Raw genomic sequence first — 57,671 nt, forward strand, 5'->3', positions numbered from 1 at the left:
CCATAACCTATTTTCTCTCCTTTAAGACCCGATTTATCTCTTAAAATTGAGGCCATTTTTTCTGGATTGAGCTTTTGATTTTCCTGCAAAAGCTCTTGCAATTTTTCATAGCGGTATTCCGAATGGCTTTCTACAATATGTTTTTGATTTCGTTTATCGTCTTTATAAGCTTCAGATTGAAAATGATTCGTGCAGAAAATTTTATTTGAGTTTTCAACTTTATAAACACCAAAATTATCCGGAGAAACTTCAATAATCACAGCATTTTTATCATTCGCACTTCCGACTAAAATCGATTCAGAAACAAAAACTCTCCGCTTTTTTGCAATCGCGATAGCTTCATCAATATTTCTAGCATATTGAAGAATTTCTCTAGTCACAAGAGAAATCGGTGTTTTTGCCGTCAACGGAATTTTTGATTTTCCTGCATTGATTGTCACTGTAATTCCTTCTTTATTCATTCCGGAGACTACACCAATCATTCCGGGCCAGCTAACTGACATATAAGGAATTCCGTTTTCTGGTTCTACAAATTCGATGAGTTTATTTTTAGCAAATTCGTCGCCCACATAGAAATCGAAGTTCCGTCCAATCAACAGATCGCCATCTTCTGAGTTTTCATTCCAAACGGCAAGAGAAGAGCATCCAACCATCATCAAATCCTGCATCGCGTGGCCGATATCGTGCGCGCCGTGCAGATACATACTTCTCAAGAATTTGGGCGCAATAAAATCATATTTATCCGATGAATATTGAGATAATCCGTACAATTCAGCCTGATAATCATCACGGACATTCAGGTACATTTTCCGATTATACCATTTTAAAAAACCTCGCAATAATTTTTGTTTGAATTTTGAGGGCACAAAACCTTCAACCTTGGAAAAGAAAATCTCTTCCTGTTTCTGCATCAGATCTTGTGTCAATGCACCATTATTGTAACCTAACTGCAAAGGATTTCCTTTGATGTAAAGCTCCCAAAGCTGTTGTTTATTTTTTGTTAAATAATTTTGACTGAAGCTAAAAGTTGAATCATTGATTTTGTTAACCTCCGGAATTTCAAGAGAATATTGTTTAATATCCGGAACGTGACGAACAGACTTGGAAGTTCCACAGGCAGTGAGATTCAGAATTAATAAAAAATATAGTAATGCTTTTTTCATCAATTCTTATTTAGAGCTTGCATCAAACGTTCGTCTAAAACTTCTTTCCCAATAATCTCCGAACAAGTTACAAATGCGCCAATCGTTACGCCCAAAATGCCGTGCATATTAACGGTTTGACCTGTCAATAGAAGATTCGGAATTTTTGTTTTGGCAGAAAAAACGGTTTTCAACGGATTGTGAGAATCTTTTACATAACCGTAGATTCCGCCTTCGTAACAGCCGATATAATCACGATATGATAATGGACTTGAAGTATAAATCTCTTCTACCGAATCTAAAATATAAGGATGCTTTTCAGCCATTTTCTGAATCAGAATTTTAGCTTTTTCACTTTTAAATTCTTCGTATGCTTTACCTCTATCTTCGCTTTCAGCAACGGTATTTTGTGTTTTTTCCCATTCTTTAACCTCATCAAAATTCATATAAGCAAGAGCAGTAAGACTTTCGGCAAAATCTGGATTATGCTTGGATTGTGTGGCGGAAAGCATATACCATTCCGGCCAATTTTCAGTTGATGAAGAACTAGCATTCCAGACTTTTTCTATGGAAGAATAATTATAAAAGTTGCAATTGAAATAAGGTAATGAGTTATCTTTCAATCTGATATAAACCGAAAAACAAGACACAACCGGTTCCAAATCATTAACACGATTGAGATAAGATTTCTTCAACTTGTCTTCTCCAATAAGTTCTACTGTTCTTCGGATATCGATATTAGAAATAAACTGTTTTGCGAAGAATCGTTTCCCACATTTGGTTTCAACAGCTTTCAGATGATTTTCGTTATAAATAAATTGGCAAACTTCAGAATGTTTATAAACTTCAGCACCGTGTTTTCTGAGTTCTCTGATTAATAATTTTGTGATCTGACTTCCGCCATTGATGCATTTGAAAGCACTTTCGATGTAAGAATTGACCGTGAGTGCGTGAACATACAAAGGCGTTTTCTCTCCAACTCCTGCATATAGAAAATTAGAACCTGCCAAAACAGCTCTCAACTTTTCGTTTGAAGTGACAGAATCTATAAAATCTTTAGCATTAGTGTAAAGAATTTCGTCACTATACTTTTCTTTTCTGTAAAGGCTGTAACGTGGAAACTGAGCGCAAACTTCCTGAATTCCATCACAATACTTGATGATATTTTCTTTTTCCTCAGGGAAAAATTTGGAAAGTTGCTCCACGAAATTGTCATAACCTTGAGAATGTGGATACTCTAAATCATCATTATCGAAAGTGATTTTATCAAAGCCATTTTCGTCCAGTTTTTTCAGATTCAAACCGCTCATTATTCCGAGGTACGTGAAATATTGATTGAGATTTTGACCTTCTGACAATCCACCCAAATAATGAACACCTGTATCAAAAATAAGCTTGTCTCTGGAAAAAGTTTGCAGATTACCTCCGTATTGATTGTTCTTTTCCAACACGCACACTTTCAGACCTTCTTTCGCCAAAATAAGCGCCGAAACAAGACCTCCTAAACCGCTTCCGATAACCAATATGTCGTATTCTTTTTCCAATTTAGCTTTTTCTGGTTATTAATTTTTAGCGTTGAATCGCGTGCAGCCCGACTTGAGCGGAAATCCTTTTTGTTTTTTTGCTAAAAAATAAAAAGATTGGGAGCGGAAGGCGGATTAAGCTGCCATAAAAATATTGAAAATTAATCAATATCGTCCCAAAAGTCAAAGTAATTGAACCACTGGAGCGGATATTTTTTGAGCATCGTTTCCAGATTTTGAACATATGAATTGAGTAAGCCCTGAGAATCGCGGTTTTTGATGTTCTGAGCCACTCTTGCGTACAAGTGATAATGAAGATTTTTTTCCTTCATCACATAAACATAAACAACGGGAACACCCAGTCTGGATGCAATGAGAAACGGGCCAGCGGGAAATTTGGCGGTTTTACCTAACAATTCTACTTCAAGAAATTTGGAACCTTCGAAATAACGATCGCCCGTGAAACAAATCAATTCGTTGTTTGACAAAGCCTGATTGATGTCGAAAATGTGCGACATATCGTCTTTGACATAGATGAATTTGATATTGCTTTTTTTAATTGCAACGCTATCCAAGTATTCTTTTATGATGGTAACTTCCTGATCTGTAGTAACTAAATTAATCTGCGCATCAAAATCGATATCTGCAAAAAAGTGTTCTGCAATCTCAAAATTACCGATATGTGCGCTGATCAAAACGCCTCCTTTTTTTTCGTTGAGAAGGTTTTTGAGATTTTCTATTCCGTCAAATTCATAAGTAAATCGGTTTCGTAAACCTACTGAAATGGCCGTTTTATCAATCAAAACTTTTCCGAAAACAAAGTAACTTTTGAAAACAGACAGTTTCGACTTCCAGAAACTATAACCTAATCTTTTTGTGAAATAGTAAGAAATGTATTGGTTGCTCTTCTTAAGAAACAAGAAGTAATAAGTTGCTACAAAATACAGTACAAAATATGAACTGCGGACGCCAAGATTCTTGATGCTCCAAACGAAAATCCTGTAACCGAGTATCGTTCCTTTGGATTTACCTTTCCATTTGTTCATATAATGATGTTTACCAATTTATCCGAAATATTGGTATATCGTTGAATTTATTAATTATGCTACTTTTTCAGAAATTTTGGTTTCTATCGTATCATAAAAATCATCGAAAGTAACAACTTTTTTGAAGTCGGCTTCGCCTAATTTCACTCCGAAATTAGACTCAATCACCACAACCATATCGATATAGTCCAGACTGTCTAAGCCCAGTGTTTCCTTAAAATTGGCATCGTTAACGATATCATCGCGATCGACCTCAAACTCATTGACAAGAAAATCATTAACAACCGTAACAATTTTTTCTCTTTCCATAGTGTTTTTAAACAAATTTTTTAACAATTAGTGACGAATTGGTTCCTCCAAAACCAAAAGAATTCGACAAAAATACGTCAATTTTTTGATTTTTTGTTTCTGAGATCAAATTTATCTTTTTTGCGTCATCGTCCGGATTTTCGAGATTGATATTCGGAGCGATAAAATCATTCTGCATCATTAGAATTGAATAAATAATCTCACTTGCACCAGCCATCCAACATTCATGACCTGTCATAGATTTGGTAGAACTTACAGGAATTTCATTACCGAAAATTTCATAAATCGCTTTGGCTTCGTTAGCGTCGCCTAAAGGTGTAGACGTTGCGTGAGCATTGATATAATCAATATCTTTCGCTGATAATCCAGCTTGATTCAGAGATCTTTCCATTGCCAAAGCCGGTCCGTCCACATTAGGTGTAGAGATATGTCCGCCATTGGATGAGAAACCGTAACCGACAATTTCTGCAATGATGTTTGCGCCTCGTCTTTGCGCAGATTCCAGACTTTCTACAATCAAAGTTGCTGCACCGCCACTCGGAATCAGTCCATCTCTTCCGGAATCAAATGGCCTTGAGGCTTTTGCAGGTTCGTCTTCTCTTACCGAAAAAACGCCTAATCCGTCAAAACTTGCCATTGAATATTTGTTGGTTTCCTGTGCGCCTCCACAAACCACAACATCTTGCATTCCATTCTTAATCAACAGATAAGCTAACCCTAAAGAATGGGATCCACTGGCACAAGCTGCGCTAATGGTCAGGTTAATTCCCCTTAATTTAAAAATTGTGGAAAGGTTCATTGTGACGGTGGAATTCATTGATTTGAAAATCGCACCCGAACCCATCAAAGTTGTATCTTTTTTCTCTCTTACAATATCAGTTGCCTCGATAACTGCCTGAGAAACACTATCATTACCATAAAGAATTCCTACTTCATTAGCATCCAGAAAATCCTGTTCGATACCGGCTTGTTTCAACGCATCGATGGTTGCCAGATAAGCATATTCGCTTTCCTCGCCCATACTGATACGTTGTCTCCTGTTGAGAAGACTTTTGAGATCCGGCTTCGGAACACTTCCTGTCAAACCCGATCTATATCCAAACTCTTTTCTATCCTGATCCAGAACAATTCCGGATTTACCCTCATAGAGTGACTTCTTTACCTCTTCCAAAGAAATCCCAATACAGGAATAAATTCCCATTCCGGTAATCACAACTCTATTTTCCATTTTTTCAAATTTAACAATGTATCAGCCTAACAATGTAACAATTTTAAATATTGGTAAATTATACATCGTTATATTGCTACATTAAATTTAAGAATAGATTCCTCCGTTAATATTAATCACTTCGCCGGTAATGTAAGATGATTTTTTTGATGCTAAGAATGCTACCAAATCTGCCACCTCTTCTGCTTCTCCAAACCGGTTTGCCGGAATCATTACTTTCAATTCATTCTCATCAAAATCCTGGGTCATATCGGTTTTGATAAAACCTGGCGCCACTGCATTAACTGTAATATTCCTCTTAGCAATCTCTTGAGCCAAAGCTTTCGTCGCACCAATTACCGCTGCTTTTGCTGCCGAATAATTGGTTTGCCCTGCTGTTCCCTTCACTCCGGAAACAGAAACCATATTGATGATTCTGCCATATTTGTTACGCAACAATTTCTGAATAAAGAAATTAGTCACATTGAAAAAACCATTTAAACTGGTGTTGACAACATTGTTCCAATCCTCGTGTTTCATCCACATAAACAACCCGTCTCTTGTGATCCCTGCATTATTGACAATAACTTCAACTACAGAGTCCGGATTTTTTTCCTGCCAATTTCCAAGAACCGATTGTACTTCTTCAGCATTTCCTACATCAAATTTAAGAATTTCCCCAGTAGAACCCAATTCTTTAACGCTTTGTAAAGTTTCCTCTGCAGCAGACTTATTGGAAGTATAATTAATCAAAATATGATAGTTCTTTTCTTCTGCAAGTTTCAAGCAGATCGCTCTACCAATTCCTCTGGAACCTCCAGTTACGATTGCACATTTCATAATCCTCTTCTATTAATTTGATTATTGATGTAACGCTTCGGTTTTCATCAGATATTCTTTTACTTTTTGCAAATATGGATACATCACCATATCATCAGAAAAAGCCGGAATTATTTTTCTAATCTCGTCATACAATTCTTTTGTTGAAGATGAAATCCTGTCTTGAAAACCAAGATATTCAATGGCTTGAACAATGGTAATTAACTCAATTGATAATACTTCGAAAGCATTTTCTATCACTTTTCTACAGATTACTGCCGCATTGGTTCCCATACTTACAACATCCTGATTATCATTATTGTTAGGAATACTATGAACGTACATTGGATTCGACAACATCTGGCTTTCCGCCGTTGTAGAAGTTGCCGTGAACTGAACACCTTGCATACCGAAGTTGAAACCTAATTTCCCCAAATTTACAAATGGAGGAAAGATTTCATTGATTTTAGAATTCAAAAGATAGTTCAATTGTCTTTCTGCTAACATTGTCAGTTTTGTAACAACAATTTTCAGCTTGTCCATTTCCAAGGAAATATAATCCCCGTGGAAATTACCGCCGTGATAAACGTGTTGATCATCAACATTGATAATCGGATTATCATTAGCAGAATTGATCTCGTTTTCAAGTACATTTTCTGTATATTGCAACGTGTCCAGAACCGGTCCCAAGATCTGAGGAACACATCTTAACGAATAATATTCCTGAACTTTTTCTTTGAAAACTTTATTCTGCTCCTCAAAGCTCGTATATAAGTGGTCTTCTCTTTTTCTAATTAACTTACTATCAGATAAATAATCTCGCATTTTCTCAGCAACCTTTTGTTGTCCGAGATGCTTTTTAGTTGCATTCAAAGATTCTGAAAAATGGTCATCGTAAGCCTGAACCAATTCATTGATTGCGCAAGATAATTTAATAGAGATATCAGTTAGTTGATTGGCTTTATATGCATTTACGATCCCGATTCCTGACATCACAGAAGTTCCGTTCATCAAGGCCAAACCCTCACGGATCTCGACTTTTATTGGTTCTAATCCTAATTCTGCAAAAACATCTTTTGTTGATCTTCTTTCGTTGTTATAAAAAACTTCACCTTCGCCAATAAGAACCAAAGCCAAGTGTGCCAACTGAACCAAATCACCACTTGCACCAACACCGCCGTGCTCGAAAATCAAGGGTGTAATATCTCTGTTAATTAATTCTTTAAGCAAATTCACAACGGAATCGTGAACGCCAGAATGTCCTAATGACAAAACATTCAGTCTTGCCAACATACAAGCCTTAACTTCATCCGCTGGCAAAGTATTTCCGATACCCGAAGAATGGCTTCTTATCAAATTATACTGGAGCTGATGTGTATCGCTATCGTTGATTTTGAACTGTGCCATTGGCCCAAAACCAGTATTGACACCATAAATGACTTTGTTCTTTGAAAACTCTTTTAGAAATTGGAAACTGGCATTAACTCTTTGCAAAAGTGAATCATCCAACTCAACATTTTCATTTTCAATAATCACCCTTTGGAAATCCCGAATGCTTAAATGGTTGCTAATTTTCATTAATTATAGGAATAAAAGACAAATTTGGAATATAATTAAATATTTGTCATTAATTTTGCGCAAAGATAAAAGTTTTATTAAACAAATGAGTAAAGAATTTGTTGATGTTCTCGTAATTGGCGCAGGACCTTCGGGTTGTGTTTCCTCTGCATATCTGAAAAATAATAACATCAACGTCAAAGTTGTTGAAAAAACAAAATTCCCAAGACTGGTTGTTGGCGAGAGTTTGATTCCCCGCGTGATGGATCATTTTGAAGAAGCTGGATTGTTTCCGGCATTGGACAAAATGGGATTTGAGAAGAAATTGGGCGCTCGTTTTATGCGAGGTGATGAAGTTTGTATTTTCGATTTCAGCAACAAGTTTGGAGAAGGCTGGGACTGGACCTGGCAGGTTCCGAGAGCCGATTTTGACAATACCTTAGCTCAGGAAGTTATTAAAAAAGGAATCGATCTTGAATTCGAAACCGAAGTTGTTGGGATTGAGTTTAACGGAACTGATTCTATTACAACAGTCAAGAATAAAGACGGCGAAACCAAGGAAATCCACGCTAAATTTGTTATTGATTCCAGTGGTTATGGACGGGTTTTACCGAGACTTTTAGATTTAGAAAAACCTTCAAAGCTGTCTCCACACTCAGCGATTTTTTCTCACGTTAACGATATTAATAGAGAAGAAGGTGTTGAAGGCACTTTGATTTCTTTTGACATTATTGAAACTGAAGTCTGGCTTTGGGTCATTCCTTTTTCCAATGGCAATACAAGTTTGGGAATTGTTGGACCAACCGAATACATTGAAAATTTAATCGAAAACGGAGACATAGCAGCTGCATTAAGAAAAGCAATTTCTCTTTCTGACTATTATGTGAAGCGCTTTGGTGATGTAGAATTTCTATTTGAGCCGAGACATTTGAAAGATTATTCTTGTTCGGTAAAAAGTTTATTCGGAGACGGATTTGCTTTAACTGGAAATGCTTCAGAATTCCTGGATCCGGTTTTCTCATCCGGAATGGCTTTCGCAACAGAATCCGGAATGCTGGCTGCAAAATTAGCTTTAAGACAACTAAACGGCGAAACGATTGACTGGCAAAAAGAATATTCGGATTATATTCTATACGGCGTGAATGTTTTCACAACCTACGTGAAGGAATGGTACACAGGAAATCTTCAGGAATTATTTTTTCATCAACCCGAAAATCCTGATGTGAAAAGGAAAATCTGTGCAGTTCTCGCAGGTTATGTCTGGAACAAAAAGAATCCATTTGTGAGATTACACGATTCTGCAGTGATTAATCTTGCGAATTACATCAAAGTAGAAAAGCTCGAACAGCAATAGAAAAAGACCGCGATTGGCGGTCTTTTGTTTTATTTAGTTCCTTTATTAATTTCTCTCAAAAGTAATCTTCCTAATTTTTCATAGGCTGCCGAAATCCTGTCATACTCCATAACATCACCACTCATTCCTGCAGGTAATTTCCCAACCACTTCATCAGCACTTATGTAAAGCAAAGCAACTGTTGGATTAGCAGTTTCAACAAACTTGATATCAGCAGACAAAATAGCCGGCTGCATCACAAATCCGCCGTGCCATCCCGGAGATATCCACTTTGCATCTACGACAAGTGTATATTTCGCTTCAATGTCTTTTTTAAACTCAACTTTTTTAGAACCCTTTAAAGCTTTTAAAAAATCATCCAGATAAACTGATTTATATCTTTCCCATTCGCCACTCCACTTCTTCCAGCCATCATTGCCTCTTTTCGGATTCGCCAGCAAGTCCTGCTTTCTCTTCTCAAGATATTGAGCCTCTGTTAGTTTTTCTTTCAGAATCAAAACATTATCAAACTTAAGTTCAACATCTACTTGCGTTTGATCCTTTAGAAAGTCAAAATTTCCCGATTCAATTTTTAGCTTTTGCGAAAATACAGTTGTTGTAACTGCTACGAATAGAATTAATAAGAGTTTTTTCATAGTTTTTTATTAAGTATAATTTTTATGGTCGTAAATCTATAAAATTAATCGGTTTTCGGCTGTTTGGATTAAAAACATTTTTCGATAACACTTCAAAATCCACAACTTCGATTTTTGGACTTACTCTCAGTTTTGCGCGGAAATGATCTCTGACTTCATTTACAAAACTCTCGTCCTCACTGTCCGTACTTAGTTTGATAATGATTTCGTCCAAACCAATTTCATCCGACTGAATAACGATTTGATAACACAGAATATTACTAAAATCATTCAAAATATCATTCATCGCCGGCGGATAAAGCGTCGTTCCTTTGTATTTTATCATTTGTTGTTTTCTTCCGATAACAGGACTTAATCGCATTGTATTTCGTCCGCATTTACAAGGTTCGTAATGCGCTTTTACCAGATCTCCGGTTTTAAATCTCAATAATGGAAGCGCTTCAACCCCCAAAGTTGTAATCGTTAATTCACCGCTTTCTCCTTCTTTTACAGGATTTTCGTCTTCATCGAGGATTTCTGTAATAATCAATTCAGGATGATGATGTCCGCCAACTTGGAATTCACATTCCGTGAAAGCCGTACTCATTTCCGTAGAAGCATAAGTTGAAAATAGTTGAATGTTCCATCTTTCCTTTATTTTTCGAGACAAAATATTATCTGTGAAATCTTGATTTTTAAGTCCTTCTCCAATACAAATCGCACCATAAACACTGGAATTTTTGTAATCTAATCCGTGTTTTTCAGCATAATCTATCATTTTCAAAAGAAAAGATGGAACGGTTATCAAATATTTTGGCTTGTATCTGAAAATCGAATCCCATTGCAATTCCGGAATTCCGGGTCCCATTCTCACGACACTTGCGCCCATTTTTCTGAGTCCTAGAAAATAAGCCAAACCGGCCATAAATCTTTTATCAATGGTCGTAATCATTTGCACAACATCACCTTTTTGAATTCCTGCACAAGCAAAGGAAATTGCTTCATTATAAGCTAATCTCTCCAAATCTTTATCCGAAAGTCCGAAAGTTACAGGATCACCCAAAGTTCCCGAGGTCGTACTATAATCAACAATCTCGCTTTGCGGAACACAGAAAAAATCATCATTATTTTGTTGAATATCATTTTTAGAAGTCGTAGGGATTTTTTGTAAATCTTCTAAAAAGTTAATACGACTGATATCAATATTGTTCTCTTTAAAAAGTTTCTGATAATAGGGCGAATGATTTTCCAGATAAACCAAAAGTTCTCTCAATTTGCCTTCCTGAAAGCTTTTGATTGAATCTGAATCTGATTTTTCAATAATTGGGTATAGTTCCAAGGATGATTATTTTAATTTAAAAGTTATTAAACATAAAAAAGTTAAGTGTCATTTTTCTCGCTGATTTCGCAAATTATGCAGATTATTTTCATCTGCTAAATCTTTAAAATCTGCGAGATATTAAATCTGACACACTGAATTCTTTTATGACTTTTGTGGTTTTACTCTTTTGCACAAATTTATAAATTTTATGGTTCTGAATTTGAAGTTTTTAACATTCAAAAACCACTCAAAAGATGTGCTAAAAATCGACAAAAATCACTAAATTCGCAAACTTAATCCACAAGAAACAGATTTGACACATTAAAAATGAGCAAGTTTACCGAATATAAAAATCTTAGCCTTACCGAAACTGCTAAAAACATTGCAGAATTCTGGAAAAATAACGACACTTTCAAAAAATCCGTAGAACTTCGTGAAGGACAACCGGAGTTTGTTTTTTACGAAGGACCGCCTTCTGCCAACGGAATGCCGGGAATTCACCATGTTATGGCAAGAGCGATTAAGGATATTTTTTGCCGTTACCAAACGCAAAACGGGAAACAGGTTTTTCGTAAAGCTGGCTGGGACACGCACGGACTTCCTGTAGAATTGGGCGTTGAAAAAGAATTGGGAATTACTAAAGAGGATATCGGAAAAAAAATCTCGATTGAAGAATACAATGAAGCTTGTAAAAACGCTGTGATGCGTTACACAGATGTCTGGAACGATATGACCGAAAAAATTGGTTATTGGGTCGATATGGAAAATCCATATGTAACTTATAAACCAAAATATATGGAAACCGTTTGGTGGCTTTTGAAGCAGATGTATGACAAAGGTCTCATCTACAAAGGTTACACAATCCAGCCGTATTCTCCGAAAGCTGGAACTGGATTATCTTCTCACGAAGTTAATCAGCCTGGCGCTTACCGTGATGTGACGGACACGACTGTTGTCGCTCAGTTCAAAACTTTGCCGGAAACTCTGCCTTCATTTTTACAAGGTTTTGGTGACGTTCATTTCCTGGCTTGGACAACAACGCCTTGGACTTTGCCTTCAAACACCGCTTTAACTGTCGGACCAAAAATCGATTATGTTTTGGTTAAGACTTTTAATCAATATACATTTGAGCCGATTAATATTGTTTTAGCGAAAGCCTTAACCGGAAAACAATTTGGAAAGAAATATGTTGAAGGAACCGATGAAGATTTTGCAAACTACACTTCAGAAAGCAAAACAATTCCTTATCAGATTTTAACTGAATTCAAAGGTGCTGATCTGGTTGGAATTAAATATGAGCAACTTTTAGATTACGCAAAACCTTACCAAAATCCTGAAAACGCTTTTCGAGTAATTTCTGGAGATTTCGTAACAACGGAAGACGGAACGGGAATTGTTCACACAGCTCCGACTTTTGGTGCGGATGATGCTAAGGTAGCAAAAGAAGCTTCGCCGGAAGTTCCGCCAATGTTGGTTTTGGATGAGAACGGCAACCCGGTTCCTTTGGTGGATCTGCAAGGTCGATTCCTATCTATTGTTAATGATGAAATCTATGGCTTTGCAAATGAATATGTGAAGTCGGAATATCTTAATGATGACGAAAAAACTGCTGAATTTAACATTCAGAAAGAGAAATTAAAATCGATCATCTCGGATTTAAAAGTCTATCTGTCCGTAGATGAGAGAATTGCACTTAAACTTAGAAAAGAAAACAAAGCTTTCAAGGTTGAAAAATATGTTCACAGTTATCCGCACAGTTGGAGAACCGATGAGCCATTGTTGTACTACCCATTGGATTCCTGGTTCATCAAGGTAACGGATGTAAAAGACAGAATGTTCGATTTGAATGAAACCATCAACTGGAAACCAAAATCTACTGGTGAAGGCCGTTTCGGAAACTGGCTGAAAAATGCCAACGACTGGAATCTTTCCCGTTCAAGATATTGGGGAATTCCGTTGCCGATTTGGAGAACAGATGATAAAAAAGAAGAGGTTTTAATCGGTTCTGTTGAGGAATTATACAACGAAATCGAAAAATCCATCAAAGCCGGTTTCCAAAAAGAAAATCCTTTCAAAGGTTTTGTGATTGGCGATATGTCGGAAGAAAACTATGCAAAAGTAGACCTTCATAAAAATATCGTTGACGAAATCATTTTGGTTTCAGCTTCCGGAAAACCGATGAAGCGTGAAAGTGATTTGATTGATGTATGGTTCGATTCGGGTTCGATGCCTTATGCGCAATTGCATTATCCTTTCGAAAACAAAGAACAAGTTGACAATAACAAAGCATTTCCTGCAGATTTTATTGCGGAAGGAGTTGACCAGACGCGTGGCTGGTTCTATACTTTGCACGCCATCGCAACTACGGTTTTCGACTCAGTCGCTTATAAAAATGTGGTATCTAACGGTTTGGTTCTGGACAAGAACGGACAGAAAATGTCCAAACGTCTTGGAAATGCTGTTGACCCATTTGAAACGCTTTCAGTTTACGGACCAGATGCGACGCGTTGGTATATGATTTCCAATGCGAATCCTTGGGAAAACCTAAAATTTGATATTGAAGGAATTGATGAAGTTCGTAGAAAATTCTTCGGAACGCTTTATAACACGTATTCTTTCTTTGCGTTGTATGCGAATGTTGACGGATTCAAGTATCTTGAAAGTAACGTAGAAAACCGTCCAGAAATTGATCGTTGGATTTTATCAGAATTAAACTTATTAATCAAAGAAGTAAAATCTTTCTACGAAGATTACGAACCGACCAAAGCTGCAAGAGCAATCAATACGTTTGTTAATGATAACTTGTCCAATTGGTACGTGAGACTATGCAGAAGACGTTTCTGGAAAGGTGATTATTCTGATGACAAAATTTCCGCTTATCAGACTTTATATACTTGTCTTGAAACTGTTGCTAAATTGTCTGCACCAATTGCACCATTCTTTATGGACCAATTGTTCCAGGATTTGAACAAAGTGACAGGCAAAGATTTGGTAAATTCTGTTCACTTGACGGATTTCCCTGTTGCAGATGAAAGTTTGATTGACCAGGATTTGGTGGAGAAGACACATTTGGCTCAGCAAATTACTTCGATGGTTTTTTCATTGAGAAAAAAAGAAAATGTAAAAGTTCGTCAGCCACTTCAAAAAGTGATGATTCCTGTTTTGGACAAAAAGACAGAAGAGCAAATTTTGGCAGTTTCAGAACTCATCAAGCAAGAAGTGAATGTTAAGGAATTACAACTGATTAATGCAGAAGAAGCGTCGCATCTCATTGTAAAACAGATCAAACCAAATTTCAAAACGCTTGGCGCGAGATTAGGAAAAGATATGAAAACGGTTGCTGGTGAGATTTCAAACTTCAGTTCTGAGCAAATTGCTGAACTTGAAAAATCAGGAAAAGTAGAGGTTGCAGGCTACGAAATTACGATAGAAGATGTTGAGATTTCTACGAAAGACATCCCAGGTTGGACGGTTGCAAGTGAAGGAAAAACAACTGTGGCATTAGATTTGGTATTGACGGATGAATTGAAGGCTGAAGGAGTCGCAAGAGAGTTCATCAACAGGGTTCAAAACCTTAGAAAAGACAAAGATTTTGAATTAACGGACAGAATATCAATCCAGTTGGAAGAATCTTGCCCTTACAAAGAAGAATTTATTAACAATGATGCATATATTTCTGCAGAAGTATTGTCGGATAAAATAGAATTTGTAAATTCACTTTCAAATTATGATGAAATAGAGATAGATGAAGAACAATTCAAAGTAAAAATTGAAAAAAAATAATCAATATTTATTTTCTGTTAAGAATTTATTAATTGAAAGTATTACCAGAATTAATTCAAATTTTATCTTTATTCTTGCTGATTTAAAAATGCGTGGCTGCTAAGGAAAGCCAAAAAAAATAAAAATTTGAACAATTAATAACGATGGAAATGGCAGACGAAAAATTACGATATAGTGATGCTGAACTTCAGGAATTTAAAAAACTGATCCAAGATAAAATTTCAAAAGCTGAGAATGACCTTGGCCTTATTAAAGAAAGTTTTATCAATAATCAAAATAACGGTACAGATGACACTTCACCAACCTTCAAAGCGTTTGAAGAAGGTGCAGAAACGCTGAGCAAAGAACAAAATGCTATCTTGGCATCCAGACAGGAAAAATTTGTTCGCGACTTGAAACACGCTTTGATCCGAATAGAGAACAAAACGTATGGTGTTTGCAGAGTAACTGGAAAGCTGATCCCTAAAGAAAGATTAAAAGCAGTCCCTCATGCTACTTTGAGTATCGAAGCTAAGAACATGCAAAGATAAATAGCTAATTATCAAAATATTAAGTCCGAATTTCTAATTCTAAAGATTGGAAATTGGGACTTTTTTCTTATAACAAAATGACTTATTTAATTATTTTACTTTTGTTTGTGGCGATTGGATTTGTATTGATGAAAAACAAATCCGTCAAAAATATCTTCAAAGCTGAAGAGAAATATTACACGATTGATGATGAATACAACGCCAAAAGAAAAGATCGGGAAGACAAAATCGATAAACTCCTTGGCAAAATGGGAAAAAATGGCTTGGCAGATTTGTCTGAAAAAGAACGCAAAAGGCTGGACGAATTGTCTAAGAAATAAGTAATTTGAATTACATTTGCAAAAATTTTTCTTGAAGAAAAATTAATTTAAAAACATTCAGAAATGGAATCAATCATTGTACATCCAAAAAATTCTATGGAGCTGACAGCACTGAAAAGTGTTTTGAAAGATATGGGAATTGAGTTTGAAAAATTTCACACGAAAAATAATTTTCATAATCAGAAAACCATCCAAAAAATCAGCGAAAGAAAAGAAAAAAAAATTACCCGAAACCAAAAACCAAAAGGATTGTAATGAAGAAGATTGTTGCCATTACTCTATTGATACTTTTCATTGATCAATTTTCTAAAATCTACGTTAAAACTCATTTCTATCTTGGAGAAAGCGTGAATGTTCTCGGACTCAACTGGTTCAAGATGACTTTTGTGGAGAATCCTGGAATGGCTTACGGACTGCATTTCGGTGGATTGTGGGGAAAATATGCTCTGATTCTTTTAAGAATCGTTTTAGCTATTGGAATGGTTGTTCTATTTAAAAAATGGCTGAGAGAAGGCGCTTCCAATTATTTGATTATTCCAATGGCAATGATATTTGCCGGTGCAATAGGTAATGTTTTTGATGGCGTTTTCTACGGTGTAATTTTCGACAGCGGAACTTTTTATGATGCAGAATCCGGAAGATGGATTGATTATGGCGGAATTTCTAAACTGACACAATTCGGTCACGGTTATTCGGATTTGATGAAAGGTTGTGTTGTAGATATGCTGCATTTCCCTTTGGTTGATACAACTTGGCCAGAATGGGTTCCTGTTTTTGGAGGCAACAGAATTGAATTCTTCAAATATATTTTCAACGTTGCGGATAGTTCTATTACGCTTGGTGCATTATTTCTTTATATCTTTAGAAAAAAAGCATTCCCGAACGGATTGGATTTTTAAAGAATTCTAAAATTAAAACACAAATGAAAATACTTAAAAACTTAATCAAAATATTCCTGTTATTTATTGTAGCAGGATTTCTTTTTATCTTTTTTGCCAATTATTCCATCAAAAAAGATAGTGATTCTTTTATTTCGTATTCGGTTTCTGACCTTCCGAAGGTGAAAACCGCAATAGTTTTAGGCACCAACAAAAGCCTGAGCAACGGAAATCCCAATCTTTATTTCAAATACCGAATCGATGCTGCCACAGAATTATACAAATCAGGAAAAATAGAATCGATTATCGTAAGCGGAGACAATTCTGTAAAAGGTTATAACGAGCCTGAGCAGATGAAGCTTGACCTTATTGCCAACGGAATTCCGGCTGACAAAATCTATGAGGATTTCGCCGGTTTCAGAACCTTAGATTCTGTTGTGAGAGCCAAAGAGATTTTTGGACAAAGCAAAATTATTTTCATTTCACAAAAATTTCATAATGAACGGGCAGTTTTTTTAGCTCAAAAATTTGGGATAGAAGCTTTCGGATACAATGCAAAAGATGTCAACAAATATGCTGGACTGAAAACCAATCTTCGCGAATATCTTGCAAAGGCAAAGGCTTATTTGGATATTTGGTTTAATGTTGAACCCAAGTTTGGCGGCGAGAAGATTGAAATCAAATAATTTTTGTTATTTTTAGAATCAATATTCTACTTATGACAAGATTCTTACTTTTGGTTTTCAGTGGTATGCTTTTTCTGTTTTCCTGCAAAGGAAATAAGGAGACTGATGACTTTGCCAATTCTGAAGATTATCAAAATCTCCTTTTGGGAATTCCGCAAGCTCAAATAGATTCTATTCGAAAGAGTGAGGAGAAAAAACAAGTGCTTCTGAGAAAACACTCATACGAGTTGGACTCTGTCACGACGATTGATCTGATGCTTCCCATTGGAAATTTTCTGAAAGAATATTCGTTTTCAAGCAACATTAACATCGTGGATCCCAACTCAACTTCGGGAGTAGATGAAGCGGAAAGCCCTATATCAGTTGGTATTCAAAATCCTTTTTCTGACGGTGATTCAGGAGAAGTTTTGTTGATAGGAAAATCTTCTAACCCTAATATTTTTCCAGTTTCCGACATCAAAAAATTCAATGAAACAGAGAAAATTCTGTTTGAAGGTAAAGATGCTTTGATGTTTATTGATGGATTTGGGAGAAAAAAATTGTATTACAGACAATACAATCCTGCGAATTCCATTTACTATCTTTATACAGCAGAAGTTCCGAAATACGATGATCAGAAGTTGCAATACGCTTCATTATTTTCTATTTACAAAAAAGCTCAAAACCTACTGGCTTTCAACAAAGAAACAACGGCAGAAAATCTAACTTGGGAGAAAGCAAAACCAAGTCTTTCTGAACCTGAATTGAAAAACTACGGCATTTACTACAAATCTTTGGAAAAAGAACTGAAATATTTCTTGAAAAATAATGACAGTGTTAACATCGAAAAGGGGAAAATGCAACTCTATCTTTATCGTGATGAGGATCATACGAAAAACACTTTTGATCAAGTTACGATTTTAGGAAATTCTGAGTTCAATGGAACATTCGACAATTTAGATTTTCAAAATCGATTATATCGTGGTTATTTTCACAGAATTTATGATCGTGAAGACGAGTTCAAAGTCATTAGAAAAATCAGCGACAACAGCATTTTGGTCAAGACAACCCATATTGGTTATAGTTCTGACACGATTAATTATTACATCATCAGTTCCATCAAAACAGAAAAAGGTCAGTTCTATCTCATCAGTCCGACTAATGAAAATGGGAATGATTTAAGCTCTTTGATGAATGATTATTTTAGTAAACATTTAAAAATCTAATGATGAAAGCAATTTTTTCACTTCTGATATTGTCCCTTGTCACAATCTCCTGTAATCCTGTTGGCGAAATCGTAACTGAAGAGACACCACTCGATCCTCAATTGGTCAACACTGTAGAAAATCTTGACCTCAAAAAAGGCGATGTCCTTGTAATCTGGGGAAAAATGGATGCTTCTTTTCTGAAGAATGACAATGTTCCTATTTTTCATCTAAGTTATAACCTTAGCCTCGATGATAAAACGATTGAGAATAAAACCGTAGGAATGTTTGCGGACAACAGCCGAATTATTAACTCTACCCACGAAATCCGAAAAGAAGAAAAGGAAGAAAATAATGCAGATGTTTTCGAAGACACTTCCAGCACAGAAGAATCCTCAACGGAAAAACCAGAAAAGATTGCAAAATCAGATTGGACTTTTGAACAGGAAGTTATTCAAATCCCAATCGAAAAAGACGGCAAATACACCTTAGATTATAAAGCCAACAGCTCCGATCAAGCTGCTGACAGTATGTTTACAAAAGTTTCTGTGATTATTCGGAAGAAATAAATTTACTTCTTATTCAATGTTTGATAGGCGATATAATAAATCCCATAGAAAACGATCGTCAACATAATCATCGCTATGGAAAATGTATGCTTTACAAAATCTAAAACGTAGTCTTTAAAAATAAATTCGGTTGCGTAAAGTCCTCCATAAAAAGGGAAAACCTTAATCATTGTAACAATTGCCGCCAGAATCACTGCGAAAATCCAATTGTATTTTTTGATGTAAGCTACAATCCATACACTTGCTATATAAATAAAACTCAGCAAGAGTCCTTCCACCCTTTTATCATTATCAAGAATGTCATTTTTGTAGTAAAACAAAATCAGCATTGATGCAATAATCAAATGGATTTTCTTGAGTTTATTGATGTTGCCGGCAGATAAAAATTTGATTTTATCATCAAATTTTATCATTAACAAAGACACAATATTGACAACAGGCATCCAGACCGTACTTCCCACAATCCCGTAATATTTCTGTTTCAAAACACTTCTTTCTTTTAAAAGCTGACCAGCAAATCTTGTAGAAATAATGAAGATTGCTATGACAGAAATACTATTCAGCCAGCCAAAAACCGTCAGTTTCTTACCAAAAAAATCGAGCTCCAGCGATACCGCACTTTCGATCAGATAGCCCAAAGAAAAAATAATACAGCTGACAGCAATCAAAACCGTAACACCAAAATAACGATTGGCAAATTGAAGTATTTTATTGGAGAATGTGTATATATTTTCTCTGTTCGAAAGGCAGCTCATTAAAAATAGAAATGCGCCTAAAAATGCTATGCTTCTCACAGACGTAAGAATGTAAAACAATAATGTAATAAAAAATTCTGTAGTTTTTGAGTTGAAGGTAGCCGAGGAAACAATCTGTTCTATAAAATCCAAATCAGAATTATAAAGCGAAAACAAGCCTAAAACAAGCAGAAAGACTTTGACAAAAGACCATTTCCCTGTTATATTTTCTTCACGCAAATAATTTTTGGAGAGAACAAAAACCGTTGCTAATGTTAAAAGAAGTGATGTGTAATTTTTGAGCGTTTTAGAATCGATAATTGTTTCAAAAGGAATGTAATAATCCAAAGTTTGTTTGATATCTTTCAGAAAAAAGAAAGAAAGTATCAACAGTGGTAAAACAATTAGAAGTAGCTTCCAACGCTTGTTAACAACAAAATACCAAGAAAAAAACAAGCAAGCTAATGCCGAAGACAAAAAGTCTAAGAATTTTGCAAGAAATGATGTTTTCACTTCCGGATAAAAATAATTGCTTACAAAATCTATCCCGATATAAATGATCAGAAAAATCCAAAGTTTTTGAATTGATTTGAATATTCTAGGTGATAAAATATCGTTATTCTCCATTTCTCAAATTGTTTTTACTAATATAATCAAAAACCATAAAGGATGTGTTAAAAATACTTATTCAAAAAGAATTTGTTTCCGCACTTCAACTTTCATACTTTTGTCTAAGTCAAAATAACATTAATTTTTAACAATGTCTAGAATCCTAACCGGAATACAAGCCACCGGAACCCCACATTTGGGAAATCTTTTGGGAGCCATCATCCCCGCAATCGAATTATCAAAACAAGCAGGAAATGAATCTTTTCTTTTCATCGCCAATCTGCACTCTTTAACCCAAATCAAAGATGCAAAAGAGCTTAAACAAAACACCTACGAGATTGCTGCGGCTTGGCTTGCCTGCGGACTAGACACAGAAAAAACTTTTTTTTACAGACAAAGCGACATCCCGGAAACTTGCGAGTTATCTTGGCATTTGTCGTGCTTTTTCCCTTACCAAAGATTGACTTTGGCGCATTCTTTCAAAGATAAAGCGGACAGATTACAAGATGTTAATGCAGGGCTTTTCACTTATCCAATTTTGATGGCAGCTGACATTTTGTTGTACGATGCAGAAGTTGTGCCTGTTGGGAAAGATCAATTGCAGCATTTGGAAATTGCCCGTGATGTTGCTTCAAGATTCAACAATCAAATGGGTGAAGTTTTGGTTTTGCCTCAGGCAGAATTGCAGGAAAACACCAAATATGTTCCCGGGACAGACGGACATAAAATGTCTAAATCGAGAGGAAATATCATCAATATCTTCTTGCCGGAAAAAGAATTGAAGAAGCAGGTGATGTCTATCGAAAGTGATTCTAAAACTTTGGAAGAACCAAAAGATCCATCTACGGATAAAATTTTTGCGATCTACGAATTAATTGCTACACCAGAACAAACCGAGGAATTGAGGACAAAATATCTTGCTGGAAATTATGGCTATGGACACGCGAAAAAGGAACTTTTGGATCTAATTCTAGTGAAATTCGCAAAAGAAAGAGAAACGTTCACTTATTATATGAATAACTTAGACGAGTTGGAAGCAAAATTGCAGGAAGGCGCTGGGAAAACCAGAGTTATTGCCACTGAAACAATCAAAAGAGTGAGAGAAAGTTTGGGAATTTAATTCTTCTGAACTTTAAAATATAACAAAGCCTTTCGAATTGAAAGGCTTTTATTTTATAAATATTGTTTGATTTCTGATAAATGCTTCACGAACTTCAAACCTTCTTCCAAAGGATTTTCATCCAAAACATCAAAGAAAATGATATCGATTCCGAAGTTTTGTGCTCCTTTCACATCAGCAACCCAATCGTCACCAATTAGAATACTTTCGTCTTTTTCAGCTTTTGCAAGATTAAGAGAATATTCAAAAATTTCTGGTCTTGGTTTTCTGATGTTGACAGAGTCTGCACTTGTAATCGTATCAAAAAAATCAGCAATTCCGGATAAAATACATTTCCTTTCGGTCACTTCTTGGAAACCGTTGGAAATAATGTGCATTTTGTAATTTTTGTCTTTCAGATAATTAAGTAAATCTAACGCGCCATCAACCAACTCATTATATTTCAGAATTTCGTCTAAGAAATGATGTTCAAAATAACCTGCAAGATTGGCATCATCCACACCGAAATTCAGGAATGTATCATAAAAACGATGTTTTCTCAGATATTCTTTATCAATTTCACCATCTCGGATTTGCTCCCAAAGTTTTTCATTGATGATATGATAAGTGCTGTGAAATTCCTCAAAATCTATCTTATATTTCTCAGAAATCCCTTGATTTTTAAACAGTTCTTGTATTGTCAAATATGCATTCTTGCGGTGATCCCAAAGCGTATTGTCGAGATCAAAAAAAATGTGCCTTATATTTTTCATAAGGCACAAATCTAATCATTTTTGATCCACGTAGGAAAGCTCAGTCATAAAAATCAATTATTAAAATCGAAAAAATTCTAGTTTTTAGAAACCAAAATTGTTTTTCTGTTTTTAGTTTTAAGCGTGTCGATATTCTTAGAATAACTCAGTAAAAAATCGATTATTTTTTTTTTAGGCATCAAAGCTTTTGTTGTTAAAGTGTCGTTTTTTTTCATAGGCTGACTTTTACAACAATAACGCCAAAAAAAAATCTTTATTATTAACTAATTATTATTTTGTTAAAATAATTTTATGTTCATCCATTATTTTTCTCAAATTAATGAGTGCATATCTCACTCTTCCAAGCGTTGTATTGATGCTCGTATCTGTATGATCTGCAATCTCTTTGAAGCTCAAACCATCAAAAAACCTAAGCTTAATCACCTCTTGCTGGTTGTCTGGCAACATCACAAGCATTTTTAGCAAATCTTCATTTATTTGATTAGCTATTAATTTATCCTCAATATTATTTTCCGGTTCTTTGATGATATCAAAGATGGAGAACTCTTCATTCTCGTAAGAAGTTTCAGAAATTTTAATATTTTTAGATTGTAATCTATAATGATCTATGATCAGATTATGAGCAATTCTTTTGGCCCAAAGAATGAATTTGTTTTCTTCTTTGTAGCGCCCTTCTTTCAGCGTAATAATAATTTTGATAAAAGTATCCTGGAAGATATCATTGGCCAAATCTTCATCCATCAACTTGTAAAAGATAAAGGAAAAAAGATCTTTCTTGTGCCTATTAATTAGTGCTGAGAGGGCTTTTTCCTCTCCGCTCTGATAAAGAAGAATCAGTTGGCTATCGGTTTGCGTTTTCATATTCACTCCTAAATATTTGAACCTATGCAGCCATCAATTACAATGTAATCAATCTGACAGTTTCGGTTCTGTTATTATTTTTTTAAGAGTAAATTTTTTCTATACGCAATTATTTTTTAGGTCTGTAAAAGTAATAAAAAAGATTAAACAAAATGTTAAAGGATTGTTAAACTTTCAATTTCTTTTCATTTGATGCAAATAAATCAAAAAAGTTAAATCATTTTATAACCACTAAAGGGATATTTATTGTGAAATTAACATTAAGCCCTTTGAGCTCTTTTCCATTAATTCCATCTTTATTTAGAGAAAATGCATAGCCTCCCATCAAATCAACAATCCCAAAAAGACTGAAACCAACTTTTGGGGCAATATATTTATTAGTAGCTTCTGCTCCGGCAACAAAATAATAAGAATGATAGAAGTCTACGTTTTTTTCAAAATTTAAAAGAAAATCAGCCTGGACTTTTGGCATTATAGCAAATTTTTGGTTTGCTGAACCCATCAAAGCAGAAACTCCAGTTCTGAAAATCACATCATCATTACTCAGAAAAAGTAACTTTCCGCCAACTTCACCAAAACTTTGGTTTTGATAAGTATAGCCAACATTCAACATTTTATGAACGGTTAGTTGCGCTTTTGCCAATCCACAAAAAACAATTAATAATATAATAGTGTAAAGTCTAGATTTCATTTTTTTATCTGATATTATATACGACAAAATTAACAAAAGGGATTTTGAAAATTTTATCTGAGCAAAGGAACATAAAATTTTAGAGAGTTTTTATGTTCCAGATAGAAGTTTAAAATAAAAAACTGCTTTACCAAAAGATAAAGCAGTTTCCAGATTTCTAAAATTCCGAATTTTACAATCCGAATTCTTTTTTAATATCCTCTACTCGATCCAGTTTCTCCCAAGTGAAAAACTCCAGATCTTTCAGGGTTAATTCGTTTTTCTGTCCTTTGTTGAAGGTTTTATCAGCTACGTAATAATCTTTCCCCATATGTCCGTAAGCTGCAGTTTCTATATAGATAGGATTTCTCAATTTAAGATTTTTCTCAACTGCATAAGGTCTAAGGTCAAACAATTGCTGAACTTTCTTAGCCAATTCTCCATCATTGATATCCAATTTTGAAGTTCCATAAGTATTGATATAAAGTCCACAAGGCTCTGCAACACCAATCGCATAAGAAACCTGAACCAAAACCTCATCTGCAACACCCGCAGCCACTAAATTTTTAGCAATGTGTCTTGTTGCATAAGCTGCGCTTCTGTCCACTTTACTTGGATCTTTTCCTGAGAAAGCACCACCACCGTGAGCACCTTTTCCTCCGTAAGTATCAACGATGATTTTTCTTCCCGTCAAACCTGTATCTCCGTGAGGACCACCGATTACAAATTTCCCAGTTGGGTTGATATGGTATTTGATATCCCCATTGAACAATTCCTGAATTTCTGGTTTCTGTTTAGCCTTAACTTTAGGAATTAAAATTTCGATGATATCTTTTTTGATTTTTGCTAACATCGCTTCTTCACTTCCGAAATCATCGTGTTGTGTAGAAACAACAATACTGTCGATTCTTACAGGTTTGTGATCATCAGAATACTCGATTGTTACTTGAGATTTTGCATCTGGACGCAAGTAAGGAATTGCGTTTCCTTCTCTTCTAAGATCTGCCAATTCTTTCAAAATCTGATGAGCAAGATCCAAAGCCAAAGGCATATAATTTTCAGTTTCGTTGGTGGCGTAACCGAACATCATTCCTTGATCACCAGCACCTTGAGCATTTGCTCTCGTTTCAAAGTCTGTTTCGTCCAAAGTTCTGTCAACACCCTGATTGATATCCGGAGATTGTTCGTGAATCGCAGAAATCACACCACAAGAATCACCATTAAACATATATTCACTTTTCGTGTAACCAATTTTGTTGATGACATTTCTGGCGATTTGCTGAACGTCCAGATAAGCTTCAGACTTCACTTCTCCAGCCAAAACAACCTGACCAGTCGTCACAAGCGTTTCACAAGCTACTTTTGAGTTTTTATCATAAGCTAAGAAATGATCGATAAGTGCATCAGAAATCTGATCTGCAACTTTATCAGGATGCCCTTCAGAAACTGATTCGGACGTAAATAAATAAGACATAAATAAATTCCTTTTATATTAATTTGTTTAAGGATAAACTACTGATTGTAAAAAGGAACTAAAAGAGAAAAATCTGTTTTAGCATTTTTTATTGAGGTTGCAATCAGTCAAAGTTCTCCTCCGTTTATTCAAAAATCGAGGGCAAATTTACAAAGTAATTCTCAAACTTCAAAATCAATTCCTATTAATTGAGTATGAATTTATTCAGGTTTAATGCTCGTATAATTTTCCGGATCTTTATAATAATTAAGCCTTTGCTCCATTGATATTCTGATTTCAGAAATCAACTCATCGATGATTTTTTGCTTGTAAGTTGGCTTATAATAGATCACACTCATTTCTCGATAAGGGAAAGGCTTGATGAATCTTGAAACCTTAGTCTTCTGTTCCGATGACAATTGCTGAACACCCATTTCTGATAAAATCGTAATTCCGCCTACTTTATCAACCATTTGAATTAATGTATTGACATTGGAAGCTAAAAATTCTAAGTTATTAGGCTTCAAAGAATTCTCTTTCAGATGACAGATATTCTCGAATTGTGTTCTCAGGCAGTTTCCTTCTTCCAAAAGCCAGACTTTGTTCACGTCAATATCTTCCGGAACGACGAAACAATCTTTTTTTGTTCCTTCTTCCTGACCCGCAGAATAAAGCATCAACTCTTCATTGAAAAGAAAATCCTGATAAAACTCGTCTGCTGCAGAATAAGGCGTAGAAATAATTCCTGCGTCCAATTCTCCGGATTTCAAAGATTTGATGATACTTTCTGTCGTCATTTCTTTGATATTCAGTTCGATTTGAGGATTCTTTTTAAGAAAACTAAAAATTTCGTTTGGTAAAATATAGCTGGAAACTGTCGGGATGATTCCGAGATTTAATTTTCCTGCAAGAATATTATTCAGGAAATTCGCTTTGTTTTTCAATTCCATTACAGAATCGATTACTTTTTGCGCTTCTTTGATGATTTCACCACCTGCATCTGTCGTCCTGATGGGATGCGTTGTTCTATCAAAAACTTTCACATCAAGCTCATCTTCAAATTTCTGAATCATTGCGCTAAGTGTTGGCTGAGTTATAAAACAAGCTTGCGCAGCTTTACCAAAATGTTTATATTTATCTACTGCAATCAGATATTCTAGTTGTTGTATGTTCACGACTTTTAATTAATTTTATCTATTACAAAGATACTTATTAATTTGTTTCATAAATAAGTTTTTTTATCGAATTTCGCTTTAAAATTAGAAATAAATCAAAATCAGAAAATATGGACAATAAGAAAAAACTCACCAATTCTGTAGGCTCGCCTTACTACGAGCATCAGGATTCACAAACTGTTGGACCAAGAGGTCCGGTACTTTTACAAGATTTTATTCTTCAAGAGAATCTTGCTCATTTCGTAAGAGAAAGAATTCCCGAAAGAATTGTTCACGCCAAAGGTTCTGGTGCTTATGGAGCTTTTACTGTGACTCACGACATTTCTAAATATACGAGGGCAAAATTGTTTTCTAAAGTTGGAAATTCTTGTAAAATGTTTGCTAGATTTTCTACCGTTGGTGGAGAAATGGGAAGTGCTGACACAGAAAGAGACCCAAGAGGTTTTGCTTTGAAATTCTACACTGAAGATGGAAACTGGGATTTGGTTGGAAACAACACACCGGTTTTTTTTATTAAGGACGCCAAAAAATTTCCAGATTTTATCCATACGCAAAAACGTGTTCCAAAAACCAATCTGAAAAGCAAAACAATGGTTTGGGATTTTTGGTCTTTGAATCCAGAATCTCTTCATCAGGTTTTAATTCTGATGTCGGACAGAGGAACGCCTCACGGATACAGACATATGCATGGATTTGGTTCTCACACTTTTTCTATGATTAATGAAAATAATGAAAGAACTTGGGTTAAATTTCATTTTAAAACACAACAAGGCATCAAGAATTTTTCTGATGATGAAGCCACAAAAATGAAAGGCGAAAATCCGGATTTTTCTCAGGAGGATTTGGTAAATGCTATCGAAAAAGGAGATTTTCCAAAATGGACGCTTTACATCCAGACAATGACGGAACAACAAGCGAAAGAATGGCGTTGGAATCCGTTTGATGTAACTAAAGTTTGGTTCCAAGATGAATTCCCGTTACAGGAAGTTGGTGTAATGGAACTGAATGAAGTTCCAAGAAACTACTTCGTTCACGTAGAGCAAGCGGCTTTTGCGCCAAGTCATTTGGTGGATGGAATCAGTTTTTCACCGGATAAAATGTTACAAGGAAGATTGTTTTCTTACGCCGATGCTCACAGATACAGATTAGGCGTAAATTCTCATCAGCTTGAAGTTAACAAATGTCCGTTTGCTGTCAATAATTTCCAAAGAGCCGGCTTTATGGCAGACGATTCTGATTATGGTGACAAACCGAATTATTATCCCAACAGCTTCAGTGATGTAGAGCCAAGCGAATCTCACAAATCTTTTGATTATGATTTAGACAACAATCACGTTGCCAATTACAACAGAAATCAAAATGATGACGACCATTATACACAACCTGGATTATTCTATACAAAAGCTCTGAATCAAGAAGCAAGAACAGCTTTGGTCAATAACATTGTTGGACATATGAGCGGAATCGATGGACCAAAACGAGACGAAATCATAAACCGCCAGCTTTGTCATTTCTTCCGTGCTAATATCGAATTAGGAATGAGAGTCGCACAAGGACTTGGTGTCAATATTGATGCAAATGCGATGAACCATACTAAATAGACTGATATATTCTGGACAAATAAAATATAGTCTTTCATATAAAACCTTTCGAATTTTTCGGAAGGTTTTTTTATTGATTATAAGTGAATTAATAATTATTTTTCTAAATTCGCTTCCCTTTTAATTTATGTATGAAGAAAACTTTATTCTCTTTAGCAATTGCTTTTTTATCAGTTTCATTATCGGCTCAGCAGAAGATTTCTTTTGAAGCTTCGGAAGGTTATAATCTTGGAAGTGTTATTGGTCAAAAAGAATGGACGGTAAAAACGGATAATGTTCCAAACAGCAGTTTCCAGGTCGTTTCTGGAAAAGCTACAGATGGCAATAATTCTGTGGAAGTCACAAGCACGAATGCCTACACAGAAAACATGACTTATCTGTTCAAAAAAATCCCGGAATATAAAAGACTTTCTGTTTCTGCAGACGTGAAATTGGAAAAACTGGACAGTTCAGAATATTATATGCTGTCATTGTACTATAACAATAATGGTAATTATTCTTGGGCTGGTGGATTTAATTTTTTAATCAGTGGAAATTTTTATGCTGATAACGATCTCAATTTTCAAGCGCTCGGAACATGGGTTCCAGGGAAATGGTATAATCTAAAAATCGAAATCGATCACGTCGGCGAAAAAAATATAAAATATTATCTTGACAATCAATTGGTTCACACCTCTCCACTAAGCTCCAAAGTTGTAAGAGCTAATGATTTGAATTTTGAATTCGATAATGATGGAAGCGGTTTTATTGTTGATAATATCATTATAAAAGACATGGATTTTCTTGAGGTTTCTAATGATGTTGTGAAAACAGAAGTTAATGTATTTCCGAATCCGGCTTCAGATTTCATCAATATCAAATCTAATGAAGTCATCAAATCTGTTAAATTGTATAATGCTTCCGGAGCTTTAGTCAAAACAGAAAATAACAATTCATCAAAAATTGATATTTCTGCTCTTCCAAAAGGAAATTACATTATTTCTATCGAAACCGAATCTGGAATCGAAACTAAAAAAATCATCAAAGAGTAAGAGATTAATTATTCAAAATATAGAAGCGGTTGTTATTGATTTAGCAACCGTTTTAATTTCTCAAAGCCGTTTTTTTTCGTTACTTTTGTAACTATGAGTCAAAAGTGGATTTATAAAACCGAGCCTGATGAAGAAATTGTTGATGGACTGATTTCTTCGATTGGTTTTGGAACTTTAGAATCCAAAATCCTGGTGATGCGTGAGATTGATAATTATCAAAAAGCACGTGAATTCTTCAAACCAAACGGAACCGACATCCATAATCCTTTTCTAATGGCTGATATGCAAAAAGCGGTAGAACGCATTGCAACAGCAATAGAAAACGGCGAAAAAATATTAGTTTACGGCGATTATGATGTAGATGGAACAACGGCTGTTGCGCTGATGTATCTTTATCTAAGTAAAATTGTCGATAAAAAATACCTCGATTTTTATATCCCTGACAGAAATGTTGAAGGTTATGGCATTTCCGATGAGGGAATTTATTTCGCAAAAGACAATGGATTTTCTTTGATTATTGCATTAGACTGCGGAATAAAGTCGGTTGATAAAATCGATTTGGCCAATTCTGTGGGTGTAGATTTTATTATTTGTGATCACCATTTACCCGGCGATGAACTTCCGAAAGCAATTGCTGTTCTGGATCCAAAAAGAAAAGACTGCAGATATCCTTATAAAGAACTGAGTGGTTGCGGCGTTGGTTTCAAACTTTGCCAAGGACTGAATACAATTTATAAAATCCCTGAAAGCGAGTTGTTTGAATTGACCGATCTTTTGGCAATCAGCATCGCTTCTGACATTGTTGCAATGACAGGTGAAAACCGGGTTTTGGCAATGCAAGGTTTGAAATTCCTTAGAAAAACAAGAAAATTTGGATTAAGGCTTTTGATTCCTGAAGAGAAATTAGCGCATTTTGAAATCTCGAATATCGTTTTTGATATTGCACCAAAAATCAATGCTGCAGGAAGAATTTCACACGCAAAAGCTTCGGTAGAATTGATGATTTCTGACAACCTGAAACAAGCTCAGCAAATCGTTGATGAGATTATCAACCTGAATGACGAACGTCGTGAGATGGATATCAACATCACACAATCGGCAATGAGTCAAGCTTTGGAATTGCAAAAAACCGAATGCTTCTCAACCATTGTCTACGATCCTAGCTGGAACAAAGGCGTTATTGGCATTGTAGCTTCCCGTTTGATTGAAAATTATTTCAAACCGACTTTGGTTTTTACTGAAGGTAATAATGGCGAATTAGTGGCTTCCGCAAGATCTGTGTCAGATTTTGACATTCACGGAGCGTTGGAACATTGTTCTGATCTATTCATGAAATTTGGTGGACATCAGGCTGCGGCAGGACTTTCTATGGAGAAAGAAAAATTTGAGGAATTCAAAATTCGTTTTGAGAATTATGTGAAAAATAACATTCAGGATCATCAGAAAGAACCGACAATCTATATCGACAGTGTTGTAAATCCTGAAGATTTGAATCGTGAGTTCATCAACTTCCACAGAAAATTAGCACCATTCGGACCTCAGAATATGAAGCCAATTCTGGTTTTGAAAAATGTGAAAGTTAATGGTTATGTAAGATTGATGGGGAAAGAAAGCACGCATTTAAAATTCAATATTTTGCAACCTAACACGGGACGAAATGTAGAATGTGTTGGTTTCCGTTTTGGACAGTTTGCAGACAATTTTAAAACTAAAACTTTCGATTTGGCATTCACCATCGAAGAGAATCATTGGAAAGGCAATGTTTCTCATTTCCTGAACATACGAGATGTAAAATTTCACGACTAAATAATAAAAAATCCCGCCTCTTTTTGAAGCGGGATTTTTATTTTATTCCTTAATAATTTTCTTAATTGAGTCTCCTTTATTGGTTTTTATTTTCAGATAATAAATTCCTTTTGAAGCACTAATATTAACTTTAGATTCTTTTGAAGCCGCACTGTGTATTTGCTTTTGTATAATTCTTCCTGCAGCATCATAGACTTCGACAGCATTAATTTTTTCATCAGAAATAATATTAATCAATCCTTTGGTTGGAATCGGATAAACTTGCACCTCCAAATTTTTAGAATTCTCAACATCCAAAGTCGGTTCTTTCTGAACCATTTTGTTGGCAAATATTAATCCTTCCGAACAGGACACAATAGCGTTCACATCTATGGATTGTCTTACCATATTGTTATTGGAATATAAAAACACCTTGATGTAATACCTGCCCGGAGACAGAGAATAGTTATCAACTTTCGGACTTCTGCTGTTCAACCAACCCTTGAACCCATCATTCATCCATTGTGTTTTTGTAATTTCGGTTTCAGTTTCACTTCCATCAGGATTTACTTTCACAAGGTATGTCCAGTTTCTTACGAATGATAATGATCTTAAATTAAGTTTAGCATCGGTTGCATTATCCGGAATTGTAAACTCTCTGCTTTTGTAAGTATAATAACCTTCCAAATTGTTAAGCGTAATCCATTGGCTGCTTCTTCCGTTTCCTATATCTGCGTAGCTCCAGCCTGTATAAGTGTGTCTTACTTTCGGAGTGATTTCAACACCATTGATATCATAACCTTTCCAGTCATCTTCATCTGCATCAATTTCTATGAAGTTATTTTCAGAATTTTTACCGGTTGACAAATCTGCGACATTTCCTCCAACGCTGAAAGTAATTGTCCGTGAAGAAGACGCTCCATTGGAGTCAAAAACGGTCAATTTCGCTGTGTAATTTCCTGGCGTGTTATAAGTAACCACGGGTTTCACATCTGTACTTGAACTGATTGATGGGTTTCCTAAAAACTCCCATTGATAACCTGTAATATTACCTGTACTAAGGCTTGCATCAAAATTAATTGGATAATTATTTTGACTGAAATTGGATGCCGAATAATTGATTTTAGCAGCAAGAACATCACTTGCATTATAGATAGTGGTTACATAATCGTTGGTTTCAATCGGGAAATTATAATCAAAATAGATTTCTGCTACATTATTAACCGTATCACCTTCGACAAGATCGGACTTCGATTTCATCTTTAACAAGACATTTCCGTGGCCTCCACTTTGCAATTTTATTTTTTTGAATGCAAATTCTACCTGGTTTCCAACGATTTTGGTATCAACACTTGCTGAGGCATTTTGTAATTGTAATGTATTAATATCAAATTCATTTGGATCTACTTCCATTTTCACTACAATATTTTCCGCCTCTGCATTTCCTGTATTTTCAAAATTGATGACATAATGCAGGTACTTACCCACTGTTGACACAGGAACTGTTTCTCCTTCCAAACAAACAATATCATTGGGATCAAAAGAGTTAACAACAGTATGATTGAAACCAAAAAGGTTATCTTCTGGAGTAATGTCTGCATTGGTAGGCGTAATCTGTGCATTAAAAGCCAGTACATCTCCCATATTCACAGGATTAGTTGAATCTGTTGGTGTATTGATTTTGAATGTAATTTCCGAAGCGGTGTTAGCAAATGGTTTCAGGTCGGTATAATTAAATTCAATCGATCCATTGCTTAATATAGAATAGGGTAAAGAACTGCTCTGGAAAGTCATCTTATTGGAATCGTAATTCATTATCACTTTTCCAGATAAAGTCGTGTTTCCTTTGTTTCTCCACACCAAATTATAAACAGCATCGAACCCTGGTCTTGCACTGGTCAGCGGTGCAATTACTACTTCTGCATCATTTTGACTTCCGTTAGCTGTTACACAAATATCCTGCGTGAAGACATTATTGTTAGCATTTGCGAAAGTGGTAGAAAAATTAGCTGGAGAAACGGTAAACAGAGTTGGATTTTCTGCAAGCGCAACTATATTAAAATTACCTGCTTTTGTATAAAACTCATATTTCCCATCATTTTGGACAAAAGTTTCTCCAGAATTAGTTCCATCATCAATTTTCAATTTTAGATATTCGAATGGGTTATCTGTAGAATCACAACCGTTGTTATCAGTATCAATTTTTGCTGTTCCTGTGATGGTGTTGAAGTTTCCGCCTGGTGTGAATGAGCAGTAAGTGTTGATAGAAACAACATCATCTGAAATCTGATTTTTCACATCATTAATTTGAAACTCATCAACACAAATGTATTTTAAGTTAGGTGCAAAAGTATTGTTATCAAAGAGACTTTCATTAGCTCCATTTTTTGCAAGAATAGTTGTTAATGCATTTCCATTCTGTGGATTGGAAGCAGAATAACTCACTCCACACGCAACATATTTTAAATTAGGGTTCTTATTTACATCTAATACGCTAATAGAAGTATTATAACAACCCAGATACTCAAGTTTTGTATTTTGGGAAAAATCCAATGATTTTATTAAACCATTTCCAGAACAACTTAATTCTGTAAGGTTTATATTTTTACTGATATCTAAATCTGTTAAGTTAACATTAAAATCACATCGCAAGGTTTTGAGATTAACATTTTTACTTAAATCCAATGTTGAAAACAAACCATAAATATTCAGAAAAGTAAGATTTATATTCTTTGTTAAATCTATAGATGTCAAATAATTGCTGCCAAAATCCAAATGTGTAAGTTTGACATTTTTACTTAAATCTATCGTTGGAATTTTTTCGACTAAGCTTAAATATTCAAGATCTAAATTTTGAGTTAAGTCAAGTGCTGTCAAAGATAGACTTCTTAGCTCAAGATGTTTAAGTTTCACATTTTTGCTTAGATCTAATGATGTTAAAGTTGTATTAGGACTTGTTCCATTTATGGCATTACTAACATCAAGATATTCGAGATTAGTAAAATATTTTATTTCATCCATTGAAGAGATGCCAGAATTGGATATATAGATTTGTTTTAATTGAAGAGCTTCACAAACATCAATCTCACCATCATGATTCGAATCTATTTTAAATCGATTTCCATTCAGATCTAAAGAAGCATATGGTGATGTAAGTAATACATTTTTAAAATATGCGTCGGCAAAAGTTATTATTTCACAATTAGGACAATCTGAAGAAACTATAACGCTTGATTTTCCTTCACTTGCCAATTGGTTTTTGATCTCCGTAATCTGATTATCATCAACACAAATATTATTAAAATTTGTGTTATAAAAAGGTGTTTTCCCTTCCAAAGAGATGATAGATTCATGTCCATTATTTTTACAACTAATGGTTGTAATAGGATTATTAAACAAAGCCATCTTTGATAGTTGAGATAACACACTTATATTTAATCCTGTTAGTTTATTATTTTGTATGTATAGTTCTTCAATTTTAGAAGTGGGAGAAAAATAGATACTTTCAATTACATTGCTACTGCAATCCAGCACTTTTAGATTTGGTACTCCTGTTACCGTATTAATAGAACTTAGCTTGTTCTTTGAAACATAAAGGTTTTCTAGAGTAGCTATTCCTGTAAATGGTAAGCTAATAAAATTACAGTTGTTTGCACTTAGTGTTACCAACTTTGTTTTATTCATTCCCAAAATTCCGTTAGAATCATTTCTAATTTTGGTTAAATTATCCATTTTCAAATAGCTAAGATTTACATTTTGAGTAAATTCTAATTTAACCAGATTCGGATTATTTGAAATATCCAAATATTTCAAATTACTAAGTTTTGTTAAAAAATTCTCATACGAAATTGAATTATTAGAGACATTCAAGTATTCTAAAGGCAAAGTGTTCGGACTATAATTGGAGATTTCGGACAATTTATTATTATTTAGATCGAGATGCTTCAGCTTAGGATACAAGTCCAGTCTAATCTTCTGAATAGTACCTTCCGTTAACACCAATGATGTCAAATTCGAAAAATAATATAACTCATCAAAAGCGTCTAAATTTGAATTATTAATTTTGATTTCGCTTATGTTTGCTGCTTCTGAGTATTCGACTTCACCATTATTATTGATATCTATTTTGGTATAATTACCATTTAGATCTTTTGCTATTTCATTAGTGCTATCAGCAGACAAAAGCTTGGTTTTTAAAATAGAATTATTAAAATTAATGTAATAATTCCCTTCGCATGCAACACTTACATTACAATTGATATAACCATTTGTATTAACAATATTTTGAACCTTATTCTTGTCTGACTCGTTTACGCAAATCATTTTTAAATTTGGACTATTATCAATATTCAAAGTGTTAACAACTGAAAAACTTTTCAAATTGATTGACTCTAATTTAGAATTATTTGACAGATTCAATACATATGGTATCCCTCCAGAAAAATCTAATGTTGTAAACAAATTGTTACTCAAATTTATTCCATCAGCAAAGCCTCTATAATTAAAACTTGTCAATAGATTGTTTTGACAAGATAATATATCCAGATACTTAGGATAATTCATACTAGTTAACTTATTATTATCGCAATAAACTGATAGCTGTTCGAATCCTGAAAGATCAAGGCTTGTAAGATCATTATTATTACAATTAATATAATTCAGATTTACAAAATAATCTAATCCATCGAGTTGGGTAATATTAGAAGATGAAACATCTAGCCCACTTATCATTTGTGCCTCTAAACTATCAATTTCTCCATCTCCATTAGCGTCTATTGAGATATAGCTTCCGCTGAGGTCTTTTGCAATGGTATTACTTGGGGAAGATGATAGAAGGACTGCTTTAAAATTAGCATCAGGAAAATTGATATTTTGTGACTTGGCTCCCCAAGAAAAGAGAGCCAACATCACTAGGAGTAATTTTGTTTTCATCATTTGTGTTTTCAGAGTTTAAAATTAATTTTTATCGTTGTGTTTTGTTTGTTACATTTAGAATTCGGAAGGTTTGAGTTAGAATTTATAATCTTCCAATCACTTCCTGTAATCTTTCTTTTTTTCTTTGAGAAACAGGAACTTGTACATTATCCGACATGATGACAAATCCGCCATCTTTTTTGATATAGGACTTCAGTTCATTTAGATTAATGAGATGGGATTGATGTATTCTTTCAAAACCTTGATCAGATAACAATTCTTCATATTCTTTTAATGTTTTGGAAATCAGTACTGTCTTGTGATTTTTAAAATGAAATTTGGTATAATTATCAACAGACTCACAGCGGATAATATCCTTAATCTCAAAAAGATGAATTCCATCCGACGTTGACAAAGCAATTTTTTTGAAACTATCTGCTTTCTTCGAGATATTTTCCAACAGAAGTTCTATCGTTTTATTTTCAGAACTATTATCTGTGATATTTTTAATTTTCCGAATGACGCTTTGCAACTCTTCCGGATCAATCGGTTTCAGAAGAAAATCTAAAGCGCTGAACCGAAATGCTTTTATAGCAAACTTCTCGTGCGCTGTTACAAAAACAATATGAGAAGAGATTTTTCCATACTTTTTGTTGAGCTGTTCCAGAATATCAAAGCCAGAACCATCGTTCATCATAATATCCAGAAAAACAATTTTCGGATTATGTTCCTCGATTAGTTTAGTTCCGGTTTTCACACTGTTTGCTTCACCTAAAATATTGATTTCAGGAGCATACAGCGCCAGCATTGCTCTCATCCCATTACGGAGATTATGATCATCGTCTATTAAAACAGCTGTTATCATTTTTCTATAAATTCTAATGGTAATTTTATCAAAACCTGAGTTCCCAAAATCTTCTCGTTATCTCTTAGTTCTGTGATACTCAGTTCTATTTTTTTATTTTCCAATTGTTCCAGAGTTTCCAATCGTTTTTTAGAAATTTCCATTGCCATAGACTTATGTGCGTTAACAAATGTTTCTTTATTTTTCTTCGATTGTTCTATCCCGACACCATTATCCGTAATAACACAAATTAACTGATCCGCGATTTGACGAAAAATAATATTAATAAAGCCTTTTTCTTCTATCGGAACCACACCATGGATAATTGCATTTTCTACATAAGGCTGCAGAAGCAAAGAAGGAATCGCTGTATCATCTTCAATATTGGATTCTTTGGAAATATTAAAATCGAATTTATTATTAAACCGCAATTGCTCCAGTTCTAGATAATTTTGAAGTGCTTCGATTTCTTTATCTAAGGTAATACTAGATTCTTTTGAAAATTCCAACGTCAGTCTCATCAATTTGGAAAACTTCGCCAGATAACGGATCGCTTCATCTTTTCCGTTTTGGACTACGAATGCCGAAATCGCCGCCAGACAATTAAAAACAAAATGAGGATTCATCTGTAGATGTAAAGCTTTATGCTCAAATTCGGTAAGTTGTTTTTGTAGAAGCAAAGTCTTTTGCTTTTCTTTATTCCTGTAAAAAAGAAACAATCCGAGTAAAAGTAACCCGATTATTAAAACAGTAAAAAGCCATTTCAGCCTTTCCCGGCTTGCATTTTCTCTTTTTTCCAACTGCTGTTTTTCATATTGAAAATTGAGTTCCGTTTTTAGACGTTGTTGCTCATTTTTAACAGCGTCAAATTTTTCCTTTTCGATATCATAATTCTTAAGATGATACAGAGCCAACTTCTGATCTTCTTTTTGATCATAGATTTGAGAAAGTAATTTTTCGGCGTTCATTCGGGCTTCTGTCAAGTTCAGTTCTTTAGCAAGTTCAAGGCTTTTGTTCGAAAACTGAAGGGATTTTTCAAGATCATTTTCACCCAAATAAATCCTAGCCAAAAACATATAAGTATCAGATAACCCAAACTTATCGTCAACCGATAAAAATACTTCTTCCGCTTTTTGAAGACTATTTTTGGCTGCTTGTTTCTGATTTTTACGAATATAATATTGAGAATAACTGTTATAAAGTTCTCCTAAGCCTCGTGGATTTTCATTTTCCAGATAAGATTCTAGACTCTCGTCAAAATACTTTTTCGCCTGATCCAACTTATTCTGAAACAAGTAAATCAATCCAATATTAGATGCACTTGCAGCAAAAGTTTCTGGGTTAATTTTCTTCGAAGTCTGGTTGGCTTTAAGAAAATATTCAAGTGCTTTTTCCTTATCATCAATGGATTTATAAATCACTCCAATATTGTTATAAAGCTTTGAAGTCTGAAGATTATTTTTAGTTTCTTCATAAATTTTCAAAGCCTGGAAATCATTTTCCAAAGCCGCAGCATAATTGTTCTGTTGAGAATAAACAACGCCTTTGCTTCCCAGAGTTTTGGCTAATGTTTCTCTGATTTCTTTTTTCTCAGAATTGATTTTTAAAAGAATTTTTTCTGATGAATCAAAATTTTGTAGTGCTTTTTCGTAATCGCCATGAATAAAAAATGAAACACCAATATTCTGATAAGCAACCGATTCCTGATAAATATTCTTATTTTTTCTGGAGTTTGTAAGCGCCAACAATGCAAATTTCTGCATTTGCTCAGGATCCGTATGTTTATAAGCATCCGAAATCTGATTTTGTAAAGCCGTAATTTGGTTTGGATTTTTTTCTTTTTTAAGAACCGTCAACAGAGAATCTACCGCAGATTGCGCAGAAATCCAGATGGCAGGAATAAGCATCAGAAAAAGTAGAATTTTTCTCATCAATTATGTTTGTTGCAAAAATAATCATAAATTATTGATTATTAAATAGCCAAATGAGAAAATTAATGATTTGACTTAGAATTCGATTTCAATTATAATTTTCTAAATTTGAAAAGTATAAAAGGATCAATCTATCTTGGAAAAACGTAAAAAAATCGGACTATTTTTTGGGTCATTCAATCCCATTCATATTGGGCACTTGATTCTTGGGAATTATATTTTGGAGAATTCTGATATGGAAGAATTATGGTTTGTGGTGAGTCCGCAAAATCCATTCAAGGATAAAAAATCTTTGCTCAAAGATCACAACCGTTTGGATATGGTTCAGCTGGCCATCAAAAATTATCCAAAAATGCGAGCTTCCAATGTCGAGTTTTCACTACCAGTCCCAAGTTATACGATTGATACACTAACTTACCTGAACGAAAAATATCCGGATTATTCTTTCTCTTTGATAATGGGTGAAGACAATCTTGGAAGCCTTCATAAATGGAAAAACTATGAATTGCTGTTAAAAAATCACCAGATCATTGTTTATCCCAGAATTTCCGGAGAAGAGAAAAAAGACAAGGACTATTTGCAGCACGACAATATTTCGCTCATCAAAGCACCTGTTATAGAACTTTCTGCGACGGAAATCCGAAACATGATTAGGGAAGGTAAAAATCCCCGTCCAATGTTGCCTCCAGAGGTTTTTGAATATTTGGATGGAAGTAGTTTTTATAAATAAATGAGTTTAATCATCAATCGGTTTTCTTTGTTCTTTATTCTTTTATCTTTGCTTTAATATGAACATTATAGAAAAATATTACGCAAAATATCCCGAAGAAAAACTAATCAAATGGTTTAAGCAAATTTGTCTTGCTGAAGCTGTATCGTGGCTTTTATTATTCTCAGCAATGATTTGGATTCGCATTGAGCCGGAAAATATTTTTGCTATTATTTACATCAGTACTATTGGGAGTATCCACGGACTTTTTTTCACGCTTTATCTTATCTTTCTTCCAGCAACTAGAAAAATATACGATTGGGATGATGAGGATTTTATCTTTGCATTGATGGGTGCTTTTTTCCCTTTTGCTACGATTTGGGTTGATAAAAAATTAGCCCGTAAAAACCGGGTTGAGTAACGAATAGCAACTAAAAATAATCTAAAATTCATTCACCACAAAAGTCACAAAAGGAATGAATTAAATTTAAACTCACATTCATATAGAGAGCAAATAAGGAAATGTCTAATAAAACCAATGTGTACTTTTCCATGAGCAGAAAGATGAAAATCTTATGTGACTTTTGTGGTTAAGAAACTAAATCATAATAATTTTAAAATATGAAAATCACGTTCTTCTCTTCCAAACCCTACGACAAAGAATTTTTTGATAAAGCGAATCAAAAATTCAATTTTGAACTGGATTATTTTGAGACACATCTTGGCCCGCACGTCCTGAATCTCATTGAAAATACCGACGCTGTTTGTGCCTTTGTAAATGACAAACTAGATGCTGAAGTTCTAGAGTTTCTGGCAAAAAAAGGCGTTAAATATATTGCTTTGCGATGCGCCGGTTTCAATAATGTAGATTTGGAAGCTGCTAAACGTCTTGACTTAAGAGTCAGCAGAGTTCCAGCTTATTCTCCGGAAGCAGTTGCAGAACACGCAATGGCAATGATTCTCACTCTTAACAGAAAAACGCATAAAGCTTATAACAGAGTTCGTGAACAGAATTTTGCTTTGAATGGCTTGATGGGTTTCAATCTTTATCAAAAAACAATTGGCGTTATCGGAACTGGCAATATCGGTGCTGCGTTTGCGAAGATTGCAAAAGGTTTTGGAGCAAGAGTTTTAGCTTACGACATTACAGAAAATCAGGAACTTATAGATCTAGGAATTGAATATGTTTCTCAGGAACAATTACTTTCTGAATCTGATATCGTTTCACTTCACTGTCCTTTAATGGATTCTACACGTCATTTAATCAATGCCGATTCAATCAAAAAAATGAAGAAAAATGTAATGCTCATCAACACCAGTCGTGGCGGCTTGATTGATACCAAAACTGTGATTGATGGTTTAAAATCGAAGCACATTGGTTATCTCGGAATTGATGTTTATGAGCAGGAAGAAAAATTATTTTTCCGAGATCTTTCTCATACAATTATTGAGGATGATACTATCCAGCGTTTGATGAGTTTCCCGAATGTTTTGGTTACCGCGCATCAGGCTTTTTTCACGCAGGAAGCACTTGACCAAATTGCAAATTCAACTTTGACAAGTCTTTCACATTTTGAAAAGAATCAGGAATTTGAAAATCCGAATGCCGTTTTGATTTAGAATCTTATCAAAATAATGAAATAAAAACTTAAAAATTCCTGTCCGAACTAGCGGATAACGAAGCCTTTGTAACATTTTACAAGGGCTTTTTTCATTTTTTTTATTTGTTGATGTAACAATTCTTTATCAACAGTTGTCTTAATAATAAATCAGTTTGAAAATTTTACCGCTGATAATCAATTAGTTAAAATTAATTATAAATTTTATTTACTACTTTGTATTGCCTAATACTTAAAATAATATATATCTTTGCAATGTAAATTATTAGAAACTACAAACTACTTTACTAAAACCTAGTATTATGAAAGCCAAAATCCTAATTGCAGTAATTTTTTTCTCAGGAATGATTTCTGCGCAACAGACTCAGAAAAAAACAGAAGAGACAAAAACCATAGAAGAAGTAAAACTTAGCAAAAAAGTTTTCGTGAAAAAGTCTGATAGATTTGTTTACGATGTGGCTTCCTCTCCTATCGCAAAAGGAACTAACTCTTTCAATCTTTTGCAGCAGACACCAATGTTGTCCAGCACAGATGGGAAGACTTTCAAAATAATGGGAAAATCTAATGTTGTTTTTTACATCAATGGTAAAAGAACACTGATGGATGCTGAAGCCATTACAGAAATGCTGAAAAATACACCATCAGAAAATATCCAGAAAATAGAAGTGGTAACTGTTCCGGGAAGTGAGTTCCAGGTTGAAGCGAATGAAGGTGTCATCAATATCGTGATGAAAAAAAATAAAACGAATGGCTACAACGGAACTTTGAAGATGAACAACAGCCAGAGTTTTTATAATAATCCATCTTCGGGAATTGCCTTCAACGCCAGACAAAACAAATGGTCTTTCAACTCCAACTTCAATATGGGAAGTTATAGAGAAAGAGAAAAATATACATTGACCAACGGTGATTCTACTTTTAGCAATGAGTCTTACGGAACAATGGACGATCCAAACAAGAATTACGGCGGAAGCGTTAATATCGATTATGAAATCAATAAAAAGTCCAATCTTGGTTTCAGCTATAATATGCGATACAACAAGAGTTTCGGGTCTGTTTTGGATATGACGAATTTTGAAAACGGAGAACTTTCCAACAAAACTATAAATCAAGAAGATGCGCAGACGAGAAATCATAACTTTAACCTGAATTATGAAGTAAAAACCGATACGCTTGGAAGTAAATTGACTTCAAACGTCTCTTACTTGTGGTTCAACAGAGACAAAGTGAGTTTAGGTGAATCTTTCCCATTGACTTCAGATGGTAGTTACAGCGCTTTCCAACAAGCTGTTCCTCAAATTATTAATAACTACGCAGCGAATATCGATTATATCAAAAAATTCAAGAACGAAAGTACGTTTGCAATAGGGACGAGTTATAATTATACCAACACAGATAGCGATACGAAACAAAATGATTTTGACGGAACTCAATTTGTTACTAATACGAATCTTTCTAATCATTTCATTTACAAAGAAAATATCATTGGTGCTTACGCTACTTTCGAGAGAAAGTTTTCTGACAAATTCTCTGCAAAAGTGGGAACAAGATTCGAAGCTACCTTGAGTACGGGTGATGTTGTAGGAAAATCTGATATTGGTTTTGAAAGAAATTATAACAATCTTTTACCTTACGCCACATTGAATTATGCCATTAATGATAACAACAACATCAGTTACAGCTTTTCCAGCCGGGTGAGAAGACCTGGATTTGGACAACTGAATCCTTCAAGAACTTACTTTACACCAACCAATTATATTCAGAACAATCCTTTTATGCAGGCTTCCAAGAATTATAATCAGGAAATCAACTATATGTACAAGAATGCTTTCTATGCTAATGTGAGTTTCAACTTTGCTGAAAATGCTTATGGACAATTGCCTCTACAAGGAAAAATGATTGACAATGTAACTGGTGAAGAAACTAAATTTTTAAGATATATCAGAACCAATTACGGCAACAACAAACAATTGGGATTGACTTTGGGAATGAACAAAGCTTGGTTTGGCGACATTTGGACTACAAACTATTCTGCCAATTTTGAATATGCAACTTACAAAGGAAGTGTAACGAAAGATCCAACCTCACAACCTATTGAAGGATTCACAGAGATATTACAACCGTATACAATTGATGTAAAAACCTTGAACACTTTCTTCCAAGCGAACAATATGATAAGATTATCAGCAAAAAAAGATTGGTATCTAGGTGTTAATTACTGGCTGATGCCATCAAGAGAAATGGAAATTGGAAAGCTTCATACGCAACAAAGTTTGGATTTGAACATCAAAAAGATAATGGGGAATTTCACATTCTTAGTTGAGTTAAATGATGTTTTCAATCAGAACATTGATGACATCAGAACGATACAAAATAACGGAAGCTACAACACTGTGAGAAGCTTACAATACAGAAGAGAGTTCAACATCAACGTGACCTACAACTTCGGAAATCAAAAATTGAAAAAAGCAAGAGAAGTGAAATCGGCTAACGATGCCATCCGCTCCAGAACTTAATTATAAAATAAACTCAAACACCCAATCAACTCTATAACTCTCAAACCCTAAAACTCTCAAAATGAAAACCAAGACTCTCATTGCTGCCATATTTTTCTCAGGATTGATCTATGCTCAGGAAACACCTAAAAAAGATTCTGCTGAAACAAAAAGTATAGAAGCTGTTACCTTAACCAAACAAGTTTTCAAGAAACAAAGCGATAGATTTGTTTATGATGTAGCTGCTTCACCTGTCGCAAAAGGTAATACAGCATTCAGTTTGTTGAAGCAAACACCATTGGTTTCTTCGACTGATGACAAAACTTTGAAAATCATCGGAAAAAATAACGCTGTCATCTATATCAACGGTAGAAAAACCAATATGGATGCGGAATCTCTGACTCAGTTTTTGAAAAATACGCCGGCAGAAAATATTCAGAAAATCGAAGTGATTACGCTTCCAGGAAGTGAATATCAGGTAGAATCTTCTGACGGAATTATCAATATTGTTCTAAAGAAAAAAATGACCGATGGACTGAATGGCAATATGAGAATGGGAAATTCACAAAATTATTATAACTCCACTTATGCTGGCGTTTCGCTAAACTACAGAAAAGATAAACTGGGCATTAGCACGAATATCAACACCAGCGAAAACATCCAGGAACAATATTATATCCTGAGAAACGGCAGCAGCACAACCAGCAATCAATCTGAAGGACGCGTGACTGACCCAAATAAAAACCTTGGAGGTTATTTGAACATCGATTATCAGCTGAATGATAACAGCAACCTCGCTTTGACCTGGAATTCCTGGGCGAACAGAAGCTATGGTTCCGGGTCCAATCTTTTTAATACGATTGTTGCTCCCAATGAAGACGGCGATACTGAAACAAGATACAGCCTTACTAAAAATGTTGAAAATTCGCGCTCATATAATAATTCACTCAACCTGAATTATGAATGGAAAACAGACTCACTCGGAAGCAAGCTCAACCTGAATGCGGCCTATCTCAATTACAAAAGATTCCAAAATGCGGATAACAGAACTTACACGACAGATTTGACGAGAGAGCTCTTCAATCCTTCGACTATCATTACACAAAGTACGCCTCAGATTATTAATAATTTTTCATCTACAGTTGATTATATCAAGAAATTTAAGACTGATTTCACGGTAGCAGTCGGAGGAAACTTTAATAAAACAAAAACCGATAACGATACAAAAAATGATACTTATTACTATGACAAAGACGGAAATCTGGTAGACCAATATGGAAAACCAATCAGCGGTCCTATCTCTACGCCCAACCATTTTATCTACGATGAGAATATCTATGGATTCTATGTGACGTTGGAAAAGAAATTTTCTGATAAGTTCTCAGGGAAAATCGGTTCGAGATATGAATTGACGAACAGTGTCGGAAAATCAGATAATTCGGATTTCAGCAACATAGAAAGAGATTATAATAATCTGTTGCCTTATGTGAGCTTGAACTATGCGATTAACGACAAGAACAATATTTCTTATGCTTTTTCCAGCAGAATGAGAAGACCAAGCTTCTGGGAACTGAATCCTGTGAAGAATTATCTAACCAATGTGAACTACACGCAGAACAATCCTTTTGTTAAAGCCTCTTCTGTTTATACGAATGAATTCACGTATATGTTCAAGAATTCTTATTTCCTGATTATCAATCATTCATTGACGAAAAATGTGATTACACAGGTTCCTTTGCAGAGAGACAAAGTAAGATTGGATGCTAATAATCAGCCGGTTTTGGATGCTAACGGGAATCAAATCACAGACAGAGAATTGCGATACATCAGAACCAATTTCGGTGACAAGCAAGAGATGTCTGCAATGATTGGAATGCAAAAATCATTTTTCAAACAATATCTGACCTCCAATTTCAACATCGGGATGCAAAGAAATGTAAACAACGGCTTCCTGAATACAGACCCGATTACCGGTGACGTTTTCCCGGATTATGTCAACAAAATCAAATCTAACAGCTTATTGATTCAAACCAATAACACTGTGAGATTGGACAAAAACAAAACCTGGTTCTTAGGCGTCAACTATTGGTACGTGGACAACCAGCAAATCGAATTGGGAAGGTTAAAATCACTGATGAGTCTGGACGCCAACATCAAAAAAGTCTGGAACGACTGGACTTTTGCTCTGGAAATCTATGACATTCTGAAAACCAATAAAGTCGTGATTACAGATTATCAGGACAATGGCAACTTTAATTACATTAATCAGAATCAATATAACCAAGGTTTGAACTTCAGCGTTACATATAATTTCGGGAACAAGAAAGTTCAGAAAATAAGAGATATCAGCAGCGCAGATAAGGACATTAAAAACCGCACCAGATAACTACATTATATATCAAGTTAAATTTTTCAAAAAGAAAATCCCGTCGAGTTTCATTACAAGACGGGATTTTTGATTTTATTTCTTTGGCAAGAAAACCTCAGCCAACATACATCTTGCGCTTCCACCACCGTTGGTTTCTATCACTTCCAAATCGGAGTAAATAATTTCGCAATATTTTTCGATGGCAGAAACTTGTTCTGGCTTCAAAGATTTGTAAGCACTTTGACTCATTACCAGGAATTTTTCTCCAGAATTATTCTGAACCTGAAGCATATTTCCTGCAAAGTTTTGCATTTGGTCTTCGGAGATTTCTATTAATTCTTTTCCTGAGCTTTTGATGGTTTCAACGACTTTTTCTCTTTCCAAACCGTCATCAATGCAATCTAGGCAAATCACTACAAATTTATCCGCAATGCACATCATTACATTGGTATGATAAATCGGAAGCCTTTCTTCGCCAGCCGTCTGATAAGAATGAAAGACCACGGGTTGAAAACCAAACTCACTACAGAATTTTCTGAATAAATCCTCATCCAATCTTAAAGAAACAGAACCGTAAGCAATCTTATTATCGTGATCGAAAATCATACTTCCCGTTCCTTCCAGGAATTTGTTGTCTTTTTCGGTTTCAGAATAATCGATGATTTCCTTTACCTCAAATTGTTCTTTGATTTGATTGATGATATCCTCACGTCTTTCCAAACGTCTGTTTTCAGCAAACATTGGGTATAGAACCACTTTTCCATCACTATGAAAACTTACCCAATTATTGGGAAAAATTGAATCTGGTGTCTTTGGGTCAAGCGTATCTTTTATCGTAATGACATTGATGCCTTTTGCTCTCAGTTTCTCAACAAAAGAATTGAACTCCATCAAGGCTTCATCCTGAACATTTCCTTCCTGCTGAACCTGAAAATAATTATTAACCGCCGTCTGCTCGTTGAATCCGAAAGCGACTGGTTCTATCATCAAAACTGTATCTGTAGTCTGCATTGTATTAATTTAAAAATCAAGATAAAATTTTACTCTCTTACTAAAGGTAAAGTCGAACATCTTAAAAGACCTCCCATTTTAGAAATTTCGCGGTAAGGAATTTCCTCAACTGTAATTCCCCATTCGTTTCGGAAATGGTCATTCATTCTCGTGAAAGCTTTGTCCGAAACAACTACATCTGGTGCAATTGAGAAAACATTCGGGAACATTTGGAACATCTCTTCATCATTGATATTGAAACAATTTTCTTCGCCAAAAATATCTATCACCAATTGATAGTCATCCTCATCCACAAATCCATTTTTATAAATTACACATTTGTCCTCGCCAATCGGGTTGAACGTACAATCCAAATGTAAAATTCCTTCGTAAGGTTTGGTATCATTTTTCTTCAGATCTAGGTCGATAATTCTCTTTTTGGGGAAATATTCTTTCAGGATTTCGATAGCATATTCGTTGGTTCTAGCGGTTTTAAGATTCCGGTAATCTGGACTATAACTTGTTCCAACAAAAAGAAACTCATCCCAAACAATGACGTCGCCCCCTTCGATATGCGCTTTTTCCGGAAGATTAATCACATTTCTCCAAGAAACCTTGTCGATAATATGCCTGTAAGCTTCCTGTTCGTCGGCTCTGTCAGGAATAATATTAGAAATTATCATTTTATCCTCAATTACAAAAGCTACATCGCGGGCAAAAACCTGATTGTAGTCTTTGATAATTTTTGGACGAAAAACCTCAACATCATATTTCTTCAACACTTTTTCGAACTCTGTCATTTCGAAAACAATATCTTCTTCTGTTGGGTAGATATTATTCTCGATTGTGTTGTACGATTTTGCATCATAACTCTCTGCAAGTGTAGGAACTGGTCCGTTAGATTTTGGTTGTCCTAGAACTACAGATTTCAGCCTTCCTGTTTCGTTTTTGATATTAAGATTCATAAATTCTGAGAATTGAGCAAATATAAATAAAGCTTGGCAATAAAGGATAAATTAGGAATAATATCTGTTGATATAATTAATGCCTCAACTTTTGAAGTTTCAATCTTGATTGTTACAAAAAAATAATCCCCAAAACTTACATTCCGGGGATTATTAATTTTCATTAAATATCTTATCTGTTGTTGATATCTACGTAATCTCTTTTTTGAGCACCTTGATAAACCTGTCTTGGTCTTCCGATCGGGTCGCCTTTCAGTCTCATTTCTTTCCATTGAGCAATCCATCCCGGCAATCTTCCTAATGCAAACATTACGGTGAACATTTCTGTTGGGATTCCCAATGCTCTGTAGATGATTCCTGAATAGAAATCTACGTTTGGATATAATTTTCTTTCGATGAAGTAGTCGTCTTCCAAAGCTACTTTTTCCAACTGCATTGCAATATCCAGAGCCTTATCCTGAATTCCTAATGCTTCTAATAAATCGTCAGCCGCCTTCTTAATGATTTTTGCTCTTGGGTCGAAGTTTTTGTAAACTCTGTGCCCGAAGCCCATCAAACGGAAGCTATCGTTTTTATCTTTAGCCTTGGCAACATATTTAGAAACATCGCCACCATCTTTTTCAATCAATTCAAGCATCTCGATAACCGCTTGGTTGGCTCCACCATGAAGTGGCCCCCAAAGTGCAGAAATACCTGCAGAAACTGATGCAAAAAGACCTGTGTGAGCAGAACCTACCATTCTTACTGTAGATGTAGAACAGTTTTGCTCGTGGTCAGCGTGAAGGATTAATAATTTGTCCAAAGCAGCCGTTACCACAGGATTGATTTCGAAATCTTCATTTGGTAATCTGAACGCCATTTTGTAGAAATTCTCTACATAATTTAAGCTATTATCTCCGTGATTTAATGGTAAACCAAGCGTTTTTCTGTAGGTCCAAGCTGCAAGATGAGCAAATTTCGCAATCAACAACTCAGCTGCAAGATCCATCTCTTCTTTGGATTGTACGTTAACCGCCTTAGGATTGAAAGCAGTCAACGCAGAAGTAAGCGTAGACAAAACGCCCATTGGGTGGGCAGAACGAGGAAAAGCATCAATGATTTTCTTCATCTCCTCTGCTACGAAGTTATATTTTTTGATGTTACCGTTGAAGGTATTAAACTGCTCTGTTGTTGGTAATTCTCCGTGAAGTAAAAGATACATTACCTCCGTAAAATTGGATTTCTCAGCAATCTGCTCTATTGGATAACCTCTGTAGAACAATTCACCCTGATCACCATCTAAGTATGTAATTTCACTGATTGTAGCACCTGTGTTTTTATAACCAAGATCCATGGTAATCAAACCAGTTTGGTCTCTCAGTTTGGAAATATCAATTCCTCTGTCTCCGATAGTACTATCTACGATTGGATATTCAAAGCTTTTCCCGTCGTAATTTAATATAACTTTATTATCTGACATTTTAAAAAAATTTATTTGCTAAATATAACACTTTCAGTCTTAATGCTCAACTGACAAAAGTCATATCTCACAATCGATTCTGTTAATATCAATAATTGAATAAAAAAAATAATTAATTATGAAAAAATCAAATAATTAACAAATTGAATTTCAATTAAATAAAAAACAAAAAGCATCTGGAAAATTCCAAATGCTTTAAATTATAAATTTTTGTTAAATCTTATCTTTTGATTTTGAAGGCCTCCAAACCAGGGAAAATTGCAGTTTCTCCAAGAGCTTCTTCAATTCTCAATAATTGGTTATATTTCGCCATTCTATCAGATCTAGAAGCAGAACCAGTTTTGATTTGTCCACAGTTTTGTGCCACTGCCAAATCAGCAATTGTAGCATCTTCTGTTTCACCAGATCTGTGAGACATTACTGTTGTATATCTGTTTTGTTGAGCCATTTGTACAGCTGCCATTGTTTCAGATAGAGAACCGATTTGGTTAACTTTTACAAGGATTGAGTTAGCTGTATTTTCTTTGATACCTCTAGCCAATCTTTCAACATTAGTTACGAATAAATCATCTCCAACCAATTGAACTCTGTCTCCGATTTTATCTGTCAATTCTTTCCAACCAGCCCAGTCATTTTCCTGCATACCATCCTCGATAGAGATAATTGGGTATTTGTTTGCTAATTCAGCAAGGTAAGAAACTTGTTCGCTACTTGAGAATACTGGCGCATCCGGAGTTTGGAATTTTCTGTAATCGTAAACACCATCTTTATAGAATTCTGAAGCTGCACAATCCAAAGCAATCATTACATCATCACCAGGTTTGTAACCTGCTTTTTCGATAGCTTGTAGCAAAGTATCCAAAGCATCTTCTGTTCCTGTGAAAGTTGGAGCAAATCCACCTTCGTCACCTACTGCAGTAGACAAACCTCTACCATGAAGAATAGATTTTAAGCTGTGGAAAATCTCAGTTCCCTTTCTCAAAGCGTGAGAGAAAGAGTCTGCTTTTACCGGCATTACCATAAATTCCTGGAAAGCGATTGGTGCATCTGAGTGAGAACCACCGTTGATAACGTTCATCATTGGAACAGGAAGTGTGTTTGCATTTACACCACCAACATATTTATAAAGAGGCATTCTCAGTTCAGCAGCAGCAGCTTTTGCAGCAGCCAAAGAAACACCTAGGATTGCGTTGGCGCCTAATTTACCTTTATTAGAAGTTCCATCAAGGTCAATCATCACAGCATCAATCAAATTTTGTTCGAAAACTGGAAGACCAATTAATTCCGGAGCGATCACTTCTTTCACATTTTCTACCGCCTTCAAAACACCTTTTCCTAAGAATTCCGGCGCCCCGTCTCTCAATTCTACCGCTTCGTGCTCACCTGTAGATGCACCAGAAGGCACAGCCGCACGTCCCATTGCTCCACTTTCTGTGAAAACATCTACTTCTATTGTAGGATTCCCTCTGGAATCTAAAATTTGTCTTGCTTCGATAAATGAAATGTAACTCATTGTCTTGATGTTATTTTTTAAGATTTTTATTTTGTTTGCTTTTAAAAAAGCTATGCAAATTTAAACATTTTTAAAATATTAAGTGATGAATCATTTCTTAACATTTATCACATATAATAAAATACGACATTATTTAAGGATTCTATATTTTACTTTTATGATTCCGGCATTCAGGTTGGCTATTTTTTTAAAAGCACCCTGACTCAAATCAAATTCTCTGGAAGGTTTCAATGGTCCTCTGTCATTTACAGTAATGATGACTGATTTATCATTCTCAACATTCACAATTTCTACTCGCGTGCCAAATGAAAGTGACTTGTGAGCACCCGTCATTTTAGAATGTCTGTAAGTTTCTCCACTTGCCGTCTTTTTACCATCAAATTTATTAGCATAATAGGATACAGATGTGGATTTGTAACCAGAACCTGAGTTACGACTTCCACAAGAAATTACAAATATAGTCAGTAACAAAATGTACGTTTTAAATACATATTGGGTTATTCTGTAAAAAGTTTTCATTATTATAATTTACAAAGGTTAATAAATGAAGAATATAAATGTTAATTATTCATTAATATTTTGTTTATATTGCAGGAATTTCTAAATTAGATTTCTAAATCATTTTAGAATTAATCAAAATCTTCTTTTTGAAATGAGTTACGAAAGTATAAAATTAACGATAGACAGAAAAATTGCAGTTGTAACAATCAACAGACCAGAAAGCTTAAATGCTTTGAACGCTCAGGTTCTTAACGATTTGGAAAATGTGTTTGACACTTTGGCTTCTGATAAAAATGTAAACTGTGTTATCGTTACCGGAAGTGGAGAAAAATCTTTCGTTGCGGGTGCAGATATCAAAGAATTTTCTGCTTACAGCTCAGAAAAAGCGAAAGAATTATCAAAAAGAGGACATTCGGTTTTTCAAAAAATAGAAGATTTGAACAAACCTGTGATTGCAGCAATCAATGGTTTTGCTTTAGGTGGAGGATTGGAATTGGCATTATCTTGCCACATACGATACGCTTCGGAAAATGCAAAATTAGGTTTACCGGAAGTAACTTTAGGATTGATTCCCGGTTATGGAGGAACGCAGAGATTGCCAAAATTGGTAGGAAAAGGTTTGGCTAATGAGATGATTTTCTCAGCAAAAATGATTACAGCTGAAAAAGCCAAATCTATTGGTTTGGTGAATGAAGTTTTTTCTTTGGAAGAATTGCTTGCAAAAACTCAGGAATTAGCTGAGCAGATTGTGAAAAATTCGCCATTAGGCATTGCAAAAGCTATAAAAGCAGTAAATGCCAGCGACAAAGAAAATGGGATGGAAACTGAGATTGATTCTTTTGGAGAATTATTTTCAGGAGAAGATTTTAAAGAAGGAGTTTCAGCTTTTCTGGAAAAAAGAAAGCCTGCCTTCAACTAAATTAGAATAATGAATTATAATAAATTCGATATTGCTTATCTTAAGATGGCGTCTGAATGGGCAAATCTGTCTTACTGTAAGAGAAAAAAAGTGGGTGCGCTTATTGTAAAAGACAGAATGATAATTTCTGACGGCTACAACGGAACACCGTCTGGATTCGAGAATAATTGTGAAGATGAAGAAGGAAAAACCAATTGGTTTGTACTTCACGCAGAAGCCAACGCTATTTTGAAAATAGCTAGCAGCACACAATCTTGCAAAGGTGCAACGTTATATATAACAATGTCTCCATGTAAAGAATGCAGTAAATTGATATTACAATCTGGAATCGAAAAAGTGGTTTATATGACCGGCTATTCTGACGACAGTGGATTAGAATTTTTAAAAAACGCAGGAATTGAGATTTTAAACATTACAGAACAAGAATTATATATCTTATGAGATAAATATTATATTTTTAAAACAATTAAAAAAAACACAAATATGAATTGGTCCGAAAAAATTACAGACTTCTCAAATTTTCTAAAATTTGAGAAAAGCTTCTCTGACAACACACTAGACGCTTACGTCAGAGATATCAAAAAGCTGGAAAGCTTTGCAACTACAGAATTACAAGAGGTTTCTCCGCAAAATATTTCTTACGAAGACCTACAAGAATTCATCTATCAACTTTCTAAAAAGAAAATCAGCGAACGTTCTCAGGCTAGAGGAATTTCTTCTATCAAGGCTTTTTTCAAATTTCTTTTGGAAGAAGAGTACAGAGAAGACAATCCTTCTTCCCTTTTAGAAGGTCCGAAATTGGGTCTTTATCTCCCTGATACTTTGAGTATGGATGACATTGACAAAATTATCAACAGTATTGATAAAAAGACAGATATTGGACAAAGAAACCAATGCATTCTTGAAGTACTGTACGGTTGTGGTCTTCGTGTTTCGGAATTGGTAGATTTGAAAATTTCTAATATCAATTTCAAAGAAGGATTCATTATTGTAGAAGGTAAAGGTGAGAAAACCAGATTGGTACCTCTTGCAAGTTCTACGGCAGAATATCTTCACGATTACATCCAAAACGTAAGAAAGAAAATCAAAGTCAACAAAAAGCACGAGGATATTGTTTTCCTGAATACAAGAGGAACTAATATGTCCAGAGTAATTGTTTTCATCATCATCAAAGAATTAACGCAGAAAGCCGGAATCAACAAGAGTATTTCCCCGCACACCTTCAGACATTCTTTTGCAACGCATTTGTTGCAAAATGGAGCTGATTTGAGGTTTATTCAGGAGATGTTGGGACACAGCAGTATTACCACAACGCAAGTTTATACGCATCTGAAAACTGAGGAACTGAGAGATGTTATTTTAAATTTCCACCCAAGAAATAGAAATATAGCTTAAGTTTTTCTTTAAATTTATCCAATGGAAAATTTAAAGTTCTGTCCAAAATGTGGTCAGGAAAAACTACTATGGAATAATATTACCAAATTTAGTTGCAGCAATTGTGATTTTGTTTTATATCACAATACTGCTGCAGCTGTTGCGGTAATCATAAAACATCAAGATGAATTATTTTTCACAGTTCGGAATCAAGAACCTGGAAAAGGAAAATGGGACTTATCCGGCGGTTTCACAGACCCAAAAGAAAGTTCCGAAGAAACTTGCTCCAGAGAGTTGAATGAAGAATTAGGGTTAATAATCAATCCTGAAAAATTTAAATATCTGGGAAGTCAGCCGAACATCTATCCTTATAAAAATATTGATTACAATACTTTGGATTTGTTCTATCTGTACGAAGTTGAGAAAAAATTTGAAATCCAATTAGAAGAGTCTGAAATATCAGAAACTATTTGGATAAAAGCTTCAGAACTCGATTTGGATAAGATTGCTTTTGAATCTCAGAAACGATTTTTGAAAAATTATATTACAAAAAACTAGTTGTCATTTGACAGTGTTTTTAATTAAAAGAAACTCCGGAAATTACTTTCCGGAGTTTTGATTTTATTTCCACTTGATATTGCAACCCAAACTTGGCTTCTGGAAATCTTCCTGCTCAGCTCCTGCCAGAAGATTTTCGAACGCAACGATCAAATCTTCGCCTGTAATTTCTTTTTGATTGCCTGGACGCGAGTCATCCATTTGACCACGATAAATCAAACTTAGATTTTCATCGAAGAAGTAAAAATCCGGTGTACAAGCTGCTTCATAAGCTTTTGCTACATCTTGAGATTCATCATATAAATAAGGAAATTTGATGTTTCTTTCATCTACAAAATCAACCATCATTTCTGGAGAATCTGCTGGGTATTTATCTACATCATTAGAATTAATGGCAATAAATTCAATTCCCTGAGATTTATAATCTTCATACAATTCTTCCAACTTATCGATGATATGAAGAACAAATGGACAATGGTTACACATAAAAATAACCAAAGTTCCTTTCTTTCCTTTCAAAGATTCGAGGCTTTGTAACTCGTTATTTTCTGAAGGATTAGGAAGTTTAAAATCCGGAGCTTTTGTTCCTAAAGCCAACATATTCGAAGGTGTATTTGACATAATATTTTATTTAATATAACAATATAAAAGTGTATCAATTTACCAATTAAAAAAAACCGATTGGTAGATTATCACATTGGTAAATTTGATAACAAAGATAATGCTTCTTGAAGAGAATTATCATAGTTGACCCAATTTACATTTTCCAATTTTCTATTCCACGTTGTTTGACGTTTGGCGTATCGTCTGGAATTTTTCTTGATTTCTTCTATAGCAAAGTCCAAGTTCCATTCACCATCAAAATATCGGAATAGCTCTGAGTAACCAACCGTTTGCAAAGCAACTTTATCGCGGTCAGCAATCAAACCTCTAGCCTCTTCCAGCAAACCATTCTCCATCATTTTATCAACACGAAGATTGATTCTTTCATAAATCACTTCTCTTGGCGCATCAATTCCAATTCTAAGAGTTTCAAAATTCCTTTTGATTTTTGGTGTACTAAGATTTTCGGTATAAGTTTTATTGGTTTGCCAAATGATGTCAATGGCTCGAAACAATCTTCTAGGATTATCTTTATCGACAACTGAAAAATACTCTGGGTCTAATTTCTCCAGCATTTCTTGTAGAATTTCGATACCTTCATTTTCAAAAATCGAAATTAGTTTTTTTTGATTTTCTTCGTCTGCTACTGGCAAATCATTCATCCCTTCCACAACGGCTTTTTCGTACATCCCGCTTCCGCCGACCATTATTGCAACATCTTTCTTGGTAAAAATTTCGTCCAATTTCTTAAGAGCTTCTTCTTCAAAAAGTCCTATCGAATAATAATCGTTGATGCTGAGATTTCCGACAAAATGATGTTTCGCTTCCGCCAATTCTTCGTCAGTCGGCATCGCTGTTCCAATTTTCATTTCTTTGTAAAACTGGCGAGAGTCACAGGAAATAATTTCCGTATCGAGATGATTAGCCAAATCAATTGCCAATCGGGTTTTCCCGATTCCTGTAGTGCCGACGATAGAAATAAGACGTTTCAACAAAAAATTTTTGCAAATCTACAAAATCATTATTTTGATTTAAACACAAAAGACTCGTTTAATAATCCTTTATCAGCTTTTGATGTAAGATGTTTTGTATATTTGATTAAAGAATATTATGAAAACCGAAATCATAAAGCCCAATCACTCTGAACTGAAAAATATTATTCAGTATTTCATAATTTTCAAATCGGAAAGTATCAAGAATATTGAATATACAACATTTCCCAATACCAACCTCTGTCTTGCGATTTATAAACAAAATAACGTCGTTGTTGAACAGAATGGCAACAGCAAGCATCTCTTTACTTTGCAAGGTAATGCAATTTACAAGAGCTATTTATCAGGATTTCACGAATCGAATTTCAAAGTAAGTATCAATGCATCTATTGATGAAATCTGTATCATTTTCCATCCAGCGGCATTACGATTATTTTCTAATATTTCTTATGAGGAACTTATAAAAAGTGATGAAGCATTTCAGATGCTTTTCCCAAAATTTGCGGGAGATTTTGTAGAACGCTTATTCGAGGAAAACAATAATCATAAAAGGATATTAATGCTGGAAAATATCATTCTGAGAAGCATCAACAATCAATATATAACGGAAAGAACGAAGGAAGTTTTACATATCATCCAGCAAAACAAGGGTTTGAAAGTAGGCTCTCTAGCGAAAAAACTTTCTATGAACGAATCTACTTTGTACCGATTGTTTATAAATCAGATAGGACAAAATCCCAAATCTTTTTTGAGAACTGTAAGATTCCGAAAAGCGCTGGACGGAATTCTTCATCTTGAAAAAGAAAAGCTCACCAACATTGCTTATCGAAACCATTATACCGACCAATCCCATTTTATCCGGGATTTCAAAGAGATTACGGGAGAGTCACCCAATCAGTTAAGAAATAAAACAAGCATTCAGCAGGAAGAGCTGGCGTGGATTTATTCCCAACATTAATCTGCACGATTTTTACAATTTTTTGTTCTCTCTTCATTTTTTCTTTGTATTCAAATTTGAATATAAAAAATGAAGAAGCTTCTTATCATTACGCTCCATATTATTTTACTTGGCTTGAGTCCCATAATTTCTGCCCAGCAATTGACACTGAAAGGAAAAGTAGTTAATCAGGATAATAATGCCGTTGCATTTGCAGATGCTTTACTTTTTAAAAATGACAGCATCCCTGTAAATCAAACCTACACAGACAGTCTGGGATTCTTTTCTTTAAAAGCCGAAAAAGGAAATTACCTGCTGAGGATAAAGCAATTCGGAAAGGAATATTTCTCTGGAAATATTGAACTTAATCAAGACCAAGATTTAGGAAACATAAAGATTCAGGAAGCAAAGGCAATAGAAGGCGTAACCCTTACTGCAAGAAAAAAGCTGATTGAACAAAAGGTTGACCGCCTGGTCTACAACATCGAAAATTGAGTCGCTTCACAAGGAATGAATGGCTTGGATGCCCTCAGGAATACACCTATGGTAAATGTCATAAACGACAATGTTTCCATTGCAGGAAAAGGGAATGTTTCTGTTATGATAAACGACAGAATGCTGAACTTATCCGGGAGCGAACTCACGAATTATCTGCAATCGCTCCGTTCCGATGACATTGCAAAATAGAAATCATTACAACACCTCCGTCCAAGTACGAAGCCCAGGGAAACAGCGGAATCATCAACATTATCCTGAAAAAAAATCCAAATCTAGGATGGAGTGGAAGTGTAAACGGTTCTTATCAAAGAAATTCATATAATGGTTTCAGAGCGGGAGCCACAGTTAATTATCAATCCAAAAAAATCAGTTCTTCCTTAAAATTGAGACAATATAATGTAGCCTACAAACCAGAAGGAACACGCAATCTTTTAAGCGATACAAACAGTGTTTATACCTCAGAAAAAAGAAAAGATGCTCCGGATGCTTTGGGAGTTAATTACAGTTTCGATTACAAAATAAATGAGAAACAAAACATCGGTTTTATTTATGATTTCGGCAATCAGCATTATAATATGGATGCCCGTGGAATCAGTCGATATGAAACAAAATCGGTTGCAGATTCTACCTTAATAACCCAGCAACGTCAACGCTGGACAACACCAACGCATACCTTGAACGCTTATTACGACATAAAGCTAGACAGCATCGGTAAAAAACTAAGTTTTACAGGAAATTACCTTAATAACAGTCCTGAAAAAATCAATGATTTCAGTACAATAAATACTGTCAATAATAATGAAGCTATCATAAAAAACAACAGCAAAATGAAATATGCTATATTTTCCG

At 34.8% G+C, this 57,671-nt stretch carries 52 protein-coding genes (2 of these 52 running past the window's edge); 26 read left to right on the forward strand and 26 right to left on the reverse strand.

Translation table 11 applies throughout. The features are described from left to right. The 7 genes from KI430_RS11405 to hutH all read right to left on the reverse strand — a co-directional run. Positions 1-1,163, reverse strand: partial view of a C45 family autoproteolytic acyltransferase/hydolase gene (locus tag KI430_RS11405; protein ID WP_248874886.1) — the 5' portion only. It extends 496 nt beyond the left edge of the window; 1,163 of the gene's 1,659 nt are visible here — the first part of the coding sequence; the start codon lies at positions 1,161-1,163; its stop codon lies off the left edge, out of view. Next, positions 1,163-2,686: a phytoene desaturase family protein gene (locus KI430_RS11410; protein ID WP_248874888.1), complete on the reverse strand. Its 1,524-nt coding sequence runs from the start codon at positions 2,684-2,686 to the stop codon at positions 1,163-1,165. The genes KI430_RS11405 and KI430_RS11410 overlap by 1 nt, the downstream gene beginning before the upstream one ends. 140 nt (positions 2,687-2,826) lie before the next feature. Continuing rightward, positions 2,827-3,711, reverse strand: coding sequence for a lipid A biosynthesis acyltransferase (locus KI430_RS11415; protein WP_248874890.1), 885 nt, complete (start codon positions 3,709-3,711; stop codon positions 2,827-2,829). A gap of 54 nt (positions 3,712-3,765) precedes the next feature. Continuing rightward, on the reverse strand, positions 3,766-4,020 hold the full coding sequence (locus KI430_RS11420; protein ID WP_116034323.1) for an acyl carrier protein: 255 nt from the start codon (positions 4,018-4,020) through the stop codon (positions 3,766-3,768). 7 nt (positions 4,021-4,027) lie between these two features. Continuing rightward, entirely contained in the window at positions 4,028-5,248 is a 1,221-nt protein-coding gene (locus KI430_RS11425) for a beta-ketoacyl-[acyl-carrier-protein] synthase family protein (protein WP_248874892.1), read from the reverse strand. A gap of 87 nt (positions 5,249-5,335) precedes the next feature. Then, entirely contained in the window at positions 5,336-6,067 is a 732-nt protein-coding gene (gene fabG / locus KI430_RS11430; protein WP_248874894.1) for a 3-oxoacyl-ACP reductase FabG, read from the reverse strand. Between the two features lie 21 nt (positions 6,068-6,088). Beyond that, the gene (hutH, locus tag KI430_RS11435) at positions 6,089-7,624 is read right to left on the reverse strand and encodes a histidine ammonia-lyase (RefSeq protein WP_248874896.1); all 1,536 of its coding nucleotides are present in this window, start codon (positions 7,622-7,624) and stop codon (positions 6,089-6,091) included. Positions 7,625-7,709: 85 nt separating this feature from the next. Here hutH and KI430_RS11440 point away from each other — a divergent pair, with 85 nt between their 5' ends. Next, positions 7,710-8,957, forward strand: coding sequence for an NAD(P)/FAD-dependent oxidoreductase (locus KI430_RS11440; protein ID WP_248874898.1), 1,248 nt, complete (start codon positions 7,710-7,712; stop codon positions 8,955-8,957). 29 nt (positions 8,958-8,986) lie between these two features. On the opposite strand, the gene KI430_RS11445 is transcribed toward KI430_RS11440, so the two are convergent. Next, positions 8,987-9,592, reverse strand: a complete 606-nt coding sequence (locus tag KI430_RS11445; protein ID WP_248874900.1) for a hypothetical protein — start codon at positions 9,590-9,592, stop codon at positions 8,987-8,989. A gap of 22 nt (positions 9,593-9,614) precedes the next feature. Further along, a complete protein-coding gene (locus KI430_RS11450) occupies positions 9,615-10,910 on the reverse strand; it encodes a phenylacetate--CoA ligase family protein (protein ID WP_248874903.1) in 1,296 nt (431 codons plus the stop codon). A gap of 309 nt (positions 10,911-11,219) precedes the next feature. Between KI430_RS11450 and ileS the strand changes: the two genes are divergently transcribed. The 8 genes from ileS to KI430_RS11490 all read left to right on the forward strand — a co-directional run bounded on the left by ileS (position 11,220) and on the right by KI430_RS11490 (position 18,842). Next, positions 11,220-14,675: an isoleucine--tRNA ligase gene (ileS, locus tag KI430_RS11455; RefSeq protein WP_248874905.1), complete on the forward strand. Its 3,456-nt coding sequence runs from the start codon at positions 11,220-11,222 to the stop codon at positions 14,673-14,675. 149 nt (positions 14,676-14,824) lie between these two features. Next, positions 14,825-15,205 (forward strand): TraR/DksA family transcriptional regulator, encoded by a 381-nt coding sequence (locus tag KI430_RS11460; protein WP_074236510.1) that lies wholly within the window; start codon positions 14,825-14,827, stop codon positions 15,203-15,205. Between the two features lie 77 nt (positions 15,206-15,282). Continuing rightward, entirely contained in the window at positions 15,283-15,525 is a 243-nt protein-coding gene (locus KI430_RS11465) for a DUF6576 domain-containing protein (RefSeq protein ID WP_248874907.1), read from the forward strand. 63 nt (positions 15,526-15,588) lie between these two features. After that, a complete protein-coding gene (locus tag KI430_RS11470; RefSeq protein ID WP_248874909.1) occupies positions 15,589-15,780 on the forward strand; it encodes a DUF2683 family protein in 192 nt (63 codons plus the stop codon). Next, positions 15,780-16,424, forward strand: a complete 645-nt coding sequence (locus KI430_RS11475; RefSeq protein WP_248874911.1) for a lipoprotein signal peptidase — start codon at positions 15,780-15,782, stop codon at positions 16,422-16,424. The genes KI430_RS11470 and KI430_RS11475 overlap by 1 nt, the downstream gene beginning before the upstream one ends. Before the next feature lie 23 nt (positions 16,425-16,447). After that, positions 16,448-17,089, forward strand: a complete 642-nt coding sequence (locus KI430_RS11480) for a vancomycin high temperature exclusion protein (protein WP_248874913.1) — start codon at positions 16,448-16,450, stop codon at positions 17,087-17,089. Positions 17,090-17,121: 32 nt separating this feature from the next. Next, positions 17,122-18,294, forward strand: coding sequence for a hypothetical protein (locus tag KI430_RS11485; RefSeq protein ID WP_248874915.1), 1,173 nt, complete (start codon positions 17,122-17,124; stop codon positions 18,292-18,294). A gap of 2 nt (positions 18,295-18,296) precedes the next feature. Then, positions 18,297-18,842 carry a hypothetical protein gene (locus KI430_RS11490; protein WP_248874917.1) on the forward strand — a complete coding sequence of 182 codons (546 nt, stop codon included), beginning with the start codon at positions 18,297-18,299 and terminating at the stop codon, positions 18,840-18,842. 2 nt (positions 18,843-18,844) lie between these two features. Here the strand turns inward: KI430_RS11490 and KI430_RS11495 are convergent, their stop codons facing one another. Next, positions 18,845-20,203 carry a hypothetical protein gene (locus KI430_RS11495; RefSeq protein ID WP_248874918.1) on the reverse strand — a complete coding sequence of 453 codons (1,359 nt, stop codon included), beginning with the start codon at positions 20,201-20,203 and terminating at the stop codon, positions 18,845-18,847. 133 nt (positions 20,204-20,336) lie between these two features. Here KI430_RS11495 and trpS point away from each other — a divergent pair, with 133 nt between their 5' ends. After that, on the forward strand, positions 20,337-21,305 hold the full coding sequence (gene trpS, locus KI430_RS11500) for a tryptophan--tRNA ligase (RefSeq protein ID WP_248874920.1): 969 nt from the start codon (positions 20,337-20,339) through the stop codon (positions 21,303-21,305). Positions 21,306-21,358: 53 nt separating this feature from the next. On the opposite strand, the gene KI430_RS11505 is transcribed toward trpS, so the two are convergent. From KI430_RS11505 to KI430_RS11530, 6 genes are all read right to left on the reverse strand, one after another. Continuing rightward, positions 21,359-22,057, reverse strand: a complete 699-nt coding sequence (locus tag KI430_RS11505; protein ID WP_248874922.1) for a YjjG family noncanonical pyrimidine nucleotidase — start codon at positions 22,055-22,057, stop codon at positions 21,359-21,361. 77 nt (positions 22,058-22,134) lie between these two features. Further along, positions 22,135-22,272 (reverse strand): hypothetical protein, encoded by a 138-nt coding sequence (locus tag KI430_RS11510; RefSeq protein WP_248874924.1) that lies wholly within the window; start codon positions 22,270-22,272, stop codon positions 22,135-22,137. A gap of 55 nt (positions 22,273-22,327) precedes the next feature. Then, positions 22,328-22,918 (reverse strand): RNA polymerase sigma factor, encoded by a 591-nt coding sequence (locus KI430_RS11515; RefSeq protein WP_248874926.1) that lies wholly within the window; start codon positions 22,916-22,918, stop codon positions 22,328-22,330. 217 nt (positions 22,919-23,135) lie between these two features. Next, positions 23,136-23,609, reverse strand: coding sequence for a hypothetical protein (locus tag KI430_RS11520; RefSeq protein ID WP_248874927.1), 474 nt, complete (start codon positions 23,607-23,609; stop codon positions 23,136-23,138). 172 nt (positions 23,610-23,781) lie between these two features. After that, positions 23,782-25,062, reverse strand: coding sequence for a methionine adenosyltransferase (gene metK / locus KI430_RS11525; RefSeq protein WP_248874929.1), 1,281 nt, complete (start codon positions 25,060-25,062; stop codon positions 23,782-23,784). A 200-nt stretch (positions 25,063-25,262) separates the two neighbouring features. Further along, positions 25,263-26,216: a hydrogen peroxide-inducible genes activator gene (locus tag KI430_RS11530; RefSeq protein ID WP_248874931.1), complete on the reverse strand. Its 954-nt coding sequence runs from the start codon at positions 26,214-26,216 to the stop codon at positions 25,263-25,265. Positions 26,217-26,326: 110 nt separating this feature from the next. Here KI430_RS11530 and KI430_RS11535 point away from each other — a divergent pair, with 110 nt between their 5' ends. From KI430_RS11535 to recJ, 3 genes are all read left to right on the forward strand, one after another. After that, positions 26,327-27,817 (forward strand): catalase, encoded by a 1,491-nt coding sequence (locus KI430_RS11535; RefSeq protein ID WP_248874933.1) that lies wholly within the window; start codon positions 26,327-26,329, stop codon positions 27,815-27,817. A gap of 131 nt (positions 27,818-27,948) precedes the next feature. Then, positions 27,949-28,848: a T9SS type A sorting domain-containing protein gene (locus KI430_RS11540; RefSeq protein ID WP_248874935.1), complete on the forward strand. Its 900-nt coding sequence runs from the start codon at positions 27,949-27,951 to the stop codon at positions 28,846-28,848. A gap of 93 nt (positions 28,849-28,941) precedes the next feature. Beyond that, complete coding sequence (gene recJ, locus KI430_RS11545; protein ID WP_248874937.1) at positions 28,942-30,654, forward strand: single-stranded-DNA-specific exonuclease RecJ; 1,713 nt, start codon at positions 28,942-28,944, stop codon at positions 30,652-30,654. A gap of 42 nt (positions 30,655-30,696) precedes the next feature. Here recJ and KI430_RS11550 read toward each other — a convergent pair whose 3' ends face one another. From KI430_RS11550 to KI430_RS11560, 3 genes are all read right to left on the reverse strand, one after another. Further along, on the reverse strand, positions 30,697-35,565 hold the full coding sequence (locus tag KI430_RS11550; RefSeq protein ID WP_248874939.1) for a T9SS type A sorting domain-containing protein: 4,869 nt from the start codon (positions 35,563-35,565) through the stop codon (positions 30,697-30,699). 85 nt (positions 35,566-35,650) lie between these two features. Then, complete coding sequence (locus KI430_RS11555) at positions 35,651-36,412, reverse strand: LytR/AlgR family response regulator transcription factor (RefSeq protein ID WP_248874941.1); 762 nt, start codon at positions 36,410-36,412, stop codon at positions 35,651-35,653. Beyond that, positions 36,409-38,322: a tetratricopeptide repeat protein gene (locus tag KI430_RS11560; protein ID WP_248874943.1), complete on the reverse strand. Its 1,914-nt coding sequence runs from the start codon at positions 38,320-38,322 to the stop codon at positions 36,409-36,411. Before KI430_RS11560 ends, KI430_RS11555 begins: the two co-directional genes overlap by 4 nt. 136 nt (positions 38,323-38,458) lie before the next feature. Between KI430_RS11560 and nadD the strand changes: the two genes are divergently transcribed. The 5 genes from nadD (at position 38,459) to KI430_RS11585 (ending at position 45,531) form a co-directional block, all read left to right on the forward strand. Then, on the forward strand, positions 38,459-39,052 hold the full coding sequence (gene nadD, locus KI430_RS11565; RefSeq protein ID WP_248874945.1) for a nicotinate (nicotinamide) nucleotide adenylyltransferase: 594 nt from the start codon (positions 38,459-38,461) through the stop codon (positions 39,050-39,052). A 58-nt stretch (positions 39,053-39,110) separates the two neighbouring features. Then, complete coding sequence (locus tag KI430_RS11570; RefSeq protein WP_248874947.1) at positions 39,111-39,452, forward strand: DUF3817 domain-containing protein; 342 nt, start codon at positions 39,111-39,113, stop codon at positions 39,450-39,452. 200 nt (positions 39,453-39,652) lie between these two features. Next, positions 39,653-40,651: a 2-hydroxyacid dehydrogenase gene (locus tag KI430_RS11575; protein ID WP_248874949.1), complete on the forward strand. Its 999-nt coding sequence runs from the start codon at positions 39,653-39,655 to the stop codon at positions 40,649-40,651. A 301-nt stretch (positions 40,652-40,952) separates the two neighbouring features. After that, a complete protein-coding gene (locus tag KI430_RS11580) occupies positions 40,953-43,166 on the forward strand; it encodes a TonB-dependent receptor domain-containing protein (protein WP_248874951.1) in 2,214 nt (737 codons plus the stop codon). 61 nt (positions 43,167-43,227) lie between these two features. After that, positions 43,228-45,531: a TonB-dependent receptor domain-containing protein gene (locus tag KI430_RS11585; RefSeq protein WP_248874953.1), complete on the forward strand. Its 2,304-nt coding sequence runs from the start codon at positions 43,228-43,230 to the stop codon at positions 45,529-45,531. Between the two features lie 75 nt (positions 45,532-45,606). Here KI430_RS11585 and ctlX read toward each other — a convergent pair whose 3' ends face one another. From ctlX to KI430_RS11610, 5 genes are all read right to left on the reverse strand, one after another. Next, entirely contained in the window at positions 45,607-46,524 is a 918-nt protein-coding gene (gene ctlX / locus KI430_RS11590) for a citrulline utilization hydrolase CtlX (protein WP_248874955.1), read from the reverse strand. Between the two features lie 29 nt (positions 46,525-46,553). Continuing rightward, the gene (locus KI430_RS11595) at positions 46,554-47,468 is read right to left on the reverse strand and encodes a dimethylarginine dimethylaminohydrolase family protein (RefSeq protein WP_248874958.1); all 915 of its coding nucleotides are present in this window, start codon (positions 47,466-47,468) and stop codon (positions 46,554-46,556) included. Positions 47,469-47,640: 172 nt separating this feature from the next. Continuing rightward, positions 47,641-48,927, reverse strand: coding sequence for a citrate synthase (locus KI430_RS11600; protein WP_248874960.1), 1,287 nt, complete (start codon positions 48,925-48,927; stop codon positions 47,641-47,643). Positions 48,928-49,147: 220 nt separating this feature from the next. Then, positions 49,148-50,440, reverse strand: a complete 1,293-nt coding sequence (gene eno, locus KI430_RS11605) for a phosphopyruvate hydratase (RefSeq protein WP_248874962.1) — start codon at positions 50,438-50,440, stop codon at positions 49,148-49,150. 129 nt (positions 50,441-50,569) lie between these two features. Further along, positions 50,570-50,959: a septal ring lytic transglycosylase RlpA family protein gene (locus KI430_RS11610; protein ID WP_248874964.1), complete on the reverse strand. Its 390-nt coding sequence runs from the start codon at positions 50,957-50,959 to the stop codon at positions 50,570-50,572. Positions 50,960-51,092: 133 nt separating this feature from the next. Here KI430_RS11610 and KI430_RS11615 point away from each other — a divergent pair, with 133 nt between their 5' ends. From KI430_RS11615 to KI430_RS11630, 4 genes are read left to right on the forward strand one after another with little or no spacing between them, the layout of a single operon-like run. Beyond that, complete coding sequence (locus KI430_RS11615; RefSeq protein ID WP_248874965.1) at positions 51,093-51,860, forward strand: enoyl-CoA hydratase/isomerase family protein; 768 nt, start codon at positions 51,093-51,095, stop codon at positions 51,858-51,860. 9 nt (positions 51,861-51,869) lie between these two features. After that, positions 51,870-52,301, forward strand: coding sequence for a deoxycytidylate deaminase (locus tag KI430_RS11620; protein WP_248874967.1), 432 nt, complete (start codon positions 51,870-51,872; stop codon positions 52,299-52,301). A gap of 42 nt (positions 52,302-52,343) precedes the next feature. Next, positions 52,344-53,255, forward strand: coding sequence for a site-specific tyrosine recombinase XerD (gene xerD / locus KI430_RS11625; RefSeq protein WP_248874969.1), 912 nt, complete (start codon positions 52,344-52,346; stop codon positions 53,253-53,255). 21 nt (positions 53,256-53,276) lie between these two features. Then, positions 53,277-53,792, forward strand: coding sequence for an NUDIX hydrolase (locus tag KI430_RS11630; RefSeq protein WP_248874971.1), 516 nt, complete (start codon positions 53,277-53,279; stop codon positions 53,790-53,792). Positions 53,793-53,855: 63 nt separating this feature from the next. Here KI430_RS11630 and KI430_RS11635 read toward each other — a convergent pair whose 3' ends face one another. After that, positions 53,856-54,413: a thioredoxin family protein gene (locus KI430_RS11635; protein WP_248874973.1), complete on the reverse strand. Its 558-nt coding sequence runs from the start codon at positions 54,411-54,413 to the stop codon at positions 53,856-53,858. A gap of 71 nt (positions 54,414-54,484) precedes the next feature. Beyond that, complete coding sequence (gene miaA / locus KI430_RS11640; RefSeq protein ID WP_248874976.1) at positions 54,485-55,390, reverse strand: tRNA (adenosine(37)-N6)-dimethylallyltransferase MiaA; 906 nt, start codon at positions 55,388-55,390, stop codon at positions 54,485-54,487. A gap of 115 nt (positions 55,391-55,505) precedes the next feature. On the opposite strand from miaA, the gene KI430_RS11645 reads away from it, so the two are divergent. The 4 genes from KI430_RS11645 to KI430_RS11660 all read left to right on the forward strand — a co-directional run. Beyond that, complete coding sequence (locus KI430_RS11645) at positions 55,506-56,345, forward strand: AraC family transcriptional regulator (RefSeq protein ID WP_248874978.1); 840 nt, start codon at positions 55,506-55,508, stop codon at positions 56,343-56,345. 69 nt (positions 56,346-56,414) lie between these two features. Continuing rightward, on the forward strand, positions 56,415-56,819 hold the full coding sequence (locus tag KI430_RS11650) for a carboxypeptidase-like regulatory domain-containing protein (RefSeq protein WP_248874980.1): 405 nt from the start codon (positions 56,415-56,417) through the stop codon (positions 56,817-56,819). A 15-nt stretch (positions 56,820-56,834) separates the two neighbouring features. After that, the gene (locus KI430_RS11655) at positions 56,835-57,011 is read left to right on the forward strand and encodes a hypothetical protein (RefSeq protein ID WP_248874982.1); all 177 of its coding nucleotides are present in this window, start codon (positions 56,835-56,837) and stop codon (positions 57,009-57,011) included. A gap of 194 nt (positions 57,012-57,205) precedes the next feature. After that, positions 57,206-57,671 carry the 5' end (the start) of an outer membrane beta-barrel family protein gene (locus KI430_RS11660; RefSeq protein ID WP_248874984.1) on the forward strand. The gene runs 1,112 nt beyond the window's last position, so only the first 466 of its 1,578 coding nucleotides appear in the window; its start codon is at positions 57,206-57,208; its stop codon lies off the right edge, out of view.

It is taken from the genome of Epilithonimonas zeae (assembly GCF_023278365.1).
Taxonomy (GTDB): Bacteria; Bacteroidota; Bacteroidia; order Flavobacteriales; family Weeksellaceae; genus Epilithonimonas; species Epilithonimonas zeae_A.

What these genes read in the sequence shown, in the direction of transcription:
- KI430_RS11415 (WP_248874890.1), bottom strand. Translation starts at nt 3,711, where the DNA reads ATGAACAAATGGAAAGGTAAATCCAAAGGAACGATACTCGGTTACAGG.
- KI430_RS11420 (WP_116034323.1), bottom strand. Translation starts at nt 4,020, where the DNA reads ATGGAAAGAGAAAAAATTGTTACGGTTGTTAATGATTTTCTTGTCAAT.
- KI430_RS11425 (WP_248874892.1), bottom strand. Translation starts at nt 5,248, where the DNA reads ATGGAAAATAGAGTTGTGATTACCGGAATGGGAATTTATTCCTGTATT.
- fabG (WP_248874894.1), bottom strand. Translation starts at nt 6,067, where the DNA reads ATGAAATGTGCAATCGTAACTGGAGGTTCCAGAGGAATTGGTAGAGCG.
- hutH (WP_248874896.1), bottom strand. Translation starts at nt 7,624, where the DNA reads ATGAAAATTAGCAACCATTTAAGCATTCGGGATTTCCAAAGGGTGATT.
- KI430_RS11440 (WP_248874898.1), top strand. Translation starts at nt 7,710, where the DNA reads ATGAGTAAAGAATTTGTTGATGTTCTCGTAATTGGCGCAGGACCTTCG.
- KI430_RS11445 (WP_248874900.1), bottom strand. Translation starts at nt 9,592, where the DNA reads ATGAAAAAACTCTTATTAATTCTATTCGTAGCAGTTACAACAACTGTA.
- ileS (WP_248874905.1), top strand. Translation starts at nt 11,220, where the DNA reads ATGAGCAAGTTTACCGAATATAAAAATCTTAGCCTTACCGAAACTGCT.
- KI430_RS11460 (WP_074236510.1), top strand. Translation starts at nt 14,825, where the DNA reads ATGGCAGACGAAAAATTACGATATAGTGATGCTGAACTTCAGGAATTT.
- KI430_RS11465 (WP_248874907.1), top strand. Translation starts at nt 15,283, where the DNA reads ATGACTTATTTAATTATTTTACTTTTGTTTGTGGCGATTGGATTTGTA.
- KI430_RS11470 (WP_248874909.1), top strand. Translation starts at nt 15,589, where the DNA reads ATGGAATCAATCATTGTACATCCAAAAAATTCTATGGAGCTGACAGCA.
- KI430_RS11475 (WP_248874911.1), top strand. Translation starts at nt 15,780, where the DNA reads ATGAAGAAGATTGTTGCCATTACTCTATTGATACTTTTCATTGATCAA.
- KI430_RS11480 (WP_248874913.1), top strand. Translation starts at nt 16,448, where the DNA reads ATGAAAATACTTAAAAACTTAATCAAAATATTCCTGTTATTTATTGTA.
- KI430_RS11485 (WP_248874915.1), top strand. Translation starts at nt 17,122, where the DNA reads ATGACAAGATTCTTACTTTTGGTTTTCAGTGGTATGCTTTTTCTGTTT.
- KI430_RS11490 (WP_248874917.1), top strand. Translation starts at nt 18,297, where the DNA reads ATGAAAGCAATTTTTTCACTTCTGATATTGTCCCTTGTCACAATCTCC.
- KI430_RS11495 (WP_248874918.1), bottom strand. Translation starts at nt 20,203, where the DNA reads ATGGAGAATAACGATATTTTATCACCTAGAATATTCAAATCAATTCAA.
- trpS (WP_248874920.1), top strand. Translation starts at nt 20,337, where the DNA reads ATGTCTAGAATCCTAACCGGAATACAAGCCACCGGAACCCCACATTTG.
- KI430_RS11505 (WP_248874922.1), bottom strand. Translation starts at nt 22,057, where the DNA reads ATGAAAAATATAAGGCACATTTTTTTTGATCTCGACAATACGCTTTGG.
- KI430_RS11510 (WP_248874924.1), bottom strand. Translation starts at nt 22,272, where the DNA reads ATGAAAAAAAACGACACTTTAACAACAAAAGCTTTGATGCCTAAAAAA.
- KI430_RS11515 (WP_248874926.1), bottom strand. Translation starts at nt 22,918, where the DNA reads ATGAAAACGCAAACCGATAGCCAACTGATTCTTCTTTATCAGAGCGGA.
- KI430_RS11520 (WP_248874927.1), bottom strand. Translation starts at nt 23,609, where the DNA reads ATGAAATCTAGACTTTACACTATTATATTATTAATTGTTTTTTGTGGA.
- metK (WP_248874929.1), bottom strand. Translation starts at nt 25,062, where the DNA reads ATGTCTTATTTATTTACGTCCGAATCAGTTTCTGAAGGGCATCCTGAT.
- KI430_RS11535 (WP_248874933.1), top strand. Translation starts at nt 26,327, where the DNA reads ATGGACAATAAGAAAAAACTCACCAATTCTGTAGGCTCGCCTTACTAC.
- KI430_RS11540 (WP_248874935.1), top strand. Translation starts at nt 27,949, where the DNA reads ATGAAGAAAACTTTATTCTCTTTAGCAATTGCTTTTTTATCAGTTTCA.
- recJ (WP_248874937.1), top strand. Translation starts at nt 28,942, where the DNA reads ATGAGTCAAAAGTGGATTTATAAAACCGAGCCTGATGAAGAAATTGTT.
- KI430_RS11550 (WP_248874939.1), bottom strand. Translation starts at nt 35,565, where the DNA reads ATGAAAACAAAATTACTCCTAGTGATGTTGGCTCTCTTTTCTTGGGGA.
- KI430_RS11555 (WP_248874941.1), bottom strand. Translation starts at nt 36,412, where the DNA reads ATGATAACAGCTGTTTTAATAGACGATGATCATAATCTCCGTAATGGG.
- KI430_RS11560 (WP_248874943.1), bottom strand. Translation starts at nt 38,322, where the DNA reads ATGAGAAAAATTCTACTTTTTCTGATGCTTATTCCTGCCATCTGGATT.
- KI430_RS11570 (WP_248874947.1), top strand. Translation starts at nt 39,111, where the DNA reads ATGAACATTATAGAAAAATATTACGCAAAATATCCCGAAGAAAAACTA.
- KI430_RS11575 (WP_248874949.1), top strand. Translation starts at nt 39,653, where the DNA reads ATGAAAATCACGTTCTTCTCTTCCAAACCCTACGACAAAGAATTTTTT.
- KI430_RS11580 (WP_248874951.1), top strand. Translation starts at nt 40,953, where the DNA reads ATGAAAGCCAAAATCCTAATTGCAGTAATTTTTTTCTCAGGAATGATT.
- KI430_RS11585 (WP_248874953.1), top strand. Translation starts at nt 43,228, where the DNA reads ATGAAAACCAAGACTCTCATTGCTGCCATATTTTTCTCAGGATTGATC.
- ctlX (WP_248874955.1), bottom strand. Translation starts at nt 46,524, where the DNA reads ATGCAGACTACAGATACAGTTTTGATGATAGAACCAGTCGCTTTCGGA.
- KI430_RS11595 (WP_248874958.1), bottom strand. Translation starts at nt 47,468, where the DNA reads ATGAATCTTAATATCAAAAACGAAACAGGAAGGCTGAAATCTGTAGTT.
- KI430_RS11600 (WP_248874960.1), bottom strand. Translation starts at nt 48,927, where the DNA reads ATGTCAGATAATAAAGTTATATTAAATTACGACGGGAAAAGCTTTGAA.
- eno (WP_248874962.1), bottom strand. Translation starts at nt 50,440, where the DNA reads ATGAGTTACATTTCATTTATCGAAGCAAGACAAATTTTAGATTCCAGA.
- KI430_RS11610 (WP_248874964.1), bottom strand. Translation starts at nt 50,959, where the DNA reads ATGAAAACTTTTTACAGAATAACCCAATATGTATTTAAAACGTACATT.
- KI430_RS11615 (WP_248874965.1), top strand. Translation starts at nt 51,093, where the DNA reads ATGAGTTACGAAAGTATAAAATTAACGATAGACAGAAAAATTGCAGTT.
- KI430_RS11620 (WP_248874967.1), top strand. Translation starts at nt 51,870, where the DNA reads ATGAATTATAATAAATTCGATATTGCTTATCTTAAGATGGCGTCTGAA.
- xerD (WP_248874969.1), top strand. Translation starts at nt 52,344, where the DNA reads ATGAATTGGTCCGAAAAAATTACAGACTTCTCAAATTTTCTAAAATTT.
- KI430_RS11630 (WP_248874971.1), top strand. Translation starts at nt 53,277, where the DNA reads ATGGAAAATTTAAAGTTCTGTCCAAAATGTGGTCAGGAAAAACTACTA.
- KI430_RS11635 (WP_248874973.1), bottom strand. Translation starts at nt 54,413, where the DNA reads ATGTCAAATACACCTTCGAATATGTTGGCTTTAGGAACAAAAGCTCCG.
- KI430_RS11645 (WP_248874978.1), top strand. Translation starts at nt 55,506, where the DNA reads ATGAAAACCGAAATCATAAAGCCCAATCACTCTGAACTGAAAAATATT.
- KI430_RS11650 (WP_248874980.1), top strand. Translation starts at nt 56,415, where the DNA reads ATGAAGAAGCTTCTTATCATTACGCTCCATATTATTTTACTTGGCTTG.
- KI430_RS11655 (WP_248874982.1), top strand. Translation starts at nt 56,835, where the DNA reads ATGAATGGCTTGGATGCCCTCAGGAATACACCTATGGTAAATGTCATA.